We start from the raw sequence: 57671 nt of genomic DNA, 5'->3' as shown, positions 1-57671 counted from the left end.
CGCTTATATAACACCGTTGACCGGCGTAACCGGCACGCTTGGCGCATTGGTGGCTATTCTGGCCTGCGTTGTGCTCATTGCCGCGGCACTGGTGCTCTTCAAACTTAACGCCAGTGGCGGGCTCATCGCGCTTCGTACGCTTATTATTATTGGGCTGGCTGGGACATTTTTCGCCGCTATGCTTTTACACCAGTGGTGGCTGGGCGTCGCCATGGTCATAGGCCTGATCTGGCTGATGGTTGATATAGCAAGCTCCCCCTCTAAACCCACTCGGACCTGAGGCGCTCTATGCCTGCTCATTATGTAAATACCCAACGCCAATGTGGGCGTTCATCCTCTCGTTTCACTGGCAACCTGCTTTTAGCGCTACTGTTCACACCGTTACCGCTATTGGCGCAAGCGCTGCCTTCCGAGCAAAGCGAACCTTTAAACGAGACAAATAGCCGCCAGGCAATTCCGCTAGTCCCCGAAGGCGCCATTTGGGATAGCTTTCACGGGCAGCTTAATGCGCAAAAATATAGCCCACTGGATCAGATCAACGTAGACAACGTAAGTCATTTAGAAAAAGCGTGGGAGTTTCATACCGGCGATGTCTCCGATGGCTCTGGCGATCTTCCTCCCACGGTTTGGTCAGCAACCCCCGTATTTGCCAACGATACGCTCTATATAGGCACGCCGTTTTACCGGGTATTTGCCTTGGACCCCGCCACTGGCGAACAGCGCTGGATGTTTGACACCGATTCCTCTCTTGAAGCCTTGACCCAGCCAGCGCTTAAAAGCCGCGGGGTAGCCTACTGGGAAGCGGACGAGCCTTCTGGCAATGCCTGCGATAAAATCATCTACTTCGGCACCATGGATGCTCAGCTTTTCGCACTCGATGCCGATAGCGGTGAACCCTGTGAAGACTTTGCTGATAATGGTGTTTTGAACGTTAACCAGTGGAATAATATTCCCGAAGATTGGCCGTTATCGCTCTTGCAACCCCCTACTGTCGTGGGTGACCGGCTTATCCTGGGCTGGGCGGGTAAAGACTGGGCAACCAGTGAAGCCCCTTCGGGTACCGTTTTCTCGGTCAATGCGCGCACAGGCGAGCTTGAGTGGGCCTTTGAAGCGCTATCCGAAGAGATGCGTGAACGCAGCGGTACCGCCAATGTTTGGACTCACATGGCAGCCGATGAAGAACTTGGGCTTGTATACTTACCCATCTCTTCGCCCTCGCCCAACTTTTGGGGCGGTAATCGTACCGAGGAAGTGCCGCTGGCCACGTCCACGACCGCACTGGATATTGAAACCGGAGAGGTCGTATGGTCACGCCAGTGGGTACATCACGACCTATGGGACTACGACATTAACGCCGCACCTACCCTGATGGATATTACGGTCGATGGTGAAGAGATACCGGCGTTAATGCAGGCCACCAAAATGGGTTTTCTCTTCGTGGTTAACCGTGAAACCGGCGAAGACGTGTGGCCGATTGAAGAGCGCGAGGTACCTAGCGGCGATGGCACAGTAGAGGGCGAAGTCTACTCACCCACACAGCCATTTCCCACCAAACCCGCCCCGCTGCTTGATCAGTCTGAGAAACCCAGCATCTGGGCGCTGGCCGATGCGGTGAGCTTTGGCCAGTGCTCCGCCCTTTGGGATGATCTTTGGTACGAAGGCATGTACACCCCACCTACCACCCAAGGCGAAGGAACACTTGCCTACCCGGACAGTGCCGGTGGCGTGCAGTGGGGCGGCGTGGCCTTTGACCCGGTTAATCAAACGGCCGTCGTCAATACGTCACATATTGTGCAATACGTGAAGCTATTTAATCGCGACGACTTTGAAGAAGCCGACAGAGGTTCAGGTAATGAAAGCGGATACTCTCCTCAAGAGGGCGCGCCCTACGGCATGCGTTTGGAAGTAGCGCTTAACTGGCTTGGCATGCCCTGTTGGGAGCCGCCCTTTGGCGAGTTGGTGGCGCTGGATATGACCACCGGCGATGTGAAGTGGCGCCGCCCGGTAGGTGCTTCACAGCAGTACGGCTTTTTCATGCCTGAGCGTTGGGGCTCACCGACCATTGGCGGCCCGGCTATCACGGCTGGGGGGCTTATATTTATCGGCGCATCCATAGACGCCAAGCTTCGCGCTTACTCGCTTGAAACCGGCGAACAGCTTTGGTCTGACCAAGCGGAAGCGCCCGCAGTCGCCAATCCTGCCGCTTACGAGTACGAGGGCCGACAATATGTGGCGTTCGTAGCCGGGGGCAATACGATTGTCAAAGATCAGGTAGGCGACCAACTGGTGGTCTATGCCCTGCCGGAGTAACCGTACCTTATAAACACTATAACCCAAAGGGGCGGCCCGTGTTTTGCAACACGGGCCGCCCCTTTCTCTATTCCTACCATGTTCGAAGAAGCCGTATCCGCTACCGCATGGTGCGTGCCTGCCTTCTATTGAGGCGAGTTCGTATCACGCTTTGTCAGTGCCGATTCCATACGGTCCAATTGAGCACGCAGTTCTCGAACATCGCTACGTAATCCCTGTATTTCTGCTTCCTCTCCTTCGCCACTGTCCAGCGCCATCTGGGCGCTCTCTTTTTGCATGACGTCCAGCACAATGCCGATCATCATATTGAGAAAGATAAAGGCGTTGAGGAATATGAACGTTAAGAAGTAGATCCAGGCATAGGGAAAGTGCTCCATCGTCGGGTACAGGACGGCAGTGGCCCAGCTTTCGAATGTTGCCACTTGGAAAAGTGTGAGCATGGCCAGCGCAATGTTACCCCATAGCTGCTCATCGACGGTGTGGAACAAAAAGCTGCCGATTGCGGCATAAATGTAGAAAATAATAAACATCAAAAGCGCCACGTATCCCATACGTGGAATGGATTTGATCAACGCCGACAGCAGCATTTGAAGCTCAGGTATCATTGATACCAGACGCAGCACGCGGAAGATGCGTAGCAAGCGCGCCAGCAGCACCATTTCTGACTCATCCATGGGGATTAGACTGGCGGTAACAATCAAGAAATCAAAGATGTTCCAGCCTTTCTTGAAGAAATCCCGCAGTCTGGGCTCTGCCGCCATACGAATAAGGATCTCGACCAGAAAAAACACCGTCACCGCCATATCCAGCACGCCGAGCCACTGCTCAAACCGGCTCACCTCATCGTAGGTGCGTGCGCCAATTACCAGCGCCGATATCACAATGATGGCAATCACAAACGTCTCAAAAAACTTATTACTGCGCAGCTTTTCAAAGCGTGCCTGCCAGGTACTAAAAGAAGTGCTCATTGCTGTAAAGTTCTCGCAAGCATAGAAAATTCAAAAAATAGTTTAAAAAATGAGAAGCATTATTCATCCTCCCCATGCGGCAACGCAAATGCTACCTGCAATAACCGCCATCCGTTTGGGGCGTGCATCAACGGCAAGCACCCAATCACTTTCTCTTGTTCATTGAATACGCGGACCGATTATACGAAAGCCGCACATCTTCAAAACAAGTGATATTCTACAGTTTCGCTTAATTTACCCTTGGCCCTAGGTGTATTCTCCTCACTTTGCGGCCTTTTTTGAGATTTTATTGCGCTGGATGAGCCCATGACACTGCTTTGGATAGCCTTATTACCGTTGCTTGGGGTACTAGTGCCACTGATCACCGCTCAACGCGACCGCTCTGTGTGTTCGCTTGCGACGAGCGTGGTACCGGCTGCCGCCCTGCTACTCACCTTACTTCAGGTCCCTGCCTTGCTGGATGGTGAAACGTTGCGCTTCCATGCTGAATGGATGCCTGAGCTTGGCTTGGAACTTGCCTTTCGTCTGGATGGCCTGTCCTTGCTTTTCAACCTCCTGATTCTGGGGATTGGCCTGCTCATATTACTGTATGCCCACTTCTATTTGGGCAAAGATGAACCTGTAGGGCGTTTCTACGCTTTTCTGATGCTGTTCATGGCCTCTATGGTCGGTATCTCAATGTCTGACAACCTGATTCTTTTATGGTTGTTCTGGGAGCTTACAAGTCTCTCCTCGTTTCTATTGATCGGTTTTTGGTCTTATCGTAACGATGCGCGCAAAGGCGCACGTATGGCGCTAACCGTAACAGGTGCAGGTGGTCTTGCCCTATTAGCGGGGCTATTACTGCTCGGCGATATGGCCGGCAGCTTCAATATGAGTGATGTGCTGGCCAGTGGTGCCACCATTGTGGCGGACCCGCGCTACCCCATCATGCTGGCACTAATTTTATTGGGTGCTTTCACCAAATCTGCGCAGTTTCCGTTTCATTTCTGGTTGCCGCATGCCATGGCGGCGCCGACCCCGGTTTCCGCTTATCTGCATTCGGCCACCATGGTTAAGGCGGGTATCTTTTTAATGGCCCGGCTGCATCCAGCGATTGCCGGTAGCGAGCTTTGGAGCGTGGTGGTACCGCTTATCGGTTCAATCACGCTGCTATATGGCGCCTGGTTTGCTCTGTTCAAGACGGACCTAAAAGGTATTTTGGCGTTTTCTACCATCAGTCACCTGGGCCTGATTACAGTGCTATTGGGCATCGGCACGCCTATGGCCGTTTTGGCGGCGCTGTTTCATATCGTTAACCACGCCACTTTCAAAGCAGCGCTTTTCATGAGCGCAGGCATCATCGACCATGAAACCGGCACGCGTGAGCTTAAGCAGCTGGGCGCGCTGCGCAAAACCATGCCCATTACTGCCCTGCTGACGACACTGGCCGCTGCGGCGATGGCAGGTGTGCCCTTCTTTAATGGGTTTCTCTCCAAGGAGATGTTCTTTACTGAAACATTAGCCACGCCCGTACTGGGCGGGTTAAGTTGGTTAATCCCTGCGCTGGCCGCTATAGGTGGCATTCTTTCCGTTGCCTACTCGGTACGTCTGGTGTATGCGGTGTTCTATGCGCCTGCGAAGGAAGCGTCGCCCAAGGCGCCTCATGAGCCACCACACCTGATGCGTTTTCCGGTCGAACTACTGGTAGTGCTCTGCATGCTGGTAGGTTTATTCCCCACGCTGATGGTTAATAACCTGCTTGAGCTGGCGACGCAAGCGGTGCTCGGCGAACCATTGGATTTCCACCTGGCTATTTGGCACGGTGTGAACCTGCCACTCATCATGAGTATGGTGGCGTTTGTGGTGGGTGTTGTCCTTTACTGGCGCCATGCTGATCTACGTCGTTTCGCCCAATCGTTTGCCAGCGTCGATGCAAGCCGTGTGTTTGAGCGCGCAATGATCAGCCTTGAGCAACGTGCAGGAGCCCTCATAGCTGCCTGGGACGGTCATTCGCTGCAGCGCTTTGTGGGCTGGCTTTTGCTGTCCACGTTGATCATGGGCGTTATCGGCTTATCACAAATTACCGAGCTTACCGGCCCCAAAGGCAATCAGCCCATTGATGGCGTGCTACTGCTAGGCGCTGGCATGTTGATTTTTGGCGGTATCGCCACCGCCGCCACTCACCGCTACCGGCTAATTTCACTACTCATGCTGTCGGTGGTGGGACTTTTTGTAGCCCTTACGTTTGCACGCTTCTCTGCACCGGATCTAGCGCTGACGCAGCTTTCGGTGGAAGTGGTAACGATGATTTTGCTGATGCTGGCGCTTTTTTTCCTGCCTCAAAAGACGCCCCCCGAATCCAGCCCCAAGCGCAATCTGCGCGACATGCTGTTAGCGGGTTCATTGGGACTTGTCATCGCCAGCATTAACTATGCGGTGATGACGCGAGATACGCTGTCGATCTCTAACTTCTTTATGACCAATAGCGTTCCTGGCGGCGGCGGCCATAATGTGGTCAACGTCATTCTGGTCGATTTCCGTGGCTTCGATACCTTGGGCGAGATTACGGTGCTGGCCTTGGCGGGCTTGGCGATTTTCAAATTGCTCAACCGTTTACGCCTGTTTATCCCGCACAGCGACGGAGAAGGCCGCGTTTGGTCCCCTGATCGTTATCCGGCCATTCTGACCTCTATTTCACTAGCTCTATTGCCGTTGGCGCTGCTGGTATCGGCGTTTATTTTCTTGCGCGGCCACAATGAGCCCGGCGGCGGCTTTATCGCTGGCTTGATCACCGCGGTTGCGCTGATTCTTCTATATATGGCACGTGGTGTGGAGTGGACACAACAGCGTTTGGACTTCCCCTTCCAACCCGTTGCCATTGCGGGGGTTGCGGTGGCGACGCTAACCGGCTTGGGTAGCTGGTTGTTCGGCTACCCCTTCCTGACCTCTGCCTTCAGCTACTTTAGCCTGCCGGTAGTCGGTAAGTTTGAGCTGGCCACCGCTCTGCTGTTTGATCTCGGCGTTTATCTCGCCGTCGTCGGCGCCACGCTGATGATTCTGGCCAACCTAGGCAAGGTCACCACAACTCACCGGCCAGTGGTTAATGAGCCCAAGGGCGATGAGGTCACGCCGCCACCCGCCAAGGAGCAAAGCTGATGGAATTACTTTACGCAATCACCACCGGCGTACTGAGCACCTGTGGCCTCTATTTAACGCTTCGGGGGCGTACTTTTCCCGTAGTGGTAGGTCTAACGCTGCTTTCTTACGCCGTGAACCTGTTTTTATTTTCGATGGGTGGGCTAACCACTGACGGTGCGGCCATTGTTCATGGCGAAGGCGTTTATGCCGACCCGCTGCCTCAAGCGTTAGTGCTTACCGCCATCGTTATTGGCTTCGCAATGACCGCTTTCGTCGTGATTCTCGCGATGCGCGCCCGCAGTGAAGTGGGCAACGATCATGTAGACGGTAAGAAGGAAGACCGCGAATGATGCAACACCTGATTGTTTTTCCTATCGTCCTGCCGCTGATCGCCGGCATTATGCTGCTCTATCAGCGCCAGGGACTGGTTCGCTACAAACGTATCGTGAGCGTTGTGGCCACCGTTCTATTACTGGCCGTGGCGATAGGCCTGATTAGCCAAGCCATGCGTGGCGAGATTCTTTACTACGCATTGGGCAACTGGCAAGCGCCTTTCGGCATCGTACTGGTGCTCGACCGCCTATCTGCCTTGATGCTGTTGATCACAGCCCTGCTTGCAGTGGGTGCCGTGATATTTGCCTGTGCAGGGGATGATGAAAAAGGCAGCAATTTTCACGGCCTTTTTCAGTGGCAACTCCTGGGCATCAATGGCGCGTTTCTAACCGGCGACTTGTTCAATCTGTTCGTCTTTTTTGAAGTGCTGCTGCTCGCCTCTTACGCGCTGCTGCTACACGGTGGTGGCAAAGCACGTATCCAGGCGAGTGTGCATTACGTGGTACTCAATCTGGCAGGTTCTTCACTGTTTCTGATAGCGGTAGGTACGCTTTATGGTGCTACGGGAACGCTTAACATGGCGGATATGGCGCTGCGCGTAGCCGAACTGCCTGCTGAACGCCAAGGCCTGGTGACCGCTGGCGCATTAATGTTGTTGGTGGTATTTGGCTTGAAAGCCGCCATTTTGCCGCTCTATTTCTGGCTACCGCGCGCTTATTCAGCGGCGCCCGCCCCGGTGGCAGCTCTCTTTGCCATTATGACCAAGGTCGGTATCTACGCCATCCTGCGCGTTTATCTGCTGATTTTTGGCGAAAGCGCGGGCGCACTGACCGCACTGGAGCAGCCATGGGTATGGTGGCTCGGCTTGGCAACGCTCGTTGCCTCTGGGGTAGGCATTATGGCTGCCCGAGATCTAAAACTACTGGTCGCTTACCTGGTGTTGCTGTCGGTGGGCACGCTTCTGGTCGGTGTGGGCATGCGAACAGAGCAAGCGACTTCAGCGCTTCTTTACTATTTGATTCATACCTCCTTGATTACGGGTGGTTTATTCCTGCTGGCTGAAATGATCGGATTACAGCGCGGCAAGGCAGGGACTCGGCTGGTGAAAAGCCGCCCCATGACCCAAGGCAAGGCGTTAGGGCTACTGTTTCTTGTAGGTGCTGTCGCCGTTGTGGGCGTTCCGCCACTTTCCGGCGCCTTGGGGAAAGCACTGGTGCTCAACGCCGCTGAAGGTGCTCAGCGATTATGGCTATGGCCTACTCTACTGCTGGTGAGCTTGGCAGCCTTGATCGCTCTGTCACGCGCAGGCTCTACGATCTTCTGGCGTAGCTATCGCGGCAGTTTAGGCGGCAATGCGTTGCCACGCCGCCAATGGTTTGCCGTCATCTGGCTGCTAAGCGCGGCCCCCTTAATGACCCTGTTTGCAGGGCCCATCAGCAGCTACACCCAAGCAACGGCCGAGCAGCTATCACAGCCACAAGTCTTGATCGACACGCTGCTACTTGATGCGGGAGATGCCCCATGATTACCCCGCGCTCCTGGCTGCCGACGCCAGTTTTATCGCTATTATTACTAGGCGTCTGGCTGCTGCTTGCACGCAGTTACGCCCCCGGACAAATCGTGCTGGGCGGCATACTGGCCATTATCATCCCACTGGTGACCTATCGGTTCTGGGACACGACTCTACGCATCAAAAAACCCTGGGTGCTGCTGCGGTTTATCTTGAGGGTTTTAAAGGATATCGTCGTCGCCAATTTTGAGGTGGCTTATCTAGTGGCCAACCCTTGGCGCAGGCTAACGCCACATTTTATTGAATACCCTCTAATGCTGGAGGAGCGCTTCACCATTACGCTGCTGGCCAGCACCATCAGCCTGACGCCTGGCACAGTATCAGCCAACCTGCGCCTCGACGGTCAATCGCTATTAATCCATGCGCTGGATGTTGATGATGAAGAGGAGCTGATCAGGCAGATCCGCGAGCGGTATGAGCGTCCTCTCAAGGAGATTTACGAATGCTAAGCATTGCCTTGTACATTACCCTGGCGCTTGTCGTCATGGCGCTACTAATGAACCTCTTTAGGCTTACCGTGGGGCCAGACCTCCCGGACCGCGTACTGGCGCTGGATACCATGTACGTTAACTCCATCGCACTAATTGTTCTGCTGGGGCTATGGCTTAACAGCAAAACCTATTTCGAGTCGGCGTTGCTGATTGCCATGCTGGGCTTTATCAGCACCGTGGCCGTGTGCAAATACATTCTGCGCGGAGACATTATCGAATGAACGCATTTTCTGTCTCGTATCACCCGGAGGTGTCGCCATGTCGCTCTTTGTAGAAGCACTTATCTCCTTAATGCTTATCACCGGCGGCGTGTTCGTATTTATCGGCTCACTGGGGATGGCTCACCTACGCGATTTTTATATGCGCCTGCATGGCCCTACCAAGGCCACTACGCTGGGTATTGGCTGCATGCTGATTGCCTCAATGGGTTATTTTTGGAGCGTCGATGGTCACATTGATATTCAGGAGTTACTCATCACGCTATTTCTGTTTATTACCGCCCCTGTCAGCGCCCATTTGCTTGCCAAAACTGGCCTGCACTTGCGTTTGAGGCATGCCCAGAAAACGCAGGGCAAACCGATAGAGCTTCGCTCAGAGGAAGTCGGTGATAACCCCGTCCCCCATCCCGACAAAGGTCACGGTTAGCCGTCCGGCCATGGCCCTGTAATAAGACAAACAGTCTCTACACGGCCACGGCTTCCTAAATTTTCACAGCCCAAAACCGATAAATAAAGTGCTTAACAATGACAGAGATAGTAGTGGTCGTTAGCGCTTTCCGGTAAGCTCCACAGCGTTTTTGACCATAATGAGGTGAATGTATGTGGAGCCTCCTACGGCTGTCTGCCATTACGCTATCGCTATGTGTGTTAGCCGGTTGCTCAGACCCCAAAATAGATACCAGCTCCATGCCGGCTGCGGTTGTCTCAATTGAGAATGTACGTGAGGCGATGCCTGCTTATAAGCGTGATGAGTTTGATAAAGCGCTCGCTATCATGGCGATGCCAAACTTTGGCAGCATGGCCTTACTTAGCCCTAAGCGAATGAATGCAGCCGAGATCGCTGAATCGGCCAACGTTCGCATGCATGGTCTAACGGGCGACCAGGTAATTAAACGCGCCGACGATATTCTACGTGAGAGGCGAGCCAGAGAGCGTCAGCAGGCGCTCTCTACCCTTGCCCGGTTGACTGAAAAGCAAGCGCGGGCAGCTAAAGACCGCGAGCAACGGGAACGCTTTAGCATTGATAACGCACGCTACTATATAAGCCAAAGCCCATACGGCACGCCAGAACCGGCGCTGGATATTGAGGTGACCAATCATACGGAGCAGGCCGTCTCGCAAGTATTTTTTAGAGGTGTTTTGACCAGCGCTGATCGGTCCGCGCCTTGGGTTGATGAAACGTTTTACTATGTGATTGCGGGCGGTCTTGAAGCAGGTGAAACGGCCATGTGGCGCTTGGCACCTAATCGTCTTAGCGCTTGGGGAAACACACAAATACCCAGCGAGGTATCGCTCACGGTAACCGTAGAAGGCCTTGAAGATGCCCAGGGCAACCCGTTATGGGATTCGCCTGAACTTAGTAAGAGCGAGGTAGAAAGGCTTGAGCACTTGAACCACGAATATCAGGGCATCGCACTATCTACCACCCAGTAGTTGTCGGGTTTATAGAGCGCGTACTATTGAGTCGGTACGTTACGTACCGACTCAATAGCTGGCCGAAAAACACTTAATCCATTAGATCCGTTTGGCGATAACCAATCAGATACAGCACGGCATCAATGCCCAGTGTCGAGATCGCCTGACGCGCTTGAGCGCGCACTAACGGCTTGGCTCGAAACGCGATACCCAGTCCCGCTTTAGCCAGCATTTTCAGGTCATTGGCGCCATCACCCACCGCAATGGTCTGCTCCAACGTAAAGCCTTCGCGCAGCGCAATCTGCTCCAAAAGCTCTGCCTTGCGCTCAGCATCAACGATCGGCAACGTCACTTCACCAGTGACTTTACCGTTCTCGATCACCAGCTCATTAGCATGAATCTCATCAAAGCCGAGTTTTTCCTGTAAATGGCGGGCAAAATAGGTAAAGCCCCCGGATAGAATCACAGTACGGTAACCGAAGCGCTTTAAATTAGCCATCAAACGCTCTACACCATCCATTAACGGCAGCTCTTCGGCAATCTTGATCAGCACCGACTCATCCAGGCCTTTCAGCTTGCTCATGCGTTCGCGAAAGCTCTCCTGAAAATCCAGCTCGCCACGCATGGCCCGCTCGGTCACCTCGGCAACCTCATCACCCACCCCGTGGTGCCGGGCCAGCTCATCAATCACTTCAGCTTTGATCAGCGTGGAATCCATATCGAAACACACTAGGCGGCGATGGCGCCGCCAGATTGAGTCTTCCTGAATGGCGATATCCACGCCATGTTCGCCTCCTAGTGCCAACGCCTTTTCGCGCAGCGCTTCGATATTCGCCTCGTCGCCACGTAACCAGCACTCAACGCAGGCACCGCCGGAAGGCGCGCTACCATCCAGCGATTCACGCCCAGAAAGCCGATGAATCAGCTCAACCGTTAACCCAAACTCTGCCGTTAAAATGCCGACTTCAGCCAATATTCCTGCCGGCAAATGCGGCGCCAGCAGCGTCAAAATAAGCCGAGGCTGACTTGCTTCGTTGCTCCAGCGCCGATAATCGTCGGCGTTAACCGTAATCACCTGCACATCCAATCCTAGCGCATCGCCCGCCTCGCTGAGCATCGCCTCCAAGGCATTATCGCGTTCAAGCCCCACAAGGGCTTCCAGAGAGAGCATGCCAAACGTCACGCTTTGATTAATATCCAAAAGCTGGGCATTCGTGCGGGCCAACGCTTTCCCAAATCCCTCTAGCTGACCAGAACGCGCTATACCGGTTGCACGAATTAAACAACGTTTTGTCATGAGTTACTCTCCCGCCTCTAACCGATCAACTTTTTGGAAGCCGCGCGGCAACTTGCTGCCTCGTCGCCCTCTTTCGCCGCGATAATACGCTAAATCATCCGCTTTCAAGGTCAGCTTGCGCTTACCGGCGTGAACCAGCAGTGCGTCGCTTGCCGAGAGAACGGTAACGTCACGTACAAACTCCTCACGTCGGGCGGCTCTCGGGCCGGGAATATCGAGCATTTTGTTGCCTTTACCTTTGGTCATTTCAGGCAACTGCTCAAGCGGGAACAGCAGTAATCGGCCTTCGCTAGACACCGACGCCACCCACAGCTCTTCACCATCAGGCACTTCGATGGGCGCCATCACGCTACAGCCTTTGGGTACGCTGAGTACCGCTTTGCCAGCTTTATTTTTACCGGTAAGCGCGTCCAAGCGGGCCATAAATCCATAACCACCGTCGCTTGCCAATACAAAGCGCCGTTCGGGTGGGGCAAGCATTAACCCGGCCATTTGTGCCCCTGCCGAGACATTAGCGCGACCGGTCACCGGTTCACCCTGGCCCCGCGCGCTGGGCAAGTTATGGGCGGCCAGGGTGTAAGCGCGTCCCGTGTCGTCCAGCAGCACCAGCGGCTGATTCGTCTTGCCCCGAGCGGCCAGATGAAAGCTATCACCGGCTTTATAGGACAGTCCTTCCGGATCAATATCGTGCCCTTTGGCAGCGCGAATCCAGCCTTTATCAGACAGCACTACGGTGACCGGATCAGCCCCCAGCAGCTCAACTTCTGAAAGTGCCTTGGCTTCACTGCGCTCAATCAACGGTGAGCGGCGCTCGTCGCCGTGCTCTTTGCCCGCCGCACGAATCTCTTTCTCGATCAGCGTGGTTAGTTTTGCTTCACTGCCTAGCAAGCCCGTAAGGTACTTACGCTCTTTTTCCAGCTCGTCCTGCTCGCCGCGAATTTTCATCTCTTCGAGCTTGGCAAGGTGACGCAGGCGCAGTTCGAGAATCGCTTCAGCCTGGCGCTCAGAGAGACTAAAAGTGGCGATTAGCGAGGCTTTTGGGTCATCTTCCTCACGAATAATTCGGATCACTTCGTCAAGATCCAGATAGGCTGTCAGCAAGCCTTCCAAAATGTGCAGGCGGTCTTCCACCTTGCCCAGGCGGTGCTCCAACCGGCGGCGCACCGTGGTCCGGCGAAAGCGTAGCCATTCGCCCAGCATATCCGTTAGGGGCATGACCCGCGGGCGGCCGTCCAGGCCGATCACGTTCATATTTACCCGCACGTTCTTTTCCAGGTCCGTGGTGGCAAACAGGTGAGCCATCAGCGACTCGACATCCACGCGGCTGGAGCGCGGCTCAATCACTAGGCGCGTGGGTTCTTCATGAGTTGATTCATCACGAAGATCGGCCACCATCGGCAGTTTTTTCGCCTGCATCTGCGCGGCAATCTGCTCAAGCACCTTGGCACCGCTGACCTGGTACGGCACGGCGGTAATCACGATATTGGCGTCTTCGCGGGTATAGCGCGCACGCAGTTTTACCGAACCTCGGCCTGTCTCATAAAGCTTACGCAGGTCGGCTTGGGGCGTGATGATTTCCGCATCCGTTGGAAAATCAGGCGCAGGTACAAACGCCATCACGTCAGTTGTGGTCGCCTCAGGGTTGCGCAACAGATGGCAGGTAGCCTCGACCACTTCGCTAACATTATGGGGCGGAATGTCGGTGGCCATGCCCACGGCAATCCCGGTACCGCCATTGAGCAGTACATGAGGCAACTTGGCAGGCAGCACGAGAGGCTCCTGCATGGTGCCGTCAAAGTTGGGTGCCCAGTCGACCGTGCCCTGGCCCAGTTCGCCCAGCAGCACTTCGGCAAACTTGGAGAGCTTGGCCTCGGTGTAGCGCATGGCGGCAAACGATTTGGGGTCATCCGGACTACCCCAGTTGCCTTGGCCATCCACCAGCGGGTAGCGATAGCTGAACGGCTGGGCCATCAGCACCATGGCTTCGTAACAGGCGCTGTCGCCGTGAGGGTGGAATTTACCCAGCACGTCGCCCACGGTACGCGCTGATTTTTTGTACTTGGCATTGGCGTGTAGCGCCAATTCGCGCATGGCGTAAATAATCCGCCGCTGCACGGGCTTCATGCCGTCGCCAATGTTGGGCAGCGCACGGTCCAAGATGACGTACATCGAGTAGTCGAGGTACGCTTTTTCGGTATAGTCGCGCAAGGAGAGGCGTTCGACGTCGCCTTCCGCTACCTGAATATCCATGGTCATCGGGGGTTATACCTCAATATCTGCGAGGTTGCCGTAATCTTCCAGCCATTTCTTGCGGTCGCTGGCACGCTTCTTGGCGAGCAGCATATCCATCATTTCCATCGTGCCATCGCCCTCTTCCAGGGTGAGTTGCACTAGGCGACGGGTTTCGACCGCCATGGTGGTTTCGCGCAGCTGTAAAGGACTCATTTCGCCCAGGCCTTTAAATCGCTGAACATTGGGCGTGCCGCGTTTTTTCGCCAGTTGCTTGAGCACGGCGGCTTTTTCGCTCTCATCGAGGGCGTAGTGCACCTCTTTACCTAAATCGATGCGGTAAAGGGGCGGCATGGCGACAAACACATGGCCGGCATCGACCAGCGCCGGAAAATGGCGTACAAACAGCGCACACAGCAGCGTGGCAATGTGCAGGCCGTCGGAGTCGGCATCGGCAAGAATACATATTTTGTGGTAACGCAGCTTTTCAAGGTCGGCGTTCCCCGGGTCGGCGCCAATCGCGACCGCAATATCATGAACTTCCTGAGAGCCGTAAATATCGTGCGTCTCGACTTCCCAGGTATTCAGAATCTTGCCGCGCAGGGGCAGGATTGCTTGGGTGTCGCGGTTACGCGCCTGCTTCGCACTGCCCCCGGCCGAGTCGCCCTCGACCAGGAACAGCTCGCTAAGTGACGGGTCCTGCCCGGAGCAGTCAGCAAGCTTACCCGGAAGCGCCGGGCCTGATGTGACCTTTTTACGGGCGACCTTCTTGGCCTTTTTCTGGCGATGCTGAGCGGCGCTGATCACCAACTCCGCCAACTGCTCGGCTTGATCAATATGATGATTGAGCCACAACGAGAAGGCATCCTTCACCACGCCGGAGACAAAGCCTGCGATGGTGCGTGATGACAGCCGCTCTTTGGTTTGCCCGGCAAACTGAGGGTCGAGCATTTTCACCGAGAGCACGAAAGAGGCGCGCTCCCAAAGATCCTCAGCAGTGAGCTTGATGCCGCGCGGCAGCAGGCTGCGATATTCACAAAACTCACGTAGTGCATCCAGCAGTCCTGATCGAAAACCGTTAACGTGAGTGCCGCCTTGCGGCGTGGGAATCAGGTTAACGTAGCTTTCGAGCAGCGATTCACCGCCTTCCGGCAGCCATTGAATGGCCCAATCCACGCCATGCTCGTCGTCACTGAAGTGGCCGACAAACGGTTCGCCAGGCAGTACGTCATAGCCATCGGTGGCTTCGGCCAAATAGTCGCGCAGACCATCGGCGTAGGCCCACTCTGTCGTCGTTCCGTCTGGCTCAATCAGGGTAACGGCAAGCCCCGGGCAGAGCACCGCTTTGGCGCGCAGTAGATGTTTAAGCTTTGAAACGGCCAGTTTGGGGCTGTCGAAATAGCTCTCATCAGGCCAAAAACGCACTAAAGTTCCGGTAGCGCGTTTAGCCGCCTTGCCGATTTCATGCAGATTTTCGACTTTTTCGCCGTGCTCAAAGGCAATCGCATGGCGCGCGCCGTCACGGGTCACTTCTACTTCCAAGCGCCGTGAAAGCGCGTTAACGACTGAGACGCCAACGCCGTGAAGGCCACCAGAAAACCGATAGCTTGAAGAGGAGAACTTACCGCCTGAATGCAGTTTGGTAAGAATCAGCTCCACCCCTGAAACGCCGTGTTCGGGGTGAAGATCAATCGGCATACCTCGGCCGTCATCCTGAACCTCGATGCCCCCATCGCTGTGCAACGTGACACGAATAAAAGAGGCGTGGTCGGCCAGCGCTTCATCGACGCTGTTATCAATCACTTCCTGGGCCAGGTGATTGGGCCGTGAGGTATCGGTGTACATACCGGGACGCTTACGTACCGGCTCGAGCCCTGACAGGACTTCGATAGAACTCGCGCCGTACTGAGAGGCATCAAACTGGGTCATGTAACGTCGGTTCCTGAAGGGTAAAGCTGGCAGCCGCCTGTAACTTGTATAGGCGGCCGACAAAGATCGCTAGAATAGCAAAAAGCTGTATATCCAGCCATATCTAATACATGGCAGGAAAACTGGGAGCACGCTTTTTCATAGACGCCCGAGGCAGTTACCCATCCTGCTCGGCGGCCCAAAACGCTTCAATCAAGCCGCGGCTAGAGGCATCCATGCGGGTAATGTCGCCCTGCCCATCGATGATGCCTTGGGTATCCGTGGCAATTTTTTTGCCAAGCTCCACCCCCCACTGATCGAACGGATTGATATCCCAGATAACGGCTTGAACAAACACCTTATGCTCATACAGGGCAATCAAAGCCCCCAGCGTAGCGGGCGTTAGTGTATCCAGCAGTACCGTGGTCGATGGCTGATTGCCGCGATAGCGTTTGTGCTCTGGACGGGGGCCATCATCATCCAGCGCGTCATCGCCGAGCATCAGAACGCGGGACTGGGCAAAGCAGTTGGCAAGCGCTAGCCGGTGCTGCGCTTTGAGATGGCGGCGAGTATCTGGGTCTTCCACCTCATCATAACGCTTGAGCGGAGCGATAAAGTCACACACCACCGACTGGGTGCCTTGGTGAAGCAGCTGATAAAACGCGTGCTGAGCATTGGGGCCCAGTTGTCCCCACAGTACCGGGCAGGTCGAATAATTGACCGCCTGGCCCTGGCGGGTAACCGACTTGCCGTTGGACTCCATTTCCAGCTGTTCAAGGTAGGCAGCAAAATATTCCAACCGACCATCGTAAGGCAGGATTGAGTGGGCGCGGATATCCAGAAAATTAACGTTCCAGATGCCGGCCAAGGCCAGCAGAACCGGCAGGTTATCTTCCATGGACGCTTCACTGAAGTGGCGGTCCATGGCGTGGGCACCGGCCAGCAGCTCGCGAAAATGCGTCATGCCTACGACCAGAGCAATCGGCAAACCAATCGTGCCCCATAGCGAATAGCGCCCGCCTACCCACTCCCAGAATTTAAGCTGGTGGTCGGGCGCAATGCCCCACTCGCTCATTTTCTCGGGACTGGCCGACACGCCAATAAAGTGTTGACGCACAATAAGTTCAGCGCTTACCGGTGGAGCACTGACAAAATCGCTATGCTGAGTTAAACGGCCCAACAGCCAGTCTCTGGCCGTATTGGCGTTGGAAAGAGTATCAATGGTGGTAAACGACTTGGAGGAGAGCACAAAGAGGGTCGTTTCCGGATTTAGGCGTCCTAAATAATCGGCCAGCTGCGAGCCATCCATGGTGGAGGCAAAATGCACCTCAACGGGATGAATATCGTCAGGCCGATAGTCAGCTAGTGCGTGGGTCACCATCAACGGCCCTAAATCCGAGCCACCGACGCCCAAATTCACCACATGGCGAATGGGCTTGCCCGTGGCTCCTCGCCACTGCCCGGCGTGCAAACGGCACACCAGGCGCTCCATTTGCGCCAGGCTTTCCTGCACCCCGGCGACAATATCTTCCCCTTCAACGTTCAGCGTTGCCTCGGCCGGTAAACGCAGCGCTGTGTGCAAGGCTGGGCGGTTCTCACTAACGTTAACCCGCTTGCCGCTTAACAAAGCATCAATGGCGCTGGGCACACCCGCATCGTGCGCCAACGCTAACAGATGCTCAAGCGTATCGTCGTCCCAGCGCTGCTTGGAAAGATCCAGCGTCAGGCCTGCCTCATGGCGGGTAAAATGCGTCCATCGGCTGCTCTCCGAGCCAAATAGCGTTTTTAAATGAACGCCTTTGAGTTCATCGGCATGCTGTTTTAATGTCTGCCATGCGGGCAGTTTATCGGGGGTGGCGCGTGATGCTGAGGCCATTTGCCGTCTCCTGTGGCGTCGAACCATGCAGCTCGGGTCTGTTCTGGTCAAATCAGGGCGCGTAAACTACTCCCCCCTTTTGATGATTCCCGGCTTGCCAATGAGTAATGCATCTTACCGTGACGCTATCTTTTCGACACCCCTTGATCGAGTGGCGCGCTTCTCGTTCGATGAACAGGTAGTGGCTTGTTTTCCCGACATGGTCCGTCGCTCTATACCAGGCTACGGCCAAATCCTGGGCATGCTGAGCCTGATTGCCCAGCGTCACCTTCGCCATGGCGGGCACGTGTATGACCTGGGCTGCTCGCTCGGCGCCTCAGGCTTGGCGCTTGCGGGTGCACTCGCCCCTGACGCGTTTCGCTATACCGGCGTCGATTTATCACCAGCGATGGTATCGCGTGCTCGCCAGACCTTCACCGAAGAGTGCCCTGAACATGCCATGAGCGTGGAAGAAGCCGACATTCGCACGCTCGAGTATGCGCCATCCGGCATGATCATTCTTAACTTTACGCTACAGTTTTTGCCACCCGCCGACCGGGATGCACTATTAAGGCGACTGTTTGACGCCCTGGAGCCTGGCGGCGTGCTGGTTTTATCGGAAAAAACCGTTGATGTAGATGAGCGGGATAATGCCTGGCGAGTAGAGCGCTACCATGACTTCAAACGCGCCAACGGTTACAGCGACATGGAAATCAGCCAAAAGCGCACCGCGCTTGAAAACGTGTTGGTGCCCGATACGCTGGATGCGCTGCATCAGCGCTTACAGCAGGCAGGCTTCCCACGTACGGTAACGTGGTTTCAATACCTGAACTTTGCCTCTGTCATTGCGTTTAAGGAGAGTTAAGTGGAACTCCCTGATGATCACCGCGCACTTTATCAGGCGTTTTTAGACCAAGGCTTAACGACCTGGCTGGCTAAATTACCCGAGCAGCTGGCCAGAGGGCTTGACCGCCAACGTCATGGCGACCTGCCTGCTTGGGAAAAAGCCGTAGCCAAACTACCGGCCTTGCCGGCCGAGCGCCACGTTCAACTGGACAGCGATACGCTAACGGTAGAGCTTGCCCTAAACGATAGCCAGCAGCGCCAGTGTTTCAATTTGCTTAAAAAGCTTGCGCCCTGGCGCAAGGGGCCCTATTCGCTGGGCAGCATTCATATCGACACCGAATGGCGCTCTGATTGGAAATGGCAGCGCGTGGCGCCTCATTTAGCGCCCCTGAAATACCGCAAGGTGTTAGATGTAGGCGGTGGCAGCGGCTATCACGCGTGGCGCATGACCGGCGCTGGAGCGGCCTTCGTGCTGGTGATTGACCCTTCACCACGCTTTTACTGGCAGTTCCAAGCAGTGCGCCACTTTGTGGGCGACGCAGACGGTGGGCGCACTCAGTTTCTACCGGTCGGAATCGAGGATGTACCGGAAAACCTCGGCTTTTTTGATACGGTGTTCTCCATGGGCGTGCTGTACCACCGCGCTTCCCCTTTCGAACATCTTCAGCAGCTGAAAGCGGCCCTGGCCCCGGGTGGCGAGCTGGTACTGGAAACGCTGGTGGTGGAAGGCGACGAGCAAACGGTGTTTGTTCCCGGCGAGCGCTACGCTGCGATGCCCAACGTCTACTTCCTGCCCTCTTCTAAGGCGCTTTGCCACTGGCTTAGCCGTTGCGGCTTTACCAATATTCGCGTGGTCGATGAGGCAGTCACGACCCTGAACGAGCAGCGCTCCACCGAGTGGATGACCTATCAATCCTTGGCCGACTTTTTAGACCCCAATGATTGTACCCGCACCCTTGAAGGCTACCCGGCGCCGCAGCGGGCAGTGATTATTGCCAATAAGCCGGAACAGGCTGTAAAAACAGTTATTTAAGCCAGCACAGTCGTTAGCGTTTAGCGGCGCAAGATCACCAGCCAGCGGCCCAGGTTGAGCATGCTGGCAAGTGAAGCCGCAACATAGGTGAACGCACAAGCGGTAAGCACATGCCGGGCTCCCGGCATGTCATAAGGCGGTACGTACTCTTTTAAAAGCGGCAATGCGCGGTTGAAGCTGGCATCAAACTCCACCGGCAGCGTGACCAGATGAACCAAGGCGGCGGTACCAAAGCTGATCACCGCCATGCCAATGACTAACGCCAAACCGCCCGGCACGCGCGTCAACAAGAATAAAAACGGCGCGGCCATCATCAGAATCGCGCCCATTTTTTCTGCCTTTTGGGCAACACCCACCAAGCGGCTGCGCGCCAGCAGTGGCGCATAGCCCTGGTGATGCTGCAACGCATGGCCTACTTCATGAGCGGCAACGGTAACCGCCGTTAACGAGCAGCCATCATAATGGTCAGGCGAAAGGCGCACACAGCGCGTCTCTGGGTCGTAATGATCGCCGAATTCGGTACGCTCAACGGGAACGTCTTTAATACCCAGACGCCGTAGCAAATGCTCGGCAAGCTCGGCGCCGGTGCCAGGGTAGTCATTACATCCTCGCATATGGCGTTTTAGCACCCACTTCGCCCATACATTGGGCAGTATAAATACCGCGAGTAACAGCACGACTAATAGAACGACCATGATGACCTAACACTCAATAGGAGAAAACAGAGAAAACCTTCGTTTTATCATGGTCGGGCTAGCAACAACAGTGTTGAGGCTAGACTTCCCCTTGGGCTTCACGACGCTCTTCTTCGCGATGCGCTTTTACATCGCGCTCGACCGCTTCCAGGCCCCGCGCTGAAATATCCCCATTGGCGTGGGCGTGCTCAGCAATTAATACACTGTCGGGTGCGAGCACCAGGTCGCACTCGGAATTGACCAGCTCATCGCGAAGCCGTTGAATGGCCTTTTCGCGCTCAGGGTCTTTATCCACGCGGCGGATATAAATCGCCTTGATGCGCCCAGGATAGGCTTCCACGATCTCAGCATACACTTCCGGGTCATGCTGTCCGCTATCGCCAATCAGGATGCACGGTAGCTCATCAAACAGCGTCAACATTCGATCAATTAACAGGCGCTTGTGAGCTTCGGCGCGGCGCGGCCAAGGGTGGCGCAGCGAAATTCCCCACTCGCGTAGAAACAGGATCGGCCCCACCGGAATCCGATTAAGCTGAAAGAACGTTTCGAGCATTTCGTAAATAGCCCATGGCCCGCGGGATACATACAAAATAGGTCGTTCGGCCTTCTCACTTTCGCCCCGGTGCAGCGCCTGATAAAGCGAGGCAACGCCTGGAAACGCCGTACGCCGATGCGGTTTACGCACAAACAGGCGATAGAGCATCTTTAGCTTTTCGGCGACACCTGTAAACATGACGGTGTCATCGATATCACTAATGATCAGCAGGTCTGTTTCCGGTGGCGGTACGTATACCTCAACGTTAGTACGTACAGGCGACTGGTTTACCGCATGCACCCTAATATCCGCTCGATGCCAGGACACATCGATAGGCAGCGAATGGGTAATGGGAAGGTGTGCATCGAAATAGCCGTCCCGGTCGGTTGTCAGGGACAGTTCGTTTTCACCAATACGAACATCAACCTGGGCACCCGCCAAGCCCCGTCGAAAAATGCGGCGCGCTACATCAGCTGTGTCGCGCAGCATCCCTCGGCGTGGAATAGCGCGGCCAAGAGCGGCTTGGCGGAACACACGCCCCATCAAAAACACTTCACTGGACGAACCGTAACCACGGTAAGGATGAACGACCATCCCCCCACGTCCACGGTCTCGCTTCATCGGCTTTGCAACCGTGTGGACAAGCCTTTTAACAAAGCTTGCCCACGGGCTTAACCATGACATTAGGCGTGTTGACCTGAGTGATGCCCTTCTTGCAGCTCTTCAAGGAGCTTGGCATTGAACGCATCCAGGTCTTTGGGGGTACGGCTAGTGACCAAGGCGTTATCGCATACCACCGCTTCATCTACCCAGTTGGCACCGGCGTTACGTAAATCCTGGGCAACGCTTGCCACCGAGGTCATCTTGCGGCCATCCACAACGCCTGCATTAATGAGGATCCATGGCGCATGACAGATAGCGGCTACCGGCTTACCCGCTTGGAAGAATTCTTTTACGAAGCTAAGCGCGTCCTCGTTCATGCGCAGCTCATCGGGGTTGAACAAGCCGCCAGGCAGTACTAAGGCGTGATAATCAGATTCATTGACATCTGCTAGCGCTTTATCAGCCGAATATGTATCACCCCAATTAGTTTCTGCCCAGGCACGAATATCGTTGCCTTCAGGTGTCACGATATCAACATCAACACCGGCATTTTTGAGTGCGTCACGCGGTGAACTCAGCTCAGACTCCTCAAAGCCATCGGCCGCCACAATAGCGACGCGTTTACCCTTTAGTGTTTGGTTCATCATGCTCTCCTTTTCGTGATGAGGCGTGCGTGAAAAACGCTTTATCAGTGTGGCGTATCCTGGGAGAGCGTCAAGCGAGCCGACCGCTAGATTAGAGATGTTTGATTTAAGTAGATATAAAAAAGCCCGCTTAATCAAAGCGGGCCAACCTGTTGATAAAGACTATTGGTAAAGGCTATTGATAAAAAATGATTTAGCGTTTGAGCAATTGACTAATATCGTTGGCTTCCCAGTGCGGAAAGTGCTTGCGTACCAGCGCATTAAGGTCTTTCTCAAATGCTGACCAGTCCGTGGTGGGGGCTTCAGCAACACCGGCTGAACCCGCTTCACGAATCATTCCCGCCCCCACCGTTACGTTGGTCAGCCGATCGACAATAATGAAGCTTCCCGTTTTAGGGCTAACCCGATAATTATCGACGGGTACGGCGGCGGTAAGCTCGATATCACAGCGGGCAATCGCATTGAGGTTTAACGCCTGCGCTGTGTGCTTCTCAAGCGTATTAACATCAACTTGATAGTCAATAGCGCTGACCTGCCCGGAAAGATCGCGGGTAGCGAGTTTAAAGTCGTAAAGCTTACCCAGGGTTAGTGGGTCTTCATGCATCCAGACCACATCTGCAGTAAACCGGTTGGAAAGCGGCACATCCGCATCGGCACTGACTAGCCAGTCGCCACGAGAAATATCGATCTCGTCTTCAAGCGTCACGGTAATCGCTTGGCCTGGATAGGCTTCGCTTAAATCACCTTCAAAAGTGACAACTCTCGCCACGGTAGAGGTTTTACCCGAAGGCAGCGCTTTTACCGCTTGGCCGGGGCGTAAGATCCCGGCGGCCAGCGTCCCGCAGTAACCACGAAAATCCAGATTCGGCCGATTGACATACTGCACGGGTAAACGCAGATCCGTCAGGTTGTCGTCTTGGCTGATTTCGGTATTTTCGAGTAGTTCGATCAGCGTCTCGCCACGATACCATGGCGTGTGCTCGCTACGGTTAACGACGTTATCGCCGTTGAGCGCCGACATGGGCACAAACTGGATATCGTCCACCTGCAAATTCGTTGCAAACGCGCGGTACTCTGCCTTGATTTCCTCAAAGCGCTGTTCAGAAAAGCCCACTAAATCCATTTTATTGACAGCAATGACCAAGTGCTGAATACCCAACAAGTCAGCAATAAAACTATGCCGACGCGTTTGGGTTTGCACGCCATAGCGAGCGTCGATAAGGATAATCGCAAGGCTTGCCGTAGAAGCGCCGGTGGCCATATTACGTGTGTACTGCTCATGGCCTGGCGTATCGGCAATGATAAATTTGCGCTTATCCGTCGAGAAGAACCGATAGGCGACATCAATAGTAATGCCCTGCTCACGCTCGGACTGCAGTCCGTCTACCAATAGCGCCAAGTCAACCGTACCACCCGTGGTGCCACTGGTTTTGGACGCTTGAGTAATCGCTGCTAGCTGATCCTCAAAGATCATTTTGGAGTCGTGCAGCAAGCGACCAATCAGGGTCGATTTACCGTCGTCGACACTGCCGCAGGTAATAAAACGCAGCAGGTCTTTGTTTTCATGCTCGTGCAGGTACTGCTCGATGTTGTCAGCGATTAAGTTAGATTGATGAGACATTAGAAGTACCCCTCGCGCTTTTTCTTCTCCATCGAACCCACCTGGTCGCGATCAATGGCGCGACCACTGCGCTCACTGGTGCGGGTCAGCAGCATTTCCTGAATAATTTCCGGCAGCGTTGCCGCTTCGGACTCCACTGCGCCGGTTAGCGGGTAGCACCCAAGCGTTCTGAAACGCACCGACTTCTCTTCAGGCACTTCACCTGGCGCTAGCGGCAAACGATCGTCGTCTACCATCACCTGCATGCCGTCGCGCTCAACCACTGGGCGCTTGGCTGCGAAGTACAGTGGCACAATCGGGATAGACTCCAGATAGATGTACTGCCAGATATCCAGCTCCGTCCAGTTGGAAAGCGGGAACACGCGAATCGACTCACCCTTGTTGACCCTGGCGTTATACATGTTCCAGAGCTCAGGACGCTGGTTTTTGGGATCCCAACGATGGTATTTGTCACGGAAGGAGTAGACCCGCTCCTTGGCCCGAGAGGCTTCCTCATCGCGCCGGGCACCGCCAAACGCAGCATCAAAACCATGCTTGTCCAGCGCCTGCTTGAGCGCTTGGGTCTTCATGATATCGGTATATTTGGCACTGCCATGCTCGAACGGGTTGATATTCGCCTCCCGCCCCTCTTCGTTGGTGTGCACGATCAGTTTCATGCCCGCCTCGGAAGCCATGCGATCACGAAACTCGATCATTTCCCGGAATTTCCAAGTGGTATCCACGTGCATCAGCGGAAACGGCGGGGTACCGGGATAAAATGCCTTCCGCGCCAGGTGCAGCATCACCGAAGAGTCTTTGCCGATCGAATACATCATGACCGGGTTACTGAACTCAGCCGCCACTTCACGAATGATATGGATGGACTCGGCTTCAAGCTGTTTTAAATGAGTGAGACGCGCGGCGCTAAGTGCGCTGGGCACCTCACGCCGGGGCGTCGAAGAGAGCGGGGAGAACTGAGTCATGGTCTGCTACCTCACAAAACAAGCCAATTTTTATAAGCTTGCAGTACACGCTGAATTAAAACGTTATACGTTCGATTGTGGATAGAGTAACGCCGAGTCAATAATAACCCAAAAGAATTAATAACTATCTTTTTATTCTTTTATCGCCTAACGAACATAAAAAACATGATATCGCTATACGTCAACGCGCTCGACCCAGGTATCCCACTGCTCACCGCTAAGGTTTATCACTCGGTAACCAGGCCGTGAGGCTTCATCAATCGTAAATTCATCAGCGCCCGGCATAAACTGATCAGACATGGCTGGGCAGCCGTAAACACTCACTGAACCTGCCGCTGTTTCAATGTGCTGCGCATACGCTTGGTGAGCGTGACCAAACAGCACGACTTTCACCTGAGGATAAGCGCTTAAAACCTGCCAAAACGCTTCACGATCTTGTAGGCCGATAGCATCCATCCAGTCAGCGCCAACATCCACCGGTGGGTGGTGCATGGCAATCAGCGTGGGGCGGTCATCCTCTTCCAAGCGTGTCGTTAATGCCATCAACTGTTCGCTGCCCAGCTCACCGAAGGGTTGGCCCGGCACTTGGGTATTGAGCAGCAGCAGACGCCACTGCTGCAAATCTACCTCGTCAAGCAGCGGATGCTCGGCGCACATGAATGCTACCTGGTCGTGATTGCCCGGGAGCCAAAACCACGGGCAAGGAAGGTCAGCCAACGCCTCCTTGGCCAGTGCATAGGAAGCCGCTGTTTCATCCTGACTGATGTCTCCCGTCACAACGATAACGTCCGGACGCTCAGCCGCTGCCGCCGCGAGAACACGTTGAAAATGCAGCCATGGAACCCCCGCACGCGAACGTGTAGTAACATCAGCATGCAAGTGAGCATCGGTAATCTGTACAAGGCGCATTAGCGCATCTCCGGTAAATCGCAGGTATGACCATGGGCTAGTCCATGCGCTAACCATTCGCCTAAAAAGCGGTTTAGCTGGAGCTTTTCGTCAGGCTGATGCATCTGCGCATTAGGATATCGATAGCGGCCACTAAAGTGGCGCTGACGCTGAAAATCCGTCACCTCCGCCATACGCACGTCATGGTAAAGGTGCACGCGCATGCGCGGACCGTCCATAACTGAATCCAACGGACCGCTTTGAGTGACCGCCACCATGGTGGTGTAAGGGGCATGTTCCAATACGGTAAGCTGCAAATCGCCAAAGTGCTGCTCGTCACTGCTTAAGGCGATCTCTCGGCGCTGGCCACTCTCCATATCGCCCACCAGGCGTAATAACCGCAGGTAGTTGGCGCTGCACTCCCCTTGGAGCGACTTTAAATCGGTGACATAGGCTGTTCTTGCCATGAACACTCCTCGTGGTTTTCACTTTACGTGAGCGCTCGTTGGGATGCCGCGCGCAACGAAGCACGCTGACCAGCTAGCCAGTGCAATCCAATCAAACACATGGCGTTGTCGAGTCTTCCCTGTATCAAGAGTTCCCACGCGGTCGGAAAAGACACCACGTGAACACGAATATCTTCATGCTCCTCATCAAGGCCATGAATACCGCCCATACCTTGAGTATCAACCAGCCCACAAAAAAGCGTTACGCGTTCGTTGCACGCGCCAGGGCTTGGGTAGTACGTATGCATTAGCGTTAACGGGCCTACCACGCAGCCCGACTCTTCCAGCGCTTCGCGCCGGGCAACCTCTTCGAGTGATTCATCTTGTTCAACCAACCCTGCAACCAGCTCTAGCTTCCAGGGCGAAACGGGATCATCGAAAGCGCCAGCACGAAACTGCTCCACCAGCACAAGCGCATCCCGTGCAGGGTCGTAAAGCAATACGCCTACCGCATCGCGACGGTGGTGCACTTCGCGATGCATGGGCTTGCTCCAACCACCTTCAAAAAGCCGGTGGCGTAGTTCCATGGCTTCCAAGCGAAAAAAGCCCTGATGAAGCGTTTTACGCTCAATCAGTTCTATATCGTCACGGCCAAAAGGCGGTGTTTCTAATGATGAAGTTTTAGCATTGAATGCCATACGGCACTCCCAGTAATCACAATTACCCCATTATCAATGCTTGCTACCGGGAATGCCAACCTGGCCTGGGCGGGGTTACAGACGGTTTAGCATAGCTTGGGCATCGCGGCGTAGCGCTTCATCGGAGAGTTCACGCTGCGCTCGTGGAGTACCGTTCACCGCGCGTTCAGCGTGCTCGCGGGCAGCGGCGGTGTCCCCTTCATCAAGCAGGAACGCGGCGTAATAGTAGTTGACGTCGATACCTTCAGGGCGAATCTCAACGGCACGCTGAAACATTTGCTGAGCTTTTTCACTGCTTCCAAAGCTAATTGGGCGCCCAGGTACGTTGTCGTAAAGTGCGCCCAGTGTGACGTAGGCAGAACCGTTTCCTCCTTGCGGATCAAGCGCAATGGCTTGTTCAAGCGCATCACGCGCATCACCAGCGATACCCAACGCGCCGAAACCACCACGTTCACGCGCATACGAAGCCAGAATAATGCCCTGCCAAATCAGAAGCTCCGGCTGATCCGGGTTTTCGCTGGCCAACGTCGTAACTTCATCGGACAAAACGTCCAACGTGCCTTCGCGCTGGTTAGCCGGCAAGTCGCTCACCGTATGTTCCCAGCGGTTCTTCAAGGAGAACAGTTCGTTTTCATAGGCCAAAGCCGTTAAGGGTAACAGCATTAGCGTGCTGCCAAGCGCTGCGGTCATTATCAAACGAGAAAACGGTCGTGTGCGCATTATTATCTCCTGAGTTGTTTTTATATCGACATATAGACGCTGCGTTGTTAAGCGCTAATCAGCCTATTCTCACAATGTAACGAACGTTTGATTGATTCGCTAGCCGCGAGTGATGTCACTGTGCTTTTGTTTACTTTCTCTTTACCCTACAGTCGTCTTTAACCAGCGCTATCTTTAACCAGATGAGAGTCCCTTAATGAAAGGTCGTAACATGACCCGCTGGCGCGATCCGGCAAAAGATCCGCGTCAGGCACCCAAAAGCAATTTGATTACCGCCGAGGGCGCCGCGCGTTTACGCGGAATTTTGGATCACTTATCCAGAGTCAAACGCCCCGCACTCTCAACAAAAGTAGGTGAAGCCGCTGCGCTTGGCGACCGTAGTGAAAACGCTGATTACACTTACAACAAGAAAGAGCTGAACCGTGTGATTGCGCGGATTCGCTATTTGACCCTACGTCTGGATGAGCTGCAGGTGGTTGATCGACTACCCGCAGACACCAACAAGATATTTTTTGGGGCATTTGTCGAGCTGGAGGATGAAGATGGCGAAGCGCTTAGCATACGGATTGTAGGACACGACGAAATCGATACCCAAAAGCGCTGGATCAGTATTGATGCGCCCATGGCCAAGGCACTTCTCGGCAAAGGGGTCGATGACGATGTAGAAGTGCTTACTCCGAATGGGAAGGTGTTCTACACCGTTACTGCGATCCGCTATGCCTCGCTTTAGTGCATGGGGCTTCCTAATCTTTTAAGGCATAGTCGATAGTCGTCACCACTCGGACACGCTTGATATGCGGGGTATAGCTGTCCAAATCATCAATCGAGAAATAGCCTTGGGTTGCCTGGCGGATCTGCCCTACCTGACTCCCGGAGTCTTCTGCAAACTGCTGGGCGGCATTACGCGCGTCAGCCGTCGCCTCGGCAATCATCTCAGGCTTAATCGCCTCCAAGCCGGTAAATAGAAACTCGGTTTGGTACTCGTAACTTGGCGAGAGCAAAACCCCTTGACGTACCAGCGACGAGGTCCCTGGCATCGCCTGCATCACGCCCTCTACATCTGGCGAACGCAGCAGTAATGTGGCCTCAGCGCGGTAACGCTCATCAGGGCGCTGCCCGCCATAGAGATTACTAAACTGGTCGGTAATTCTGGGGGGTGTTGTGCTGATATGCCCGGGTTCAAATCCCTGAGACTCCAAAAAGCGACGAACCGCCTGGTCATTATTGGAAAGCTGCTGCTCCAGGTCGCTTAAGCTATTAGCGCTCACGCTGTAGTTAAACGGCCATAAGACCAGGTCGGCCGCCACCTCACGCTCGGCCAAACCACGCACGGTGACATTGCGTGAAGACTGCTGCCACACGTCGGCCGCCTGTTTGATGTAGCTGCCGCCTCCTACCAATCCCAGCGCCAGCAACCCACCCAGCACAACCGCACTGCCCAATATCACGATGCTTCTACTGCTTTTAACCATCGTCGCTACCTCGCACAACGTTCATTAAAGTGCCCAATGCCTATCAGCATCATAGCCGTGAAATGGGAGTGCGTCGGTAGTTGAATATGGTTAGTGTGAGGAAATAGTGAGGTCGCCTTTTCCCCCTGACCACTCCTTTGTATAGAAACCACCGCAATTAGAAAACAAGCGTAGGCAGCATCAATGAAAGCGCCGGGATGAAGGTTACCAATAGCAGAATACCTACCATTACCAGCCAGAAAGGCATCACAGCACGAATAAAGGATGAAACACTAATACCTGTGATACCGCAGGTCGTAAACATTACCGTGCCTAATGGGGGTGTAATCGTACCAATCGTGGCATTGATAATGAAAATGATGCCAAAGTGAACGGGGTCCACACCAAACTGAGCGGCTACCGGCGCCAGCAGCGGCGAAAGCACTATCAAAATGGCGTTGCCTTCCAAAAACATGCCCAAGACCAATAACAACACGTTAGCTAGCAATAGGAAGGCGATAGCACTGCCAACCTGGGTGGACAGCATCATAGCGATCTCCTGAGGAATTTGTTCCCAGGTAAGAAAGCGTGCAAAACCTGATGCGACGGCAATGATGAAAAGCACATTAACCGATGCCAAGAGCGATTCGTTGGTCGCCAGCGCTATCGTCTTAGGCGTCATCTGCTTATAAATGAAAACACCTACGATGAGAGCATAAAACACCGCAATAGCCCCTGCCTCTGTTGGCGTAAAAACGCCAATTCGGATACCGCCAATAACGACCAAGGGCAGCATCAAAGCGATAAGGCCGGCACGCGTCACGCTAATCCACTCCTTACGCGCTACTTTCGTTCGCTGGGGTGGCTGATAGCCGTAACGCCGACACAGGAAGGACACCAGCACCATTAGGCTGATTGCCATCAAAACGCCAGGAACCACACCGGCAAGAAAAAGCCGTCCAATGGAGACATTATTGACGTAGCCATACACGATCAAGGCGATGCCGGGCGGAATAGTCGAGGTAATGAGTGACGAAGCGGCAGTTACCGCACTAGAGAAAGGCACGGGGTAGCCTTTAGCCGTCATGCTGGGTACCAAAAGCTTGGCATTCATGGCTGCGTCGGCAATATTAGAGCCAGACAGCCCGCCCATAAAAGTACTTAACAACACATTGGCTTGTGCTAATCCACCATGCATACGACGAGTCAGCAATTCAGCAAGCTTTAGCAACCGGTCGGTAATGCCAGAATGGTTCATGAACACACCCGCCATAATGAAAAATGGAATAGCGAGCAAAGAGACCGACTCCAGACCACCGGCTAGACGCTGAATAAGCAGCATCATGGGTTGGTCAGCCCCTACGATGAAATAGAGAAACGTCGAGAAAAAGAGTGCAAACGCGACGGGCGTGCCTAACAGAAACAGTAAAAACAGTGCGCCAAGCGCAATACTGACAGCCATGTGGTTAGCTCCTAAGATGAATGTTGCCGAACCAACCGCACCACGCAGTGGTAAATCATTACCACCGCACTAACGGGGATCGCCACATGAATCCAGTAATAAGGAATTTGCAGCATCGGTGTACTGCGATACGCTGAATAGCTGAGTAGCTCAGTCCCCCAATAAAGCATTACTGCGGCACTCGCTAAAATGATGCCCACACTGAATATTTGCTCATTCCAATGCGCCAATCTTGGCGGCAGCTTATCGGTAACAAAACTGATAAACACATGCTCTCTACGGCGCACCAAGGCGCTAGCGCCCAGGAATGAGGCCCACACTAAAAGCATTTGAAGAATTTCTTCTGTCCAGGCTAAGGGACTGTTAAATAAATAGCGCATGAATATATTGCTAATAGCCACCAGGAAAAGTGCAAAAATGGCGGCGGTCGCGACGACTTCATCAAGACGCATGAATCGATCTATCCACGTGAATATACGCTTCATATCAGACACCTCAACGTGGCTCCCCGGCTAACCGGGGAACCACGCAATCACAGGCTGATTAGCCATTAATTATTTCGTAAACCTTGTCATACAGGCCATCGCTCCACTGAGGAAATGCGGATGGGATCTGTTGCGCAGCTCGCTCGCGGAAAGGCGTGATATCAACATCATGAATTTCTACGCCTTCACTACGTAAATGCTCTAGTGCCTGTTCGCTATTATCCGCTACCAGTTCAGAGAGATGCTCTGCCATCTGCTGACCGGTATCCGTCAGAATTTGTTGCTGCTCTTCACTGAGTTGATCCCAAAAAGATTTCCCAGTAACGAAAGGCGCTACAGTATGCATATGAGACGTCAAGCTAAGATGCTCCACCACTTCGTGGAACTTGCCCCCGTAAAGTACCGCTGCTGGATTCTCGACGCCGTCTACTATTCCCTGCGCCAGCGCAGGATAGACGTCACCCAGTGACATCGGCGTAGGGGTTGCTCCCATGGCACGTATAGCTTCTACATACATTTGCGAGTTTTGAACGCGAATACGCATACCATCAAGATCGGCAGGATTGCTGACCGGCTCATTTGATAGCAGGTGCCGTGCCCCATATACCGCATTTGGGATAACAATGTGGTAGCCAGACCCATTTACCTTTGCCATTTGTTCTGAAAACCATTCCGAATCAAAAACCTTAAGCTTCGACTCAAAGTCTTCACTCAGATAAGGCGCATCTAACACGGCAAGGTCGGGCACTGAATCGAGAAAATTACTGTAAGCCGAAATTGAAATAATGGGCGCACCAAAACGTGCCTGTTCCATTACCTCAGTTTCCGAACCTAGTTGGCTTGCAGGAAACGCTTTCAGTTCCAGCTCACCATTACTCGCCTCACTCACCCTCTCAGCCCACTGTTTAATGGCGACATCTACCGGCTCACCGGGCTGGTTGCCGTACGCAACGCGGATTTCAGTGCTGGCATGAGCAGCCGTAACAGCCCCAAGCGTCGTTACAGTAGCAAGCGTAATTGCGATAGACAGTTTATTCAGGCGCATTGAGCACTCCTCTTTTTCTTGTGTTTAACCGTAGGTGTGGTGTCTGCTTTAAAGCAGTGTTGTTTTATCGTTAATGTTTGGAATGTTTTTCCGTTTAAGCGCATCACTCAGTCTTGGCGTCGGTACTGCGTGATTTTTCGCCATATCCACCATTGGCTGTATGCGACGGCTCAGTTTGTCATTGTGATACTGGGCAATATCTTTTAGACGATGATCTAAAAAAGGATTATCAAAACGGTCCAGTGTGCTCTGCCAGTAGGCGTTTAAATCCATATCCGGTAATTCAAGTGCCAAAACAGGTAGCACCTCTTGCTCCATAACCTCACTGAGTGCATTACGCAGCAGTGGCTCCCGCATGGCTTCTCTGACGTAGGTAACGGAACCGGTCAATTCAAGCTGGAGCCACTGATCAACCAAATAGGTATGCGCCAGATTAAGGATGTGAAGCTTGCGCAATTCATAGGGCTGTAACGAACTCACGACTTCAATAGCAGGATGCTCAAAAGGCATACTCAAACGTGGCGTTTGCTGAACGACCCAAAGCGCATAAGGCTCAGCGACCGCACCAACCGGCTCCAAGGGCGCTGAGACGATTCGGTCTACCAATGTATTGACCCAACAGCACTCGTCATTTAGCCATGTATCAAAACGGACACTGTCATAATCCTTACGTGCCAGTTCGGAGACGATATTTTGGAGCACTTGACCATTGCTACCGATTAATTCGCAGGGAAGCAACGTAAGACCCGGCTGCCCTGCGTTAAAGCGTGCATAAAGCAGCTTAGTCAACTTGCCTGGAAAGCTGGCTGGAACAGCGGCAAGACTCGTATCACCGGCTACTTCGTAACCGCTATCCCCCGTATTGGAAACCACCCAACAAGCTGTCTGAATAAAGTGACGCTCTAGTGCCTCCCACTCTTCCTGTGCCACGAGGCAGCCAGCGATACTACTAATAGAGAGATGCTCCTCAATGGGTGCACCATTACGCAATCCCTTAATATGTAGCGGATAACTATCCTGCTGAGCCAAGGCAGCTGCCTTGGCTTTGCCCTCGGGACGCGCCGATGTCTGCACCACAAGTACGGCTTCACGGCTGTTTCCCTCTGCCAACGCTGCGCCTGCAAAAGCAGCGACGTGGCCGAGTAAAAAACGGCTCGTACCGAACTGAACAATGCTCGCCTGAGAGATCACAATGACACCCCTCTCTTCCAAGGAATAAAGTCCAACTGTGCAAGACGTGCAGCCTTCGATATATAACGCCCAGACGCTGTTTCAATACAGAGCGTTAGCAATTCATCGGCCAATTGGGCAATGCTCGCTTCACCGCGGATGATCGGCCCAGCATCGAAGTCGATCACATCGCTCATACGGCTTGCGAGTTCGCTATTGCTTGAAATCTTAATCACAGGCGCCACGGGGTTGCCGGTCGGTGTTCCTAGACCTGTGGTAAATAGCACCAGATTAGCGCCGGACCCAACCAGACCAGTGGTGGACTCTACATCGTTACCTGGCGTACATAGCAGGTTAAGCCCCTTACGCGTCATGGGCTCGGTGTAATCGAGCACATCAACCACGGGACTGTCTCCGCCTTTTTTTGCAGCGCCCGCTGACTTCATGGCATCGGTAATCAGGCCGTCACGCACATTGCCAGGTGAAGGGTTCATGGAAAAATCCGCGCCTACCGCGTGGGCATGGCGCTGATAAGCGGCCATTAACGTGGTGAAGCGTTCAGCCACCTGCTGGTTACGACAGCGCGCCAACAACTCGTGCTCTACACCGCATAGCTCGGGGAACTCACTTAGAATACCGCTACCACCCAGCGCCACAAGGCGATCCACAACAGCGCCTACCACGGGGTTTGCGGAAAGCCCGGAAAAGCCATCCGAACCGCCACATTCAACGCCCAAGGTAAGCTCAGAAAGCGGCGTTGGCTGCCGAGTCACTTGATTGGCCTGCTTGAGTCCATCAAAAATCGCTGTCAATGCGTCGCGAATTAGCACCTCTTCGCTTTCAGACCGCTGCTGCTCGAAGTAGCTGACTGGCTTGTGGCCGCTTGGGTCACGTTTTGAAATGGCTTCTTGCAGCATGGTGATCTGTGCTTTCTGGCAACCCAGGCTAAGCACCGTTGCGCCAGCGACATTGGGATGACAGATGTAGCCTGCGAGCAGTTCACATAGCGCGTCAGCATCACCGTCTGTGCCACCGCAGCCCTGCTGATGAACCAAAAAGCGCACGCCATCAACATTAGGAAACAGATGCTCCCCGGCGGGAGCCGCTGACTCGGCAATGTCTTGCCCATGCAACAGTTGCCTGGCCATGCGCTTATAATCATAAAAGGGGTCGTCACCCAAGGCATCGGCGACGCACTGGCGCAACACTTCGATATTGCGGTTTTCACAAAAAACCAAAGGCACCACTAGCCACACGTTGGCCGTTCCTACCTTGCCATCCGGGCGATGGTAGCCAGCAAATGTCGTCTTCTCGAACGCCGTTACCTCAGGTGGCTGCCACGCTTTTTGCCTAGTCTCCGTGGATAGCTCGTCCGTTGCATGCACCACGTTTTCGGTCGTAATCGTGCCACCCGCCGCAATGGGTTGTGTTGCTTTACCCACCCTTACGCCGTACATGGTGACAACATCGCCAACCGCCATATCGCTTAGCGCAAACTTATGCTTGTGGCGAACGAAGCCAGGCAGCGTGATGTTAACGCCTTGATCCTCGATCACTGCGCCTGCTGGCAAGTCGGTCAAAGCAACTCGAACATTATCCAGTGCGTGAACACGCAGCGTGAGATGGGGCGTTTGCGTTGTAATCAAATCACTCACGGATGCGCTTCCTCAGTATCGATGGAAATCATAGCCTTGATGACCTGATTGGCGGGGTCACACCACTGAGGCATGTTTAAAGGAACATCGGCAAGCGGCGCCCGGTGAGTAATCATCGCATCGGCGTTGATAGCACCACTCTCCATTAGTGACACCACACAATCAAAGTCTTCACGCGTGGCATTGCGGCTACCCATCAGCGTCAGTTCTTTTTTATGGAAGTCAGGATCGTTAAAAGTGATATCAGCTTTCACTACGCTAACCAACACATAGCGCCCACCATGGCCTGCAAGATCGAACCCAGCCTGCATAGCACGGGGATTACCGGTGGCATCAAACACCACATCCGCTAACGCTCCACCATTTAGTGTGCTGATCTGGGCCGTCACCTCAACTTCCTGTGGATTTACGACCGCATCAGCCCCCAACACATCACGGCAAAACGCTAATCGTGAGGCATTGGTGTCCACCATCAATGTGCGTGCACCTCGGCTTTTCGCCACCTGAAGAACACCCATGCCTATCGGGCCTGCTCCGACAATCACCGCCAACTCACCCGCTTGCAGTGCGCTACGTCTTACCGCATGGGCGCCAATCGCCATGCACTCTACTAATGCAAGCTGATCGATAGAGAGGGTTTCGGAAACTACCAAGTGTGTAGTGGGAACAGCCAGGTACTCCGCCATTCCACCATCCTTATGTACACCAATAACCTGCATATTCTGGCAACAGTTTGTCTTACCCTGCTGGCAGGCGCGGCACTCGCCACAATGTAAATAAGGAATAACGTAAACCTGCTTGCCCAACAGATGCTGAGCTGGGCTATCCGCCACCTCAACAACCTCTCCTGCGAGCTCATGACCAAGCACGCGCGGGTATTCAAAATAGGGCTGATTACCCCCATAGGCATGGATATCCGTGCCGCAGATGCCAATGCGCCGAATGCGTACCAGGGCATGTCCTGCCGGACATTCAGGCTTAGCGTGGTGACGCAGTTCAAGGTGATGCGGCTTTGAACAAACAAGCGCTTGCATTAATGTGCTCCTTTCCGCCAAGCACAGGCCACTATCGAACCAGCCTGACAGGCGCTTTGGTCTATTGGTCAGTCCTTTGGAGGTATAAAAATCCTTCAAGGCCTGCCGCTCTCGGTAAATGAGGTACTAACGGCGAATAGAGCCGCCAATACCTATTTTCTTACTATGTGTATTTCCACTATCTATATTTCTACTATCTAAACTTTCTATGCCTGAACTACGCGCTGCGTCTGCTCGCCCAAGCCATCAATGCCTAAGCGCATGCGCTGGCCGTCCCGAAGATATACCTGGGGCTGCTGGCCCATACCTACTCCCGGAGGTGTACCGGTTGAAATAACGTCGCCCGGCTGCAGGCTCATAAAGCGGCTTAGGTAACTGATTAAAAAAGGCACTTGGTACACCATGGTCTGGGTGCTGCCATCCTGATAACGCTTACCATCCACTTCAAGCCACATGCCTAATTGGTGCGGGTTCGCCACTTCGTCACGGGTTACCAGCCAAGGGCCTAACGGGCCAAACGTATCGCAGCCTTTGCCTTTATCCCAGGTGCCACTGCGCTCAAGCTGGAACGCGCGCTCAGAGACATCATTCACAACACAGTAGCCCGCCACATGAGACATGGCGTCGGCCTCGTCGATGTAACGTCCGCCCTTGCCAATGATGACGCCAAGCTCTACTTCCCAGTCGGTCTTTTCCGAGCCACGGGGAATTTCCACATCATCGTTAGGGCCGCAGATAGCGCTGGTCCATTTATTGAAAATGACCGGTTCGGGCGGCACTTCAGCACCGGTTTCAGCGGCGTGGTCAGAATAGTTGAGACCGATGCAGATAAACTTGCCTACGCGAGCCACACAGGGACCCAAGCGAACATCATCAGCGACTTCCGGCAACGTTGTTAAATCCATATCGCGTAGCTGCTGCAACTTACTGTCGCTCAATACGTCGCCCGCGATATCATCAACGATAGAGGAAAGATCGCGTACCTTTCCTTGGCTATCCAGAATGCCTGGCTTTTCCTGACCCGATAGTCCAAAGCGTAATAATTTCATATTGTTATACCTCCTAAAGTAATCAGTTAGCCCAGCCGCCATCAATTAACTGTGTAGTACCGGTAATGAACTGCGATTCAGCGCTGGCCAGAAAAGCGGCCAAAGCAGCCACTTCCTCTACCCGCCCTAACCTGCCCATCGGTTGACGCGCAATAAACGATGCCAGCACGTCAGACTCGCTGCGCCCTTCTCGGCGGGCCTGGTCTGCAATACGCTGTTTCAATGAGGGAGACTCGACGGTACCTGGGCAAATGGCATTGCAGCGAACACCCTGGGTCATAAAGTCGGCGGCTACCGACTTGGTAAGACCGATAACCGCCGCTTTGGAGGCCCCGTAAGCACAGCGGTTGGCAACGCCTTTAACGCTTGATGCCAGAGACGCCATATTGATAATGCTGCCCCCGCCGTTTAATAACATGCCGGGTAAAAAAGCCTGAAGGGTATAAAACATTGAAGTGACGTTCAGATCCATCGACCGCTGCCAAGTCGCCTCGTCGCACTCAAGCACCGTGCCACCCGCCACCATGCCCGCACAGTTAAACAGTATGTCCAAGTCTGGCAGCGAAGCGGCAAGTTCGTTGATTGCCTGACTATCAGTTACATCAAGGCGATAGGCTTCAACGCCCGGCATATCTTGCAAGGTAGAAATATCAATATCGGTGGCGAGTACACGTGCGCCTTCGGCAACAAATCGCTCGACGCTTGCACGCCCAATACCGTTCGCGGCGGCAGTGATTAATGCAGTTTTATTTTTGAGTCTCATGCGATGTCACTTCCCTAATAGCGATGGCACGCCCCTGAAAATCGTGGGAACATACTAGGGTCAGGTCATCCAGACATACAATGGCCTGACCAATGAATCGAGTATGAGCGAGAGATATTGATCTTTGCAATCCTCAAAAAGGCCAATCATGGGCTTTTGGGGATAAACTTTAGTCGCAGTTAATATTGATCGAGAATATTAAAGAAACGGATAGGAACGACCGCGAATGCCCATTCAAGCCATCCGCTCACAACGGCTTTATCGCCAGATCGCTGACCAGTTGCAGCAGTTGATCAATAATGGAGAGTTCCCCCCTGGAACCCTCCTTCCGCCCGAGCGCGAGCTTGCACAATCTCTAGGCGTCAGCCGAGCATCAGTAAGAGAAGCCTTGATTGCTTTGGAAGTGGTTGGTCAGGTTGCCGTGCGAGTCGGGCACGGTGTCGTTGTACTTGAACCCCGTTCAATGCCTTTGGAGCCGGTGATGCGTGCGGCGGCACGTACAGAACCGTGGGCACTGGATCCAGAATTCGAGAGTGAAATTGAGCTTAACCTGGACGAAGAAATCCCTCCGTTTTCCCTTCTTCAGACACGCCGCTATCTAGAGCCGGAAATCGCGGCATTAGCAGCCACGAATGCGACCGATGACGACATAAAATCGATTCGATTAGCTCTCGAACGCAATTTTTTTGATAACGCCAACGGTAGACGTAACTGCGTCGGGGACCGATTGCTGCATATCCGCATAGCAGAAGCATCAAGCAACGCTGCCTACGCACTTATCATCAAGCACCTACTTGGCCATCAATATGGCCCTATGTTCCGTCGTCTTCAGGATCTGCACATGGAAACAGATATGCCTCAGCGCTCCCAAGGCGATCATGAGCAGATCGTCAAGGCGATTGAAAATCGTGACCCGGCCGCTGCCCGCCATGCAATGGAAGCCCACTTAGACCATGTTTTAAGTGTTTTCTTTGCCGAGTAAACCGTGATTCAAAAATAAACATTAACGGCCTAATCTACTCGCCACATAGACCCGAAACCGCCGATTATCAGCAAGCGTTTCAAAGCTGCCAAAAGCCTCGGTGAGAAGGTCCGGATAAGGCAAGAACACATTGGCGACCATGATGAGACGCCCACGGTTAGCAAGATGCTTGGGCGCTTGGCGAATCAAGCGTTGGCTGGGCCCATAGCTTACGTCTCGCTCTTGATGAAACGGCGGGTTACTAATAATAAAATCGTAGGTTTCACTTTCCAATGTGCTATACACATCGCTTTGCAAAGCGTGCCCATTAACCTGATTAGCCTCTAGCGTGCGGCGCGTTGCCTCTACGGCAAAAGCGCTGACATCCACGGCGGTTACCGCATGGCCCCGTTTGGCAAGCCAGGCGCTAATAATGCCATCGCCACAGCCCATATCGAGAATACGTTGAGGCGTTTTAGGCAGCTCTTTTTCCAAGCTGTCCAATAGTAGCAGCGTGCCTTCATCTACCTTGCCATGACCAAAAACGCCGGGATGGCTAACCAGCGTTAATCCCAAAGCATCAAAGCGCTGCCAAGCGTCTTCCAGGGTGTTCTCAAGCGCGATGGTGCGTGTGGCAAAGAGTGAACAGCGCCGCGCGTTATCGCGCTTGTCACACATCATCCCCCGCTCTGCGAGTACGTTAGGCACGCGTTTCACGCCGCCACTGTGCTCACCGATAATTTCAATGGCCGTGCCCGTGGGTAGCACGCTGCATAGCCACTCAAGCCACCAAATGCCTAGCTGATGCGCTTTAGGCCAGAACAACACTATCTCGCCGTGGGTAACGGCATTTTCAGGCAGCGCGAAGGGGCTATAGACCTGCTTGCCTACCGCTTGCCACTCGCTTAGCACACCAAGATCACCGCTGATAACGCCTGCGGATTGCGCGATTAACCAGGCATCAACCGGTGGCGCTACGACCATAAGTGCCGTGTACTCATCCTGTTGACGTTCCAGCAGTTGGCAGGCAGGTGATTGGGCACTCATTGGGAAGTCTCCGGTTTAATCAACGTGTAGAGTAAATAACGACCCAGCCGCCAGTGCGGGTCTTGTTGGCAGTACTTCTTTTCGAGCGCCAGCAGCGTTTCACGCTCTTTGTCGCTGGCGGGTGGCAGGCGTAGGTAATCCTGAAACACACGGATACCCGCAACACTTGCCACTTCAAGACTGTTTTCCGCTCCCCACTCAACTACCTCAGCATGGGTGACCGGCGAAATAGGCGTTAAGCGCTGCCGCTTGCCCATACCTTCCAAACGATCACTTAGCGCCTTTTCCAGATTGCCTTTCACCGCGTTGGAAAAGCGCAGCGCATCGCGGTTAAACACCATCAGGCTCAACTGCCCGCCGGGCGCGAGCAGGCTTGCCAGGCTTGCCATCGCTGAGCGCGGGTCGCCCAACCACTCAAGCACCGCATGGCAGGTAATCAACGGCCAAGGGCCCGGCGCTTGCTGGCGTAAATCCTGAAGCGGGGCATGCACGTAGGCCATCGCCTCGCCAGGCAGCCGTTTAGCTTCACTGTGCCAATGCTTGGCATACGTAAGCATATCCAGCGAGGGCTCGGCCATGGTGACCGGGTGCTGGCGTTCGGCAAACCACGCCGCCTGCTGACCTAACCCGCCGCCGACATCCAGTACGGGCTGCTGAGTTAGTTCAAGCATTTGCGGCAGCAAGTAATCCAGCATCGCCAAGCGCAGCTCGCCGCGAGGCGCCTGGTAAAGCGAGCGTGAAAACTTGTCGACCAGACCGTCAAAGTAGCGGTCTCCAGCGTCGTTTAATTCATAGGTTGGATGCATGCATAAGGCCAAGCGGCATAGTAAAGCCGCGTAGTTTACCCTGCCTAAGAGCGGAACGCTTGCAGCGGCAAGCGGTGCTGCCAGGCATCGTGCCGTTCCAATGCCGCAGCTAGTTGTAAGAGCTGTTTATCTTCACCAAACCGCCCGACTATTTGCACGCCTATCGGTAGGCCATTGGCGGCCATATGCAAAGGCACTGACATGGCGGGCTGGCCGGTCAGATTGGCTAATTGGGTGAACGGCGTGCGGCCAAGGGCATCCACCGCCAGCCTCTTTAACAAGCCTGCCTTTAGCGCCAGCGATGATGCCCCAGGAATGGCCAGCACAGACATTAAGCGTTCACGTGCCGCGGATGGATAGAGCTCGCCAATTTCAGGGGCGGTATCTGCGGTGACCGGCATCACCAGCGCATCAAAGCGTTGATGAAAACGGCTCATCTGTTCAGCGGCCACGTGCCAATGGCGTTTCGCCAGCTCGTAATCCTGTGCTAATAGTTTGCTTCCTAATCGGCCGATGGCACGTGTCGAGGGTTCAATCGCCAAGCGATGAGTGGGCACACCGGTTTGCTGGCTAATCCAGCGAAGGTCCGCTGCCAAGTGGCCAAGGTAAAGTGTTAAGTAGCTATCTGCCAGGGCTTCACCATCCACCGGCGGATCGCACCACTCCACCTCATGGCCCATTTCCGTTAGCGCAGCGGCGGCTTTATTAACCGCTGTTTTTACTTCCGAGCTTAACTGCGTGCCCAAGCCACGGCTTAAAGGCTCGCCCAGCGATACCGCAATACGTAATCGCTTAGGCGAGGACGCTAATATCGTTACGAAGCCGGTTTCAGAGCGCACCGGGTACGGGCCGGAAGGTGCCATACCGTTCACCTTCTCCAACAGCGCCGCACTATCTCGTACGCTGCGCGTCAACGCATGCTCAATGACCGCCCCCTGCCACACTTCCCCATGGCTTGGGTCAAGCGGCATCCGCCCACGCGTAGGTTTAAAGCCAAAAAGCCCACAGTAGCTGGCAGGAATACGGATGGAGCCACCACCGTCCCCGGCCAACGCCAACGGCACAATTCCGCTAGCCACTGCCACGGCTGCACCGCCGCTGGAGCCACCGGGTGAATACCCCTTCCGCCACGGGTTAACAGGGTGCGGAAAGGCTTTAGGCTCGGTAATTCCCATCAATCCCAGTTCAGGCGTGGCTGTTTGCCCAATAACGACCAAGCCCGCCGCTTTTGAGCGGTGGATAATCGGCGAATCCTCTTTAGGGCGCCACTGAGTTAACGCAGCACATCCGGAGGCCAAGGGTTCACCGGCCAACCCCATCAACAGATCTTTACTCAAGGTGGGCACTCCACCAAAGAGTGTGTCATCGGCAACACGCTCACTCTCATGCCGGGCTTTCTCAAAACGCGTTCTGACGACCGCATTCAGGACAGGATTTAACGTTTCAATCGCCTTAAAGGCAGTCTCCAGAACGTCTGCGCGGCTCACCTCCCGGCGGCGGATCAGTTCGGCAAGGCCGGTGGCATCATATTGCTGGTACTCGTGGGACTGCATTACGTTCGCCTATTATGCTTTTCTCTACATCCTAGCAGAGGCCGTCTGCTTAATTTTTCTTAACTATATGTTTTCGCCGACTCTTCTACTGAGCCTTAAGGCGTATTGCCTTTAAACCCAAAACTCACTATGTTGGAGCCAATTGGGAACGTTCCCATTTTACTGTTTAATGGATAGCCAACATGCCCCCTGCCTCTGTGCGCGCCACACTTATTGAAGTCGCTAAACTGGCGGGCACGTCTAAAACCAGCGTATCGCGCTTTTTCGGCCCGGAGCGCGAACGGCTAACGCCCAGCCTTCAAGCGCGCATTGCCAACGCCGCCACGACGCTGGGCTACCAGCCTAATTTAATGGCACGCGGTCTCAAGGGAGGCGGCTCGCGCCTACTGGGCGTACTGGTGGCCGATATCCGTAATCCGTTCTCAGTGGCAGTTGTCCATGGCATAGAGCAAGCAGCTCGGGCTCACGGTTATTCATTAATCGTCTGCAATACCGATAACGACCCAGAACGAGAACAGCAGCACCTGCGCCTGCTGACGTCGTATCAGGTAGAGGGCTTGATGATTAATGCTACCGGGCAGCCTGAAGCGCAGTTACAGGCACTCATGCATAGCGGTGTCCCCCTCGTGCTACTTGACCGCGAAGTTCACCAACTTGACGTTGATGTGATCGGGCTTGATAACGCGCTAGCGATTGATATGGCACTGAATCATCTCGTGCAACAAGGGTATCGCTCCCTTCTCTATGTCAGTGAGTCGCCTGCACATGCCAGTACCCGCCAGGAACGGCTACAGCGCTTTAACCAGCAAGCAGAGAGCTTAGGGATCAAAAGTCAGACGCTAATACTGGACAATGCAGCACCTCACATTGAAACGTTAGCCAACTTTAACCAGCACACTGCCTCATCACCAGGCGCTGTTTTATGCGCTAACGGTAACGTCACGCTCGCTATGACACGCAGTTTTCAACAGCTAGGCATCCCTTTGGGCCCTACCGGTTTAATGGGAATTGACGAACTGGATTGGTGTGAGCTGATAACGCCAGGCATCACCACCCTGGCCCAGCCTACCGATGATATCGGCCATGCTGCCGTCAGTTGCCTGCTCAACCAGCTCGGCTCAGCACAGGCATCGCCCGTACGCTACCGCCATGCGCCGCGTTTACAAGTGCGTGGCAGTACAACGCTTTAGCCAAATCTTTAACACCCTTAAAAAGAGAATATCCTGATGGCAAATACAACGTTCTCCTCCCCACGGATACTGACTTTTGGCGAAGCCATGGCCATGCTGGTGGCGAATACAGCGGGTGATCTAGCAGAAGTCGAAAGCTTTCATCGACGTTTAGCAGGCGCCGACAATAATGTCGCTATCGGCCTCTCGCGCCTGGGTTTTCACGTTGGCTGGTTGAGCCGAGTGGGCACCGACAGCCAGGGCAGGTTTATTCAGCAGTCTTTAAAAGCTGAAGGAGTTGACGACCGATATATTCATCTTGATGAACACCACCCCACCGGGCTGATGTTCAAAGAGCGCGCAGAAAACGGTGCCGACCCACGGGTTGAGTACTTCAGGCGCGGCAGTGCCGCCAGCCACTTAAATGTTGAAGATGCCGCTTCCATCGATTTTCAGTCGCTCACTCATCTGCATGCTACCGGCATTACCCCCGCGCTTTCTAAAAGCGCCCTAGAATTAACCCGCCACTTGATGCAGCAGGCACGCCAAAGCGGCACCAGCATTTCCTTCGACCCCAATTTACGCCCGTCACTTTGGCCCAGCGAAGCTGTCATGCGTGATACCTTAAATGAGCTGGCAAGTCTTGCTGACTGGGTGCTACCGGGACTTTCCGAAGGGCAGCTTTTGACCGGCTGCGAATCGCCCGAAGCGATTGCCGACTTCTACCTTGAGCGCGGTGCCAAGGCCGTTATCATCAAGCTGGGGCCAGAGGGCAGCTATTATCGCGGCACGCTGGGAGGCTCTTTGGAAAGCATCAACGTGCCCGGCCAGCCGGTCGCCAACGTTGTTGATACCGTAGGGGCTGGCGATGGCTTCGCGGTCGGTGCGATCAGCGCACTGCTGGATGGCCTAACTGCTCGTGATGCGCTTAAACGTGGCAATCTGGTCGGCGCCCAGGCCGTACAAGTCGTCGGTGATATGGAAGGCTTGCCCACTAGGGACAAGCTGGAACAACTTGAGCACTAGGGTCACATGTAACGATCACAACACGAGGAGATAGCATGAAAAAAAGTATCATTGTGGCAGGACGACTTAGCGATCCACTAAAAGAAACGCTAGCGCAACACTTTGAGCTTATTGAGCACTCAGGGCCACTTGATCCCACTCAGCAAGGCGTGCTCGACATGCTATCGAAGGCACACGGCATTATCGGCTCAGGACTGCCCATTACACCTGAATTACTGGATGCGGCGCCCGCGCTTGAAGTTATTTCGACAATTTCGGTGGGTTACGACAGCATCCCCGTGGATGAGTTAACCAAGCGTGGCATTATGCTGTGCAACACGCCTGATGTGCTCACTGAAACGACCGCTGATACCGGTTTTGCGCTGGTGATGGCCTCAGCACGCCGGGTAACAGAGCTTGCCGAATGGGTGAAAGCGGGCAACTGGAAAGCCAGCCTTGGCCCTGATCACTTTGGTAACGACGTACACGGAAAAACGCTGGGCATGATAGGTTTTGGACGCATCGGCCAAGCGGTTGCCCGGCGCGGTGCGCTCGGCTTTGGCATGTCGATCCTCTACTCCAACGCGTCTCCCAAACCTGAACGCGAAGCAGAGCTAGGTGCCAAGCGCTGTGAGCTTAACGAACTGTTGGAAAAATCAGACTTTGTCTGTGTGACCGTCCCGCTAACCGCAGAGACCAAGCACCTAATCGGTGCCGACGAGTTTGCACGCATGAAGTCCTCAGGTATTTTCATCAACATTGCCCGCGGTAAAGTCGTCGATGAATCAGCGCTGATTGACGCACTTGAGAAAGGCACCATTAAAGCAGCGGGTTTGGATGTCTTCGAGCAGGAACCGCTGCCAGCCACCTCCCCTCTACTTAACATGACCAACGTCGTTGCCCTGCCCCATATTGGCTCCGCAACACATGAGACTCGCCAGGCAATGGCTCAGCGCGCCGTGGATAATATTCGCTTGGCCCTACAGGGCAAGCCTCCCATTAACCTGGTTAACGAGGACGTACGCCAATGAGCCCTGCTATGCCCAGAGCAACGACCGCCGATTACTGCCTACTGTTTGACAGCGATGGCACGCTGGTAGACAGCGAAGTACTCCTTGCAGAGGTAATGGGCGACATTCTTCCGGAGTTCGGCCTACCGTTCTCTGCGCGTCAGTATATGGAAGAGTTTCGTGGAGTGCGCTTTCACACGATAGTCAATACGTTAGAAGCGCGCTTTCAGCCCCTCACAGAAGACCAGGCGGCGACGCTTGAAGCCGGTATGCGGACACGCATGGAAGCCCGCATGCGGGCAGAGCTTGAACCCATCGCTGGCATTCCAGATGCGCTTGATCAATTAAGCAGCTACGCCAAAGCCGTGGTATCTAACGGCCCCGAGCGCAAGATCCGCTGTGCCATGGAAAGCACTGGTTTAGGCCACCATTTTAAAGGGAATTTATTCAGTGCTTATACCCTGAATGTCTGGAAACCCGATCCCGAGCTTTACCGCAAGGCGGCGGCGGCAATGGGCTACGCGCCCGAGCAGTGCATTGTGATCGACGATGCGGCCGTAGGCGTAGAAGCCGGGTTGGCTGCAGGTATGCACGTTATCCATATTAACCACTTTCCTGATGAAGAGAGCACGCCCGAAGGCGCCGTTGGCATTCAGCATGCCAATGAACTGCCAGCAGCTATCGCGCGCTTAAATCTTTAATGGAAGTAGCATAGCCCCCCTCCTTTCCCATCATTCATGCTACCGCTAGGCATATTTACTCTGCCTAGCGGCGCGATTACCTGTCTACTTACTTAACCCTCTTTTTTATATCAAGACCATGGTCGCATAGCTCAAACATTGACCTGTGCAGGAATGGCGCTAAGCTTGGCCATAACTCAAATATAAAAATACATTTTATACTTGAGTTATGACGACTATGGCATAAAAAAAACATCAAAATAAAACGGAGAGCCTTCCATGCGCCTAACCCACCTGATGATGGCCAGCCTTGCTATCGGCTTCACGACATCTCTGCAAGCTGCTGACTTCACATTCAAATACGCTCATTCTCAAACCGATGATGCCCCGCGATCTGAGTCCATGCGTTACTTCAAAGAAGCACTTGAAGAGCGCAGTGATGGGCGTATCGCGGTAGAACTCTATTTCAATGGCACGCTAGGGAAAGAGGAAGACGTACTTCAACAAGTCCAGATGGGGCTTATTCAAGGCTATCGCGGAGGCTTGTTTGCTCAAGCTAACCCCGCCTACCTGATCTATACCATGCCGTTTCTGTTCACCACGCCGGAACAGGCCATTGACGTTATGGAAGGCGAGCTGGGCCAAGCCATTAATGAAGGCGCACATGCAAATCAGCTGCATATACCGGTGACCGGAGTTGCAGGTGGCATGCGCCAGTTAACCAACAACGTTCGCGCCGTTAATCAAGTTGATGACCTCCGTGGTTTGAAAATTCGCACCCCGCCGCTGGCTCCCACGTTGCTGGCGTTTGAAGCGTTAGGAGCTTCCCCACAGCAAGTGCCTTATACCGAAACCTATATGGCAATGCGCACAGGCGTAGTCGATGGTCAGGAAAATCCGCCCTCCAATATCGCTGATATGAAATTCCATGAAGCTCAGGAGTACATGTCATTACTGAACTGGCAAATCCATCCTGACCCCTTCTTTATCAGCGCTCAGTGGTACGACCAGTTACCTGAAGACCTGCAGTCAATCGTTGACGACGTGGCTCAGGAGACGATGACGCGCTCCAACGAAATTTGGCTAGCCTCCGAAGCCAATTACCTCGACACACTTGGCGAGCACATGAGCATTAATGATATCGCCGACGAACACCGCCAAGGTTTTGTGGATGCCGTCGTTCCTGTTTGGGAGCACTTTGTTGAACGTGGTGACTTTAGCCAGGAGCAGTTAGAGCAAGTACTCACGCTGACCGATCAAGCCGAGGTATTGGAGTAATGAACCCTCCTCCACTGGCGCAACCGATGGCGGAAGATACCGTTTTGATGCGGGTAATGCGCCGCTTCGCTAGCCTATTGGAAAATCTTATTGCCGCATTAATTGCGGCGGTTTTCCTGCTCTGCTTGACACTGGTGATATTACGCTACGTATTCAGCATTGGCTTTGCCGGTGCTGAAGAGGTGATGCGCTTTCTATTTGTGTACTCAACCGCAATGGGGGCATCGGTCGCCATTTTGCGCGGCGAGCATATCCGTATCAGCGTGCTTGTGGATGCGCTGCCTACGTCAATAGCCGTCTGGCTCAACCGCTTACGCCATATACTCGTGATGGTATTCAATGGCTATTTGGCATGGCTCAGTATTAGCTGGATTGGGCAAGTGGGTCGCTTCCGCTCCGCCGTACTGGATGTGCCCAATTGGGTAGTGCAAATCAGCATCCCTATTGGCGCGCTACTGGTCATCCTATTTTCTTTGGCGGTGCTAATGGGTGGAGAACGGCCCTCCGCTCAACGAGAAGACGCGCAGGAGAGCCAAGCATGATCTTATTGCTAGTTAGCCTAATAGTGCTTCTACTGATAGGAGTGCCCATCGCCTATTCGCTGGGGCTTTCGGGGTTGGTCTATTTTTTGATCATGCAACCAGGCTTGATTGGCGTGCTGCCCCAACGGGTGCTGTCCGGAACGGATTTGTACACCATGATTGCCCTGCCGTTGTTTATTTTGATGGGATTGGTGATGAACGCTTCAGGCATTACCTCTCGCTTAATCGACTTCTGTTTGATGTTGGTAGGTCGCTTCCCTGGTGGTTTGGGGCACGTCAATATCTCAACATCGATGATTTTTGGGGGCATATCAGGCTCTTCTGTGTCTGATACGGCCTCGGTGGGTTCCTCCATGATTCCGGAGATGGCACGTAAAGGATATAGCGTCGAAACCGCCAGCGGTATTACCGTGGCCTCCTCCACCATGGGAATGATCATTCCACCCAGTGTACCCATGGTAATTTTCGCCGTTACCGCTCAGCAGTCTATCGGCACCATGTTTATGGCGAGCCTTGTACCTGGTTTACTGATTGGCTTGCTGATGATGGGCATTATTGCGCTAATGGCCGGTCGCCAAGGCTACCCCCGTGCCCACACAGGATTAACCTCTCAACAGCGCCGTCAGGTAATTCAACGTGCGGTACTCGCCCTATTAATTCCCCTGTTTGTCGTGGGTGCGGTGGTCGGTGGTGTCGCGACAGCCACTGAATCTGCCGCGTTAGGCGTGGGCTATGCGCTTTTTCTAGCACTGGTAGTCTTTAAAAGCCTCAAGCTGCGTGAACTGCCTGCACTATTTCGCTCTGCCGTCATGACCAGCGCCACAGTGATGATCATTATCGCCATGAGCCAGCTATACGTGTGGATTCTCTCGATGGAGCAGATTCCCCAACTATTGGCAGGCTTTTTAGGCGGGCTGGATCTTACCCCAATGTTGCTCCTGCTGGTCATTGCTGCTGCCGTGCTACTGATCGGCACCTTTATTGATGTAACCCCCGCGATTTTGCTAATTACCCCAGTGGTGCTGCCGGTACTTGCCCTGGCCAATATTTCCCCCGTGCAGTTTGGCGTATTGCTGATTAGTGGCTTGGCTATTGGCTTGGTCACGCCACCGGTAGGCATGTGTCTGAACGTATGTTCATCCATTACCGGCCTCTCGATTGGACGTATTTTCCGTGGCGCTTTGCCGTTTCTCCTCGCAAACCTTCTGGTGATGCTGCTGGTAATAGCTTTTCCGCTCATCACCCTTTGGCCGCTCACACTATTCTCGTGAGCCCATTTACTTTCATCCTTTAAGGAAACTCATATGGATATTCGCCAAGCGCTTCATAGCGATCATTTTAAAACCCTCGATACTCAGGGATTGCGTGACAAAATGCTGGTTACCAAGATTATGGTGCCTGGCCAAATGTCACTAACCTATAGCCATGTTGACCGCATTATTGTTGGTGGCGCAGTACCCACTGATTCGCCGCTTACCCTGAGCGGTGGCAAAGAACTTGGCGTTGACTATTTTCTAGAGCGGCGGGAAATGGGCGTTATTAACATTGGCGCGCCCGGACGCATTACTGTCGACGGTGAAACAGTTGAGCTCGGCACCCACCACGGCCTGTATATTCCCAAAGAGAGCCGTGAGGTCAGTTTCGAGAGCCTTGATGCGAGCAAGCCTGCGCGCTTTTATATCAACTCAACACCTGCCCATGTACGTTACCAGCTACGCCATATCCGCCCGGAAGATGCCTCGCCCACCACCCTTGGTGACCCTGAAACCGGCAATGTGCGTACCATTAATAAGTACCTGCATACCGATGTACTGGATACCTGCCAGCTATCCATGGGGCTAACCCAGTTAGAGCCCGGCAGTATGTGGAACACCATGCCCTGCCATACTCACGAACGGCGCATGGAAGTGTATTTCTACTTTGACTTGAGTGAAGACGATGTGGTGTTCCACCTGTGCGGCGAACCCCAAGAGACCCGGCATATCGTGGTTGCCAACGAACAGGCCGTGATTCACCCCAGTTGGTCGATTCACTGCGGCTTTGGCACTCGCCGCTACACCTTCATTTGGGGTATGTGCGGTGAAAACCTGACCTACGATGATATGGATTTTATCGCTTCTAAAGAGCTGCGCTAAACCACTACTCAGGGAGAGTGACCAATGACGCTATTTTCACTGAACGGCCAGGTTGCCATGGTGACTGGTTGCAACAAAGGGCTGGGGCAGGGAATTGCCATTGCACTGGCACAGGCGGGTGCCGATATCGTGGGGGTCAACCGCAGTCCTGCTGATGACACCCGCCAGCAGGTAGAGGCCCTAGGGCGCCAGTTTTACGACATTACCGCTGAGCTGGGCAGCCAATCGCCTAGCGAGATTGTCTCACAGGCGATCACACAAGCGGGCAAGGTAGATATCCTGGTCAACAATGCGGGAATTATTCGCCGAGCGGCAGCCGTTGAGTTTTCAGAGCAAGACTGGGATGACGTCATTGACGTTAATTTGAAAGCCGCTTTTTTTCTCGCGCAACAGGTGGCCAAACATCTTATCGAGCGTAAAGCGCCGGGCAAGATCGTCAATATCGCTTCATTACTGTCGTTTCAGGGCGGCATTCGTGTGCCCTCCTACACCGCCAGCAAAAGCGGTATTCTCGGTCTAACACGTCTACTCGCTAATGAGTGGGCGGGTCATGACATCAACGTGAATGCCATCGCCCCTGGCTATATGGCTACCGACAACACCCAAGCATTGCGCGACGACCCCCAGCGCCACGCTGAAATTCTTGGCCGAATCCCCGCTGGACGCTGGGGCACGCCCGAAGACTTAGCAGGTGCTGTGATATTCTTATGCTCCGATGCCGCCCGCTATGTACATGGGCATACCCTGGCAGTAGACGGCGGCTGGCTGGCACGCTAACCAAGCATTTTGGTTAATTAACATTACCATCAACGAGCGATTGGCAATTACGTAAGGAAGCTTGAATGAAGGAGAAGGCTGAAACGCAGTACCACGCCCCTGCCTTAGAAAAAGGGTTGGATATTTTGGAGCTGCTTGCTCAGTCTTCCCAGCCGTTAAGCACCCAAGCGATCGCCGAGCAGATCGGCCGTAAAACCAATGAGATGTACCGCATGCTGATGGTGCTGCGGGATCGCGGCTACGTCAGCATGGATGATAGCGGTAGCCGCTATCAGCTAACCCTAAAGATATTCGAAATGGCCCACCGCTTCCCTCCCACCAAGCGGTTAGTGCAGGCTGCGCTGCCACGCATGGAGGAGCTGTGCCATGAAATTTCCCAGTCATGTCATCTTAGTGTTGCACGTCCTGGCCATCTATTGGTTGTGGCTCAGTATGAAAACCCCGACAAGATGGGTTTTGGTCTCCGTTTAGGAGCCAAAATAGATATTTGCGGCTCCGGTTCAGGAGCCGTTATGCTGGCCTTTTTGGATGAGCCACGGCGGGCACGGGTACTGGCTGCCAGCGATGCCACGGTAGAGGAAGTGGTTAGGACACGTGCTCTATTTGACCCGATCCGTCAGCAGGGTTACCACATTGGCCCCAGCCCTCAGGTTCAAGGGCTAACCAACATCAGCTTTCCTGTCTTTGGTGTTCATGAGGTGATTGAAGCCGTTATCACCATCCCTTACCTCACGCTGATTCCAGAAGCGATGCACCGGGAAGTTCCCAGCATCGACCGCTGCCGTGAACAGTTAGGAGAACTAGCAAACGCCCTGACAATGGCTATTGGCGGGCGCCTACCAAAAGATACAACGAGCTAGAAGCAGGTAGTCAAATGCTCTTTAACGTTTAAGTCATTATCGACTAACAGCAGCTGGCGCCATTTATCGAACGTTAAACAGGGGTGAGAGGCGCCAAACGCCACGATATCACCGACTTCTACATCCAGCGCCTCTTTAGGAAGCCGCACGAACGTGTGCTGATCCATGATTTTCGTCACTTCCCAATCATCCACTGACAACAGCTGTTCAGGGGTCCCGGCCTCCCTGTAGCGACGCAGGGCAATGGGCAACTGATCATGGCCGATATCACGCTTGCCTAATGCGATGATGGCAAGCCCCGGTTCAGGAAGCGACTGTACCTGGGCAAAGACCTCCAGAGCAGGCTCAAGGCCTTCCGACAAATCAGGCCGGCGTGCAAGCACAGCGGATTGCGCCTCACGATACAGCCCATGGTCGTGGACCACATAGCACCCTGGGCGTAATACGGCTGTAAATTGATCTTGAAGCGGCTCTCCTTCAAAAGCTTCTGCAATCAAATCATACCAGGCAGAACCCGATGCCGTGACAATGGGCTCAGGTTCTGAAAAGCGCTTTGCTGCCTCAAGCTCTACCGCCACATCCACTAGATATTTAGCGTAAGCACGAATACCGGCTTCTGGATCAGCACCGTGTACGACGCCTTCATAGCCTTCCAACCCCGCCAGGGAAAGCGCGGGTTCTTCAGCAATAGCCTCAGCCAGAGAGAGAATCTGTTGCTGGGTACGGCAGCCGCACCTCCCACCCGGAACACCTACCTCAATCAAAACCGGTAAGATCAGGCCTCGCTTGGCAAAAAATCGCCCAAGCTGGCGTACGTTTTCCTGGCTGTCCACAACACAGTAAAACGTCGCCCCTTGCTCTATCAGGCTAGCGACAATGGCCATATTCGACTGCCCCACCAACTGGTTAGCCATCAATAGCCGGGTGATTCCATGAGCAAAAGCTGCACGGCACTGTGGTGCAGTCGCCAAGGTAATCCCCCATGCACCCGCCTGAAGCTGACGCTGAAAAAGCGCTGGGGTCATCGTGGTTTTACCATGAGGCGCCAAACGGGCGCCGTGGGCTTCTGCAAAACGCTGCATCCACGCCACGTTATGTTCAAGCGGACCTTCATGCACCACAGCTGCAGGCAGACTGACGCCCCGCAACAGGTTAGGGCCTAGTTCCACGCTGCCTTTCTCTACTGCTGACGCCATTGAATGCATGTACCCATCTCCTAGAGTTTTAAGCGCATTTAACCGCATTAATGTTAGTTATTTTCACAACCATTGACTTAAAGATAGAAACTAACATACTTTTTAGGCAAGGCAACCATCAGGAGCTCACGGTGAGCCAAGAAATAGACATTTTGTCTCGAATAACTACTGACTTTAACGCGCTTCGCGACGCTGAACGAAAAGTCGCCGAGCTTATTTTTGCTGACATTGATTTTGTTACCGAATCAAATATCAGCGATATCGCCCAGCGCGCCGGAGTGAGTGACGCTAGCGTGACTCGCTTTGCACGCGCTATCGGCTGTACGAACGTGCGCGATTTAAAAACCCGCCTGACAAAAGCCTTAGGAGCAGGACGCCGGTTTATCCAGGAAGCCACCCCCGAAGACGGCTCCAGCGTGGTGTATGACATTGCGACCCAGACACTAGCACTCAACCGCGACTTACTCGCCCAAGCGGACGTGTCAGGCGCCGTTGAGCTGCTTGATAACGCTCGCCAGATACTCGTTTTTGGGGCGGGTGGTGGCTCAAGCATTCTTTCCCAGGAATTTCAGTTTCGCCTAGTGCGCCTTGGCTATGCGGTCTGCGCCTACCCCCAGGCGCTCTTGCCTCGCATGGTGGCGTCAACGCTTGAGCCCAATGACGTCGTGGTCGTGCTATCAGTCACTGGCTACACCCCTGAGATGGTGGAGTCGGCGCAAATTGCCAAGCAGTATGGCGCTAAGGTCATCGCTATCACCGCCATGAATTCGCCTCTCGCCACCACCTCCGACATTGTGCTGCCAATTACCTCGCGTGAAACCGACTTCATTTACCACCCTTCGGCTTCACGCTACGCCATGCTTGCCGTCATCGACGTGTTAGCACTCGAGCTTGCCATGCGACACCGCGAGCGCTCACGCACTAAATTGCGCCGACTCAAACTGAGCCTGGATGACCATCGCGGTGGTGATAATCGCCAGCCATTAGGAGACTAAGATGGTTTACGACGTATTAATTCGTAATGCCAACGTGCTGGATGGCGCTGGCACGCCGCATTTTCGTGCGGATGTCGCTATTCAAGGTGAGCGCATTTGCGCTATTGGCACGATGCCCTATGCAACGGCCACCACCGTTATTGATGCCCAAGAGCGTTATTTGGCTCCAGGCTTTATTGATGTTCACACCCACGATGATACCAATGTCATTCGTACGCCCGAAATGCTGCCAAAGCTCACCCAGGGCGTCACCACAGTAGTAGTGGGTAACTGTGGTATCAGTGCAAGCCCTGTAACACTTGCCGACAACGTCCCCGATCCAATGAACTTGCTGGGTAACCTTGAAGATTTTCGTTACCCAAGCTTTGCGGATTATGCCAATGCGGTAGACGCCGCCAAGCCGAGCATTAATGTCGCGGCCTTGGTTGGGCACACCAGTTTGCGCAGCCAGGTAATGGACAGCTTTGCCCGCCCGGCCAGCGCAGATGAAATCTCCGCTATGGATTCACTGCTACGCCAGGCACTGGATGAAGGCGCGCTGGGGCTTAGCTCGGGGCTTGCTTATCGCAACGCGATACATGCGCCAACCACTGAAATGGCGCCATTGGTGGCGGCAGTGGGGGAATCGGGGGGCGTATATACCACTCACCTGCGTGATGAGTTTGCGGGACTACTGAAGGCCATGGATGAGGCATTCACAACCGCTCGGGATGGTCAGGTTCCTTTAGTAATATCGCATCTTAAATGCGCAGGCGCGGGCAACTGGGGAGGCGCAAGCCAAGCATTGAGTAAACTTGAGGTAGCCGCCCAACATCAACATGCCCACTGCGACTGCTACCCCTATACGGCTGGATCTTCGACCCTGGACCTTGGCCAGGTAACGGATGAAATCGAAATCACGATCACCTGGTCAGAGCCTCATCCAGAGCAGGCGCGTCGCCCCTTGAAAGACATCGCTGCCGACTGGCATATGTCGCTTCTAGACGCTGCCAGGCAGCTACAGCCCGCCGGGGCGGTTTACCACAACATGAGCGAAGCAGATATGCAGCAAGTGTTGGCACATCCGCTCTCCATGGTGGGCTCCGACGGCCTGCCTAATGATCCGCATCCACACCCGCGACTGTGGGGCGCCTTTCCACGGGTTCTGGCCCACTACAGCCGCGATTTAAACCTGATGCCGCTTACAGAAGCGGTGCGCAAGATGACCAGCCTTTCAGCAGCCAATTTTGGTTTGACGGATCGCGGCGTCATACGCGTCGGCGCCTATGCAGATCTCACCCTTTTTGATCTTGAAGTGCTGGAAGATACAGCCAGTTACGAGGCCCCCATCGCGGCGGCTAAAGGCATCGATATGGTCGTAGTGAATGGCAAGCTTGCCTATTACCAGAGCGCTATTACCGACCAGCGTTCAGGGCGAATGTTACGCCGCACTGAGCGTATTGCTCAAAACTCCCCTCTCTCTCAACCCAAGCAGGAGAAAACATCATGAGTATTACCCGATATGGCACCGAAGGCGGCGTAGGCACCGGTGGTCAGAAACTACCTTTTGCTCGCGCCGTAGAGGCAGGTGGCTGGCTGTATGTCTCTGGCCAGACACCAATGACCGACGGTGAAGTTGTTGAAGGCGGCATTGTCGAGCAGACCCGCCTGGCATTCGACAACTGTTTAGCCATCATGCACGAGGCTGGCTACGGGGTTGAAGATGTTGTTCACGTAACGACCGTGCTGACGGACGCGCGTTATTTCACTTCTTTCAACAAGGTATTTAAGGAGATATTTGGCGACAACCCACCGGCACGTATCTGCAGCGTTCAAGACTTGGTGGTGGATTGCAAGGTCGAGGTTGACGTGAAGTGCTTCCGCGCTGATCGCGTTTAACTAACACAAAAAAGCGCCGTACCCCGGCAAGGGTACGGCACCAGATTACCGCCTGATCAAGAAAAAAAGCCCAGCGGTAATCGCCTGCATTGCTTAACGACAGCCGCGGCAACGGCTGAATAAACAACGATAAGAGGTTAGCATGAACAGTCAGATATTCCTTTCAGCCTTTATCATCTATATCGCCGTTATGATCTTGTTTGGTTGGTATATATCCCGACATAAACGAGGCAATGGCGATGATTTTCTATTGGGTGGCCGCAGTGTTCCGCTCTTCTTAACGGTTGGAACCACTGTCGCCACGATGGTGGGTACCGGCTCCAGCATGGGAGCCGTGGGTTTTGGCTATGCCAATGGCTGGGCAGGCGCGCTCTACGGTATTGGTGGCGCTATTGGGGTTCTCTTGCTTGCCGTCTGCTTTGCGCCGGTACGCAAGTTTCGCTTTATGACCATGAGCGAAGAACTGGCCTATTACGTTGGCGCTAATCGGCTGGTTCGCAATATCGTCGCGCTACTTATCTATATTGCCTGCATCGGTTGGCTGGGCGCGCATATCTTAGGTGGTGGCCTTTACCTCTCGTGGATGGCAGGTATTGACTTGACGACGGCGCGTATTCTGGTTGCTTTGGGATTTGGCATTTACTGTGTCATCGGCGGTTACTTTGCGGTTATCTGGACCGATACCATTCAAGCAGTCGTGCTTTTTGCAGGGTTTATCTTGATGGCCGTGCTGGCATTAGTAGAAGTTGGCGGCTTCTCGGGGCTAACAACAGGCATGGAGGCAGGTGCTACAAGCTTTTTAGGCATTGACCAAATCGGTGCGCTGCCTGCGCTTTCGCTTGCCGCCGTGATTGCTATTGGCGTGCTTGCAACACCCTCTTTCCGTCAGCGTATTTACTCTGGCGAATCAGTTGGGTCGGTGCGCCGCTCGTTTTTGATCACCGGCGTACTTTATATGGGGTTCTCAATCATTCCGGCAATTATCGGAATGGCAACGCATGCTCTTAATCCTGGGCTCGAAAATAGCAATTACGCCTTTCCTTTCCTGGCCACTGAAATCATGCCGTTAGGGTTGGGGCTACTACTATTGGTAGCGGGCCTTTCCGCCACTATGTCGAGCGCCAGCTCCGATGCGATCGCCGGTGTCTCCACGCTCATTCGGGATTTGTATGTGCTGGCGACGGGGCGTACACCCTCGGCCCGTAATGTGGTGCGCTTTTCACGTATTGCCTTAGTGGTAACCATTGGTTTGGCACTGCTTTTCGCACTCGCCTCGGACAACGTGATCACTTACATCACGCGTATGATCTCAACTATCCTGTCAGGGCTATTCGTTAGCGCCATGCTGGGTCGTTTCTGGCCACGCTATAATTGGCAGGGTGCCATTGCCACACTGATTTGTGCCTCGGCAACGTCTTTAATAATTATCGCGAATAGCGACTGGACTGCTTTCTGGGGCAATCCAAGCATCCCCGCTGTTTTAGCGGCTCTAGTAGCGGGGGTGGTTGTCAGCTTACTGACACCAGCTTCCCGCGTCACCTCTGCCCAGGCCCTTGCGATTCTTGATCAGGAACGCCAGCGCATGGAGCAGGTGCCCGAGCCAACGCTGACTACAACGGAAGCGCCCGCTACGCCGCGGTAATCACGAATAGCTAGCATTACAAAAAGCCCCGCTGACCCATTAAGTCAGCGGGGCTTTTTTGTCCTTATAACGATTTTGTGCTGATGGCGATGGCTTATCCGGCAGTTAGCTGGCGCACGGCGAGCTCCACGCCGCGTAGCTCAGCGAGCCCGCGCATACGGCCATAAAGCGGGTAGCCCGGCGCAGTTTTACGCTGTTGATCGTCGAGAATATGATGGCCATGGTCGGGGCGTAATGGCAAACGCGCCCCGCCCTCTTTTCCACGGCGACGCTCCTCTTCGACCAGTGCCTGGATAACGCCGACCATATCAACGTTACCTTCCAGGTGCGGTGCTTCGTGGAACGAACGTGGGTCAGCCTCGCGCTTTGTGGCACGCAGGTGGATAAAGTGAATGTGCGGGGCAAAGTGGCGAGCCATGGCAACCAGATCGTTGTCTTCACGAACACCATAAGAGCCGGTGCAAAACGTTAGGCCATTGGCCGGGCTGGGCACATGATCCACCACCCACTGTGCATCCTCATGAGTTGACACCACTCGCGGCAAGCCCAGAAGCGACCGGGGTGGGTCATCCGGGTGGATCGCCATACGAATGCCGACTTCTTCAGCCACCGGAATA

General features: G+C 54.1%; 55 protein-coding genes (2 of these 55 only partly in view). 27 read left to right on the top strand and 28 right to left on the bottom strand.

The annotated features are described in order from the left end of the window. Together ACT3TC_RS00955 and ACT3TC_RS00950 are read left to right on the top strand one after the other, a co-directional pair. Positions 1-280, top strand: partial view of a hypothetical protein gene (locus ACT3TC_RS00955; RefSeq protein WP_444638800.1) — the 3' portion only. The gene continues 80 nt to the left of window position 1, outside the view; only the last 280 of its 360 coding nucleotides appear in the window; its start codon lies beyond the left edge, outside the window; it ends in the stop codon at positions 278-280. A gap of 8 nt (positions 281-288) precedes the next feature. Then, on the top strand, positions 289-2310 hold the full coding sequence (locus ACT3TC_RS00950; RefSeq protein ID WP_444638799.1) for a pyrroloquinoline quinone-dependent dehydrogenase: 2022 nt from the start codon (positions 289-291) through the stop codon (positions 2308-2310). Between the two features lie 125 nt (positions 2311-2435). On the opposite strand, the gene ACT3TC_RS00945 is transcribed toward ACT3TC_RS00950, so the two are convergent. After that, on the bottom strand, positions 2436-3278 hold the full coding sequence (locus ACT3TC_RS00945; RefSeq protein WP_192526298.1) for an ion transporter: 843 nt from the start codon (positions 3276-3278) through the stop codon (positions 2436-2438). A gap of 306 nt (positions 3279-3584) precedes the next feature. Here ACT3TC_RS00945 and ACT3TC_RS00940 point away from each other — a divergent pair, with 306 nt between their 5' ends. From ACT3TC_RS00940 to ACT3TC_RS00910, 7 genes are all read left to right on the top strand, one after another. Then, entirely contained in the window at positions 3585-6416 is a 2832-nt protein-coding gene (locus ACT3TC_RS00940) for a monovalent cation/H+ antiporter subunit A (RefSeq protein ID WP_444638798.1), read from the top strand. Then, positions 6416-6748 (top strand): Na+/H+ antiporter subunit C, encoded by a 333-nt coding sequence (locus tag ACT3TC_RS00935; RefSeq protein ID WP_087109531.1) that lies wholly within the window; start codon positions 6416-6418, stop codon positions 6746-6748. Before ACT3TC_RS00940 ends, ACT3TC_RS00935 begins: the two co-directional genes overlap by 1 nt. Then, a complete protein-coding gene (locus ACT3TC_RS00930; RefSeq protein WP_444638797.1) occupies positions 6745-8256 on the top strand; it encodes a monovalent cation/H+ antiporter subunit D in 1512 nt (503 codons plus the stop codon). The genes ACT3TC_RS00935 and ACT3TC_RS00930 overlap by 4 nt, the downstream gene beginning before the upstream one ends. Further along, positions 8253-8750, top strand: coding sequence for a Na+/H+ antiporter subunit E (locus tag ACT3TC_RS00925; RefSeq protein ID WP_172116262.1), 498 nt, complete (start codon positions 8253-8255; stop codon positions 8748-8750). Before ACT3TC_RS00930 ends, ACT3TC_RS00925 begins: the two co-directional genes overlap by 4 nt. Continuing rightward, a complete protein-coding gene (locus ACT3TC_RS00920; RefSeq protein WP_087109537.1) occupies positions 8744-9013 on the top strand; it encodes a K+/H+ antiporter subunit F in 270 nt (89 codons plus the stop codon). The genes ACT3TC_RS00925 and ACT3TC_RS00920 overlap by 7 nt, the downstream gene beginning before the upstream one ends. A 37-nt stretch (positions 9014-9050) precedes the next feature. Then, positions 9051-9437 carry a Na+/H+ antiporter subunit G gene (locus ACT3TC_RS00915; protein ID WP_444638796.1) on the top strand — a complete coding sequence of 129 codons (387 nt, stop codon included), beginning with the start codon at positions 9051-9053 and terminating at the stop codon, positions 9435-9437. Between the two features lie 173 nt (positions 9438-9610). Then, the gene (locus tag ACT3TC_RS00910) at positions 9611-10444 is read left to right on the top strand and encodes a DUF6694 family lipoprotein (RefSeq protein WP_444638795.1); all 834 of its coding nucleotides are present in this window, start codon (positions 9611-9613) and stop codon (positions 10442-10444) included. A gap of 73 nt (positions 10445-10517) precedes the next feature. Here ACT3TC_RS00910 and serB read toward each other — a convergent pair whose 3' ends face one another. The 4 genes from serB to pgi form a co-directional block, all read right to left on the bottom strand. Next, on the bottom strand, positions 10518-11723 hold the full coding sequence (gene serB, locus ACT3TC_RS00905; protein WP_444638793.1) for a phosphoserine phosphatase SerB: 1206 nt from the start codon (positions 11721-11723) through the stop codon (positions 10518-10520). Positions 11724-11726: 3 nt separating this feature from the next. Further along, positions 11727-13979, bottom strand: a complete 2253-nt coding sequence (parC, locus tag ACT3TC_RS00900) for a DNA topoisomerase IV subunit A (protein ID WP_172116259.1) — start codon at positions 13977-13979, stop codon at positions 11727-11729. A 6-nt stretch (positions 13980-13985) separates the two neighbouring features. Further along, positions 13986-15881 carry a DNA topoisomerase IV subunit B gene (gene parE, locus ACT3TC_RS00895; protein WP_193056266.1) on the bottom strand — a complete coding sequence of 632 codons (1896 nt, stop codon included), beginning with the start codon at positions 15879-15881 and terminating at the stop codon, positions 13986-13988. 157 nt (positions 15882-16038) lie between these two features. After that, a complete protein-coding gene (pgi, locus tag ACT3TC_RS00890) occupies positions 16039-17736 on the bottom strand; it encodes a glucose-6-phosphate isomerase (protein WP_444638792.1) in 1698 nt (565 codons plus the stop codon). A 100-nt stretch (positions 17737-17836) separates the two neighbouring features. On the opposite strand from pgi, the gene cmoA reads away from it, so the two are divergent. Together cmoA and cmoB are read left to right on the top strand one after the other, a co-directional pair. Then, complete coding sequence (gene cmoA, locus ACT3TC_RS00885) at positions 17837-18580, top strand: carboxy-S-adenosyl-L-methionine synthase CmoA (protein ID WP_087109693.1); 744 nt, start codon at positions 17837-17839, stop codon at positions 18578-18580. Beyond that, the gene (gene cmoB / locus ACT3TC_RS00880) at positions 18581-19594 is read left to right on the top strand and encodes a tRNA 5-methoxyuridine(34)/uridine 5-oxyacetic acid(34) synthase CmoB (RefSeq protein ID WP_444638791.1); all 1014 of its coding nucleotides are present in this window, start codon (positions 18581-18583) and stop codon (positions 19592-19594) included. It abuts the gene before it with no gap. 20 nt (positions 19595-19614) lie between these two features. Here the strand turns inward: cmoB and ACT3TC_RS00875 are convergent, their stop codons facing one another. The 9 genes from ACT3TC_RS00875 to ACT3TC_RS00835 all read right to left on the bottom strand — a co-directional run bounded on the left by ACT3TC_RS00875 (position 19615) and on the right by ACT3TC_RS00835 (position 27406). After that, positions 19615-20289, bottom strand: coding sequence for a zinc metallopeptidase (locus tag ACT3TC_RS00875; RefSeq protein WP_444638790.1), 675 nt, complete (start codon positions 20287-20289; stop codon positions 19615-19617). A gap of 79 nt (positions 20290-20368) precedes the next feature. Next, positions 20369-21508, bottom strand: a complete 1140-nt coding sequence (locus ACT3TC_RS00870) for an App1 family protein (protein WP_444638788.1) — start codon at positions 21506-21508, stop codon at positions 20369-20371. Next, positions 21508-22071 carry a type 1 glutamine amidotransferase domain-containing protein gene (locus ACT3TC_RS00865; protein WP_444638786.1) on the bottom strand — a complete coding sequence of 188 codons (564 nt, stop codon included), beginning with the start codon at positions 22069-22071 and terminating at the stop codon, positions 21508-21510. Before ACT3TC_RS00865 ends, ACT3TC_RS00870 begins: the two co-directional genes overlap by 1 nt. A gap of 193 nt (positions 22072-22264) precedes the next feature. Next, positions 22265-23692 carry a sulfate adenylyltransferase subunit CysN gene (gene cysN, locus ACT3TC_RS00860; RefSeq protein WP_444638785.1) on the bottom strand — a complete coding sequence of 476 codons (1428 nt, stop codon included), beginning with the start codon at positions 23690-23692 and terminating at the stop codon, positions 22265-22267. Continuing rightward, a complete protein-coding gene (gene cysD / locus ACT3TC_RS00855) occupies positions 23692-24654 on the bottom strand; it encodes a sulfate adenylyltransferase subunit CysD (protein WP_172116252.1) in 963 nt (320 codons plus the stop codon). The genes cysN and cysD overlap by 1 nt, the downstream gene beginning before the upstream one ends. 174 nt (positions 24655-24828) lie before the next feature. Then, on the bottom strand, positions 24829-25563 hold the full coding sequence (locus ACT3TC_RS00850) for a metallophosphoesterase (RefSeq protein ID WP_192526285.1): 735 nt from the start codon (positions 25561-25563) through the stop codon (positions 24829-24831). After that, the gene (locus ACT3TC_RS00845; RefSeq protein ID WP_193056264.1) at positions 25563-26009 is read right to left on the bottom strand and encodes a DUF1249 domain-containing protein; all 447 of its coding nucleotides are present in this window, start codon (positions 26007-26009) and stop codon (positions 25563-25565) included. Before ACT3TC_RS00845 ends, ACT3TC_RS00850 begins: the two co-directional genes overlap by 1 nt. Before the next feature lie 23 nt (positions 26010-26032). Next, positions 26033-26686 carry an NUDIX domain-containing protein gene (locus ACT3TC_RS00840; protein ID WP_193053848.1) on the bottom strand — a complete coding sequence of 218 codons (654 nt, stop codon included), beginning with the start codon at positions 26684-26686 and terminating at the stop codon, positions 26033-26035. Between the two features lie 75 nt (positions 26687-26761). Further along, the gene (locus tag ACT3TC_RS00835) at positions 26762-27406 is read right to left on the bottom strand and encodes a tetratricopeptide repeat protein (protein WP_444638784.1); all 645 of its coding nucleotides are present in this window, start codon (positions 27404-27406) and stop codon (positions 26762-26764) included. Between the two features lie 196 nt (positions 27407-27602). Here ACT3TC_RS00835 and greB point away from each other — a divergent pair, with 196 nt between their 5' ends. Then, positions 27603-28136: a transcription elongation factor GreB gene (greB, locus tag ACT3TC_RS00830; protein ID WP_172116247.1), complete on the top strand. Its 534-nt coding sequence runs from the start codon at positions 27603-27605 to the stop codon at positions 28134-28136. A 13-nt stretch (positions 28137-28149) separates the two neighbouring features. Here greB and ACT3TC_RS00825 read toward each other — a convergent pair whose 3' ends face one another. The 9 genes from ACT3TC_RS00825 to ACT3TC_RS00785 form a co-directional block, all read right to left on the bottom strand. Further along, complete coding sequence (locus ACT3TC_RS00825; protein ID WP_444630046.1) at positions 28150-28878, bottom strand: SIMPL domain-containing protein; 729 nt, start codon at positions 28876-28878, stop codon at positions 28150-28152. 157 nt (positions 28879-29035) lie between these two features. Further along, on the bottom strand, positions 29036-30319 hold the full coding sequence (locus ACT3TC_RS00820; RefSeq protein ID WP_444630045.1) for a TRAP transporter large permease: 1284 nt from the start codon (positions 30317-30319) through the stop codon (positions 29036-29038). Positions 30320-30330: 11 nt separating this feature from the next. Next, positions 30331-30804: a TRAP transporter small permease gene (locus ACT3TC_RS00815; RefSeq protein WP_444630044.1), complete on the bottom strand. Its 474-nt coding sequence runs from the start codon at positions 30802-30804 to the stop codon at positions 30331-30333. Positions 30805-30862: 58 nt separating this feature from the next. Next, positions 30863-31849 (bottom strand): C4-dicarboxylate TRAP transporter substrate-binding protein, encoded by a 987-nt coding sequence (locus tag ACT3TC_RS00810; protein ID WP_444638783.1) that lies wholly within the window; start codon positions 31847-31849, stop codon positions 30863-30865. Between the two features lie 48 nt (positions 31850-31897). Then, positions 31898-33040, bottom strand: coding sequence for a mannitol dehydrogenase (locus ACT3TC_RS00805; protein WP_444638781.1), 1143 nt, complete (start codon positions 33038-33040; stop codon positions 31898-31900). Continuing rightward, complete coding sequence (locus tag ACT3TC_RS00800) at positions 33037-34674, bottom strand: UxaA family hydrolase (protein ID WP_444638780.1); 1638 nt, start codon at positions 34672-34674, stop codon at positions 33037-33039. Before ACT3TC_RS00800 ends, ACT3TC_RS00805 begins: the two co-directional genes overlap by 4 nt. After that, complete coding sequence (locus ACT3TC_RS00795; protein ID WP_444638779.1) at positions 34671-35708, bottom strand: zinc-binding alcohol dehydrogenase family protein; 1038 nt, start codon at positions 35706-35708, stop codon at positions 34671-34673. The genes ACT3TC_RS00800 and ACT3TC_RS00795 overlap by 4 nt, the downstream gene beginning before the upstream one ends. Positions 35709-35914: 206 nt before the next feature. Then, on the bottom strand, positions 35915-36757 hold the full coding sequence (locus tag ACT3TC_RS00790) for a fumarylacetoacetate hydrolase family protein (RefSeq protein WP_444630039.1): 843 nt from the start codon (positions 36755-36757) through the stop codon (positions 35915-35917). Positions 36758-36779: 22 nt separating this feature from the next. Next, complete coding sequence (locus ACT3TC_RS00785; RefSeq protein ID WP_444638778.1) at positions 36780-37520, bottom strand: SDR family oxidoreductase; 741 nt, start codon at positions 37518-37520, stop codon at positions 36780-36782. 226 nt (positions 37521-37746) lie between these two features. Here ACT3TC_RS00785 and ACT3TC_RS00780 point away from each other — a divergent pair, with 226 nt between their 5' ends. Next, on the top strand, positions 37747-38502 hold the full coding sequence (locus ACT3TC_RS00780; protein ID WP_444638777.1) for a FadR/GntR family transcriptional regulator: 756 nt from the start codon (positions 37747-37749) through the stop codon (positions 38500-38502). Positions 38503-38523: 21 nt separating this feature from the next. Here the strand turns inward: ACT3TC_RS00780 and ACT3TC_RS00775 are convergent, their stop codons facing one another. Genes ACT3TC_RS00775 through ACT3TC_RS00765 form a run of 3 tightly spaced genes read right to left on the bottom strand, consistent with a single transcriptional unit; the run spans position 38524 to position 41887 of the window. Continuing rightward, complete coding sequence (locus ACT3TC_RS00775) at positions 38524-39528, bottom strand: methyltransferase (protein WP_444638776.1); 1005 nt, start codon at positions 39526-39528, stop codon at positions 38524-38526. Continuing rightward, the gene (locus tag ACT3TC_RS00770) at positions 39525-40334 is read right to left on the bottom strand and encodes a methyltransferase domain-containing protein (protein ID WP_193053851.1); all 810 of its coding nucleotides are present in this window, start codon (positions 40332-40334) and stop codon (positions 39525-39527) included. The genes ACT3TC_RS00775 and ACT3TC_RS00770 overlap by 4 nt, the downstream gene beginning before the upstream one ends. 44 nt (positions 40335-40378) lie before the next feature. Beyond that, positions 40379-41887, bottom strand: a complete 1509-nt coding sequence (locus ACT3TC_RS00765) for an amidase (RefSeq protein ID WP_444638775.1) — start codon at positions 41885-41887, stop codon at positions 40379-40381. Between the two features lie 182 nt (positions 41888-42069). On the opposite strand from ACT3TC_RS00765, the gene ACT3TC_RS00760 reads away from it, so the two are divergent. The 10 genes from ACT3TC_RS00760 (at position 42070) to ACT3TC_RS00715 (ending at position 51343) form a co-directional block, all read left to right on the top strand. After that, on the top strand, positions 42070-43077 hold the full coding sequence (locus ACT3TC_RS00760; protein ID WP_444638774.1) for a LacI family DNA-binding transcriptional regulator: 1008 nt from the start codon (positions 42070-42072) through the stop codon (positions 43075-43077). 36 nt (positions 43078-43113) lie between these two features. Beyond that, complete coding sequence (locus ACT3TC_RS00755; RefSeq protein WP_444638773.1) at positions 43114-44082, top strand: sugar kinase; 969 nt, start codon at positions 43114-43116, stop codon at positions 44080-44082. Positions 44083-44117: 35 nt separating this feature from the next. Next, positions 44118-45092 (top strand): 2-hydroxyacid dehydrogenase, encoded by a 975-nt coding sequence (locus ACT3TC_RS00750; protein WP_444638772.1) that lies wholly within the window; start codon positions 44118-44120, stop codon positions 45090-45092. 8 nt (positions 45093-45100) lie between these two features. Further along, positions 45101-45772 (top strand): HAD family hydrolase, encoded by a 672-nt coding sequence (locus ACT3TC_RS00745; RefSeq protein WP_444638771.1) that lies wholly within the window; start codon positions 45101-45103, stop codon positions 45770-45772. A 258-nt stretch (positions 45773-46030) separates the two neighbouring features. Then, positions 46031-47029, top strand: a complete 999-nt coding sequence (locus ACT3TC_RS00740) for a TRAP transporter substrate-binding protein (RefSeq protein WP_087109587.1) — start codon at positions 46031-46033, stop codon at positions 47027-47029. Beyond that, positions 47029-47571, top strand: coding sequence for a TRAP transporter small permease (locus ACT3TC_RS00735; RefSeq protein ID WP_444638770.1), 543 nt, complete (start codon positions 47029-47031; stop codon positions 47569-47571). Before ACT3TC_RS00740 ends, ACT3TC_RS00735 begins: the two co-directional genes overlap by 1 nt. Next, entirely contained in the window at positions 47568-48842 is a 1275-nt protein-coding gene (locus ACT3TC_RS00730) for a TRAP transporter large permease (protein WP_444638769.1), read from the top strand. Before ACT3TC_RS00735 ends, ACT3TC_RS00730 begins: the two co-directional genes overlap by 4 nt. A 33-nt stretch (positions 48843-48875) precedes the next feature. Beyond that, positions 48876-49706, top strand: coding sequence for a 5-dehydro-4-deoxy-D-glucuronate isomerase (kduI, locus tag ACT3TC_RS00725; protein ID WP_444638768.1), 831 nt, complete (start codon positions 48876-48878; stop codon positions 49704-49706). Positions 49707-49730: 24 nt separating this feature from the next. Next, complete coding sequence (gene kduD, locus ACT3TC_RS00720; RefSeq protein ID WP_444638767.1) at positions 49731-50483, top strand: 2-dehydro-3-deoxy-D-gluconate 5-dehydrogenase KduD; 753 nt, start codon at positions 49731-49733, stop codon at positions 50481-50483. A gap of 65 nt (positions 50484-50548) precedes the next feature. Beyond that, complete coding sequence (locus tag ACT3TC_RS00715; RefSeq protein WP_087109597.1) at positions 50549-51343, top strand: IclR family transcriptional regulator; 795 nt, start codon at positions 50549-50551, stop codon at positions 51341-51343. Here the strand turns inward: ACT3TC_RS00715 and ACT3TC_RS00710 are convergent. Further along, entirely contained in the window at positions 51340-52548 is a 1209-nt protein-coding gene (locus ACT3TC_RS00710) for an amino acid deaminase (protein ID WP_444638766.1), read from the bottom strand. The two genes, ACT3TC_RS00715 and ACT3TC_RS00710, sit on opposite strands and share 4 nt — an antisense overlap. Positions 52549-52670: 122 nt before the next feature. Between ACT3TC_RS00710 and ACT3TC_RS00705 the strand changes: the two genes are divergently transcribed. The 4 genes from ACT3TC_RS00705 to ACT3TC_RS00690 all read left to right on the top strand — a co-directional run bounded on the left by ACT3TC_RS00705 (position 52671) and on the right by ACT3TC_RS00690 (position 57054). Beyond that, positions 52671-53534: a MurR/RpiR family transcriptional regulator gene (locus ACT3TC_RS00705; protein WP_444638765.1), complete on the top strand. Its 864-nt coding sequence runs from the start codon at positions 52671-52673 to the stop codon at positions 53532-53534. Between the two features lies 1 nt (position 53535). Further along, positions 53536-55023 carry an N-acyl-D-amino-acid deacylase family protein gene (locus ACT3TC_RS00700; RefSeq protein ID WP_444638764.1) on the top strand — a complete coding sequence of 496 codons (1488 nt, stop codon included), beginning with the start codon at positions 53536-53538 and terminating at the stop codon, positions 55021-55023. Next, positions 55020-55412: a RidA family protein gene (locus tag ACT3TC_RS00695; protein ID WP_126949383.1), complete on the top strand. Its 393-nt coding sequence runs from the start codon at positions 55020-55022 to the stop codon at positions 55410-55412. Before ACT3TC_RS00700 ends, ACT3TC_RS00695 begins: the two co-directional genes overlap by 4 nt. Positions 55413-55554: 142 nt before the next feature. Beyond that, entirely contained in the window at positions 55555-57054 is a 1500-nt protein-coding gene (locus tag ACT3TC_RS00690) for a sodium:solute symporter family protein (RefSeq protein ID WP_444638762.1), read from the top strand. 94 nt (positions 57055-57148) lie between these two features. On the opposite strand, the gene uxuA is transcribed toward ACT3TC_RS00690, so the two are convergent. Further along, positions 57149-57671: the end of a mannonate dehydratase gene (uxuA, locus tag ACT3TC_RS00685; protein WP_444638761.1), read on the bottom strand. 656 nt of this gene lie beyond the right edge of the window; only the last 523 of its 1179 coding nucleotides appear in the window; the start codon falls outside the window, past its right edge; its stop codon occupies positions 57149-57151.

This window comes from Halomonas sp. AOP27-A1-41 (genome assembly GCF_052378605.1).
Taxonomy (GTDB): domain Bacteria; phylum Pseudomonadota; class Gammaproteobacteria; order Pseudomonadales; family Halomonadaceae; genus Vreelandella; species Vreelandella citrativorans.
Note: the sequence above shows the minus strand (reverse complement) of the source record. Positions and strands in the feature narration are given on the sequence as shown.

Bases quoted from the DNA above. Each gene is read 5' to 3' on its own strand.
- ACT3TC_RS00845 (WP_193056264.1), bottom strand. From the start codon at position 26,009: ATGGCAAGAACAGCCTATGTCACCGATTTAAAGTCGCTCCAAGGGGAG.
- ACT3TC_RS00695 (WP_126949383.1), top strand. From the start codon at position 55,020: ATGAGTATTACCCGATATGGCACCGAAGGCGGCGTAGGCACCGGTGGT.
- ACT3TC_RS00790 (WP_444630039.1), bottom strand. From the start codon at position 36,757: ATGAAATTATTACGCTTTGGACTATCGGGTCAGGAAAAGCCAGGCATT.
- ACT3TC_RS00700 (WP_444638764.1), top strand. From the start codon at position 53,536: ATGGTTTACGACGTATTAATTCGTAATGCCAACGTGCTGGATGGCGCT.
- parC (WP_172116259.1), bottom strand. From the start codon at position 13,979: ATGACCATGGATATTCAGGTAGCGGAAGGCGACGTCGAACGCCTCTCC.
- ACT3TC_RS00690 (WP_444638762.1), top strand. From the start codon at position 55,555: ATGAACAGTCAGATATTCCTTTCAGCCTTTATCATCTATATCGCCGTT.
- ACT3TC_RS00930 (WP_444638797.1), top strand. From the start codon at position 6,745: ATGATGCAACACCTGATTGTTTTTCCTATCGTCCTGCCGCTGATCGCC.
- ACT3TC_RS00940 (WP_444638798.1), top strand. From the start codon at position 3,585: ATGACACTGCTTTGGATAGCCTTATTACCGTTGCTTGGGGTACTAGTG.
- greB (WP_172116247.1), top strand. From the start codon at position 27,603: ATGAAAGGTCGTAACATGACCCGCTGGCGCGATCCGGCAAAAGATCCG.
- parE (WP_193056266.1), bottom strand. From the start codon at position 15,881: ATGACCCAGTTTGATGCCTCTCAGTACGGCGCGAGTTCTATCGAAGTC.
- ACT3TC_RS00710 (WP_444638766.1), bottom strand. From the start codon at position 52,548: ATGCATTCAATGGCGTCAGCAGTAGAGAAAGGCAGCGTGGAACTAGGC.
- ACT3TC_RS00870 (WP_444638788.1), bottom strand. From the start codon at position 21,508: ATGTCATGGTTAAGCCCGTGGGCAAGCTTTGTTAAAAGGCTTGTCCAC.
- kduD (WP_444638767.1), top strand. From the start codon at position 49,731: ATGACGCTATTTTCACTGAACGGCCAGGTTGCCATGGTGACTGGTTGC.
- ACT3TC_RS00760 (WP_444638774.1), top strand. From the start codon at position 42,070: ATGCCCCCTGCCTCTGTGCGCGCCACACTTATTGAAGTCGCTAAACTG.
- ACT3TC_RS00850 (WP_192526285.1), bottom strand. From the start codon at position 25,563: ATGCGCCTTGTACAGATTACCGATGCTCACTTGCATGCTGATGTTACT.
- ACT3TC_RS00765 (WP_444638775.1), bottom strand. From the start codon at position 41,887: ATGCAGTCCCACGAGTACCAGCAATATGATGCCACCGGCCTTGCCGAA.
- kduI (WP_444638768.1), top strand. From the start codon at position 48,876: ATGGATATTCGCCAAGCGCTTCATAGCGATCATTTTAAAACCCTCGAT.
- cysN (WP_444638785.1), bottom strand. From the start codon at position 23,692: ATGTCTCATCAATCTAACTTAATCGCTGACAACATCGAGCAGTACCTG.
- ACT3TC_RS00835 (WP_444638784.1), bottom strand. From the start codon at position 27,406: ATGCGCACACGACCGTTTTCTCGTTTGATAATGACCGCAGCGCTTGGC.
- ACT3TC_RS00865 (WP_444638786.1), bottom strand. From the start codon at position 22,071: ATGAACCAAACACTAAAGGGTAAACGCGTCGCTATTGTGGCGGCCGAT.
- cysD (WP_172116252.1), bottom strand. From the start codon at position 24,654: ATGACTCAGTTCTCCCCGCTCTCTTCGACGCCCCGGCGTGAGGTGCCC.
- cmoA (WP_087109693.1), top strand. From the start codon at position 17,837: ATGAGTAATGCATCTTACCGTGACGCTATCTTTTCGACACCCCTTGAT.
- ACT3TC_RS00810 (WP_444638783.1), bottom strand. From the start codon at position 31,849: ATGCGCCTGAATAAACTGTCTATCGCAATTACGCTTGCTACTGTAACG.
- ACT3TC_RS00740 (WP_087109587.1), top strand. From the start codon at position 46,031: ATGCGCCTAACCCACCTGATGATGGCCAGCCTTGCTATCGGCTTCACG.
- ACT3TC_RS00785 (WP_444638778.1), bottom strand. From the start codon at position 37,520: ATGAGACTCAAAAATAAAACTGCATTAATCACTGCCGCCGCGAACGGT.
- ACT3TC_RS00750 (WP_444638772.1), top strand. From the start codon at position 44,118: ATGAAAAAAAGTATCATTGTGGCAGGACGACTTAGCGATCCACTAAAA.
- ACT3TC_RS00915 (WP_444638796.1), top strand. From the start codon at position 9,051: ATGTCGCTCTTTGTAGAAGCACTTATCTCCTTAATGCTTATCACCGGC.
- ACT3TC_RS00735 (WP_444638770.1), top strand. From the start codon at position 47,029: ATGAACCCTCCTCCACTGGCGCAACCGATGGCGGAAGATACCGTTTTG.
- ACT3TC_RS00820 (WP_444630045.1), bottom strand. From the start codon at position 30,319: ATGGCTGTCAGTATTGCGCTTGGCGCACTGTTTTTACTGTTTCTGTTA.
- ACT3TC_RS00730 (WP_444638769.1), top strand. From the start codon at position 47,568: ATGATCTTATTGCTAGTTAGCCTAATAGTGCTTCTACTGATAGGAGTG.
- ACT3TC_RS00920 (WP_087109537.1), top strand. From the start codon at position 8,744: ATGCTAAGCATTGCCTTGTACATTACCCTGGCGCTTGTCGTCATGGCG.
- ACT3TC_RS00840 (WP_193053848.1), bottom strand. From the start codon at position 26,686: ATGGCATTCAATGCTAAAACTTCATCATTAGAAACACCGCCTTTTGGC.
- ACT3TC_RS00715 (WP_087109597.1), top strand. From the start codon at position 50,549: ATGAAGGAGAAGGCTGAAACGCAGTACCACGCCCCTGCCTTAGAAAAA.
- ACT3TC_RS00950 (WP_444638799.1), top strand. From the start codon at position 289: ATGCCTGCTCATTATGTAAATACCCAACGCCAATGTGGGCGTTCATCC.
- pgi (WP_444638792.1), bottom strand. From the start codon at position 17,736: ATGGCCTCAGCATCACGCGCCACCCCCGATAAACTGCCCGCATGGCAG.
- ACT3TC_RS00775 (WP_444638776.1), bottom strand. From the start codon at position 39,528: ATGAGTGCCCAATCACCTGCCTGCCAACTGCTGGAACGTCAACAGGAT.
- ACT3TC_RS00755 (WP_444638773.1), top strand. From the start codon at position 43,114: ATGGCAAATACAACGTTCTCCTCCCCACGGATACTGACTTTTGGCGAA.
- ACT3TC_RS00875 (WP_444638790.1), bottom strand. From the start codon at position 20,289: ATGGTCGTTCTATTAGTCGTGCTGTTACTCGCGGTATTTATACTGCCC.
- ACT3TC_RS00795 (WP_444638779.1), bottom strand. From the start codon at position 35,708: ATGCAAGCGCTTGTTTGTTCAAAGCCGCATCACCTTGAACTGCGTCAC.
- ACT3TC_RS00945 (WP_192526298.1), bottom strand. From the start codon at position 3,278: ATGAGCACTTCTTTTAGTACCTGGCAGGCACGCTTTGAAAAGCTGCGC.
- ACT3TC_RS00770 (WP_193053851.1), bottom strand. From the start codon at position 40,334: ATGCATCCAACCTATGAATTAAACGACGCTGGAGACCGCTACTTTGAC.
- ACT3TC_RS00925 (WP_172116262.1), top strand. From the start codon at position 8,253: ATGATTACCCCGCGCTCCTGGCTGCCGACGCCAGTTTTATCGCTATTA.
- serB (WP_444638793.1), bottom strand. From the start codon at position 11,723: ATGACAAAACGTTGTTTAATTCGTGCAACCGGTATAGCGCGTTCTGGT.
- ACT3TC_RS00935 (WP_087109531.1), top strand. From the start codon at position 6,416: ATGGAATTACTTTACGCAATCACCACCGGCGTACTGAGCACCTGTGGC.
- ACT3TC_RS00780 (WP_444638777.1), top strand. From the start codon at position 37,747: ATGCCCATTCAAGCCATCCGCTCACAACGGCTTTATCGCCAGATCGCT.
- ACT3TC_RS00910 (WP_444638795.1), top strand. From the start codon at position 9,611: ATGTGGAGCCTCCTACGGCTGTCTGCCATTACGCTATCGCTATGTGTG.
- ACT3TC_RS00815 (WP_444630044.1), bottom strand. From the start codon at position 30,804: ATGAAGCGTATATTCACGTGGATAGATCGATTCATGCGTCTTGATGAA.
- ACT3TC_RS00825 (WP_444630046.1), bottom strand. From the start codon at position 28,878: ATGGTTAAAAGCAGTAGAAGCATCGTGATATTGGGCAGTGCGGTTGTG.
- ACT3TC_RS00745 (WP_444638771.1), top strand. From the start codon at position 45,101: ATGCCCAGAGCAACGACCGCCGATTACTGCCTACTGTTTGACAGCGAT.